Annotated in this window: 52 protein-coding genes and 1 pseudogene (2 of these 53 running past the window's edge); 21 read left to right on the forward strand and 32 right to left on the reverse strand. The window is 64.3% G+C overall.

The window, feature by feature from the left end; genetic code table 11:
- Positions 1 to 505: the 3' end of an NAD(P)/FAD-dependent oxidoreductase gene (locus tag WDX12_RS11095; protein WP_434724895.1), read on the forward strand. It extends 842 nt beyond the left edge of the window; 505 of the gene's 1,347 nt are visible here — the last part of the coding sequence; its start codon lies beyond the left edge, outside the window; its stop codon occupies positions 503 to 505.
- Between the two features lie 451 nt (positions 506 to 956).
- Positions 957 to 1,956, forward strand: a pseudogene (locus tag WDX12_RS11100) (IS110 family transposase).
- Positions 1,957 to 2,311: 355 nt separating this feature from the next.
- Here the strand turns inward: WDX12_RS11100 and WDX12_RS11105 are convergent.
- From WDX12_RS11105 to WDX12_RS11150, 10 genes are all read right to left on the reverse strand, one after another.
- On the reverse strand, positions 2,312 to 3,763 hold the full coding sequence (locus WDX12_RS11105) for a S8 family serine peptidase (protein WP_434724896.1): 1,452 nt from the start codon (positions 3,761 to 3,763) through the stop codon (positions 2,312 to 2,314).
- On the reverse strand, positions 3,753 to 4,421 hold the full coding sequence (locus WDX12_RS11110; protein WP_434724897.1) for an anti-sigma factor: 669 nt from the start codon (positions 4,419 to 4,421) through the stop codon (positions 3,753 to 3,755). The genes WDX12_RS11105 and WDX12_RS11110 overlap by 11 nt, the downstream gene beginning before the upstream one ends.
- Positions 4,418 to 4,984, reverse strand: coding sequence for a sigma-70 family RNA polymerase sigma factor (locus WDX12_RS11115; RefSeq protein WP_434724898.1), 567 nt, complete (start codon positions 4,982 to 4,984; stop codon positions 4,418 to 4,420). The genes WDX12_RS11110 and WDX12_RS11115 overlap by 4 nt, the downstream gene beginning before the upstream one ends.
- Positions 4,985 to 5,264: 280 nt before the next feature.
- Positions 5,265 to 6,104 (reverse strand): alkaline phosphatase family protein, encoded by an 840-nt coding sequence (locus tag WDX12_RS11120; protein WP_434724899.1) that lies wholly within the window; start codon positions 6,102 to 6,104, stop codon positions 5,265 to 5,267.
- Positions 6,105 to 6,186: 82 nt separating this feature from the next.
- Positions 6,187 to 7,776, reverse strand: coding sequence for an ABC transporter substrate-binding protein (locus WDX12_RS11125; protein ID WP_434724900.1), 1,590 nt, complete (start codon positions 7,774 to 7,776; stop codon positions 6,187 to 6,189).
- Between the two features lie 115 nt (positions 7,777 to 7,891).
- Entirely contained in the window at positions 7,892 to 9,568 is a 1,677-nt protein-coding gene (locus tag WDX12_RS11130) for an ABC transporter ATP-binding protein (RefSeq protein ID WP_434724901.1), read from the reverse strand.
- Complete coding sequence (locus tag WDX12_RS11135) at positions 9,568 to 10,389, reverse strand: ABC transporter permease (protein WP_320294167.1); 822 nt, start codon at positions 10,387 to 10,389, stop codon at positions 9,568 to 9,570. The genes WDX12_RS11130 and WDX12_RS11135 overlap by 1 nt, the downstream gene beginning before the upstream one ends.
- A 58-nt stretch (positions 10,390 to 10,447) precedes the next feature.
- A complete protein-coding gene (locus WDX12_RS11140) occupies positions 10,448 to 11,407 on the reverse strand; it encodes an ABC transporter permease (RefSeq protein WP_320294168.1) in 960 nt (319 codons plus the stop codon).
- Between the two features lie 100 nt (positions 11,408 to 11,507).
- Positions 11,508 to 13,097 (reverse strand): ABC transporter substrate-binding protein, encoded by a 1,590-nt coding sequence (locus tag WDX12_RS11145; RefSeq protein ID WP_320294169.1) that lies wholly within the window; start codon positions 13,095 to 13,097, stop codon positions 11,508 to 11,510.
- 148 nt (positions 13,098 to 13,245) lie between these two features.
- Complete coding sequence (locus tag WDX12_RS11150) at positions 13,246 to 15,231, reverse strand: CocE/NonD family hydrolase (RefSeq protein WP_434724902.1); 1,986 nt, start codon at positions 15,229 to 15,231, stop codon at positions 13,246 to 13,248.
- A 185-nt stretch (positions 15,232 to 15,416) separates the two neighbouring features.
- On the opposite strand from WDX12_RS11150, the gene WDX12_RS11155 reads away from it, so the two are divergent.
- Together WDX12_RS11155 and WDX12_RS11160 are read left to right on the forward strand one after the other, a co-directional pair.
- The gene (locus tag WDX12_RS11155) at positions 15,417 to 15,671 is read left to right on the forward strand and encodes a BrnT family toxin (RefSeq protein ID WP_320294461.1); all 255 of its coding nucleotides are present in this window, start codon (positions 15,417 to 15,419) and stop codon (positions 15,669 to 15,671) included.
- Positions 15,658 to 15,969 carry a BrnA antitoxin family protein gene (locus tag WDX12_RS11160; RefSeq protein ID WP_434724903.1) on the forward strand — a complete coding sequence of 104 codons (312 nt, stop codon included), beginning with the start codon at positions 15,658 to 15,660 and terminating at the stop codon, positions 15,967 to 15,969. Before WDX12_RS11155 ends, WDX12_RS11160 begins: the two co-directional genes overlap by 14 nt.
- A 10-nt stretch (positions 15,970 to 15,979) precedes the next feature.
- Here WDX12_RS11160 and WDX12_RS11165 read toward each other — a convergent pair whose 3' ends face one another.
- Genes WDX12_RS11165 through puuE form a run of 4 tightly spaced genes read right to left on the reverse strand, consistent with a single transcriptional unit; the run spans position 15,980 to position 19,371 of the window.
- The gene (locus WDX12_RS11165) at positions 15,980 to 16,573 is read right to left on the reverse strand and encodes a nucleoside deaminase (RefSeq protein WP_434724904.1); all 594 of its coding nucleotides are present in this window, start codon (positions 16,571 to 16,573) and stop codon (positions 15,980 to 15,982) included.
- Between the two features lie 10 nt (positions 16,574 to 16,583).
- Positions 16,584 to 17,075, reverse strand: coding sequence for an ureidoglycolate lyase (locus tag WDX12_RS11170; protein ID WP_434724905.1), 492 nt, complete (start codon positions 17,073 to 17,075; stop codon positions 16,584 to 16,586).
- Complete coding sequence (locus tag WDX12_RS11175) at positions 17,072 to 17,932, reverse strand: bifunctional allantoicase/(S)-ureidoglycine aminohydrolase (protein ID WP_434724906.1); 861 nt, start codon at positions 17,930 to 17,932, stop codon at positions 17,072 to 17,074. The genes WDX12_RS11170 and WDX12_RS11175 overlap by 4 nt, the downstream gene beginning before the upstream one ends.
- A 14-nt stretch (positions 17,933 to 17,946) precedes the next feature.
- On the reverse strand, positions 17,947 to 19,371 hold the full coding sequence (puuE, locus tag WDX12_RS11180) for an allantoinase PuuE (protein WP_434724907.1): 1,425 nt from the start codon (positions 19,369 to 19,371) through the stop codon (positions 17,947 to 17,949).
- 186 nt (positions 19,372 to 19,557) lie between these two features.
- Between puuE and uraH the strand changes: the two genes are divergently transcribed.
- From uraH to xdhC, 4 genes are all read left to right on the forward strand, one after another.
- Positions 19,558 to 19,932 (forward strand): hydroxyisourate hydrolase, encoded by a 375-nt coding sequence (gene uraH / locus WDX12_RS11185; RefSeq protein ID WP_320294176.1) that lies wholly within the window; start codon positions 19,558 to 19,560, stop codon positions 19,930 to 19,932.
- Positions 19,933 to 19,935: 3 nt separating this feature from the next.
- Complete coding sequence (gene xdhA / locus WDX12_RS11190; RefSeq protein WP_434724908.1) at positions 19,936 to 21,411, forward strand: xanthine dehydrogenase small subunit; 1,476 nt, start codon at positions 19,936 to 19,938, stop codon at positions 21,409 to 21,411.
- On the forward strand, positions 21,411 to 23,774 hold the full coding sequence (xdhB, locus tag WDX12_RS11195; protein WP_434724909.1) for a xanthine dehydrogenase molybdopterin binding subunit: 2,364 nt from the start codon (positions 21,411 to 21,413) through the stop codon (positions 23,772 to 23,774). The genes xdhA and xdhB overlap by 1 nt, the downstream gene beginning before the upstream one ends.
- Positions 23,775 to 23,888: 114 nt before the next feature.
- On the forward strand, positions 23,889 to 24,791 hold the full coding sequence (gene xdhC / locus WDX12_RS11200; RefSeq protein ID WP_434724910.1) for a xanthine dehydrogenase accessory protein XdhC: 903 nt from the start codon (positions 23,889 to 23,891) through the stop codon (positions 24,789 to 24,791).
- Between the two features lie 28 nt (positions 24,792 to 24,819).
- Here the strand turns inward: xdhC and dps are convergent, their stop codons facing one another.
- The gene (dps, locus tag WDX12_RS11205; protein ID WP_434724911.1) at positions 24,820 to 25,308 is read right to left on the reverse strand and encodes a DNA starvation/stationary phase protection protein Dps; all 489 of its coding nucleotides are present in this window, start codon (positions 25,306 to 25,308) and stop codon (positions 24,820 to 24,822) included.
- A 225-nt stretch (positions 25,309 to 25,533) separates the two neighbouring features.
- Here dps and WDX12_RS11210 point away from each other — a divergent pair, with 225 nt between their 5' ends.
- On the forward strand, positions 25,534 to 26,364 hold the full coding sequence (locus WDX12_RS11210; RefSeq protein WP_434724912.1) for a PhzF family phenazine biosynthesis protein: 831 nt from the start codon (positions 25,534 to 25,536) through the stop codon (positions 26,362 to 26,364).
- Between the two features lie 4 nt (positions 26,365 to 26,368).
- On the opposite strand, the gene WDX12_RS11215 is transcribed toward WDX12_RS11210, so the two are convergent.
- The 3 genes from WDX12_RS11215 to WDX12_RS11225 form a co-directional block, all read right to left on the reverse strand.
- Positions 26,369 to 27,619 carry an LLM class flavin-dependent oxidoreductase gene (locus tag WDX12_RS11215; RefSeq protein WP_434724913.1) on the reverse strand — a complete coding sequence of 417 codons (1,251 nt, stop codon included), beginning with the start codon at positions 27,617 to 27,619 and terminating at the stop codon, positions 26,369 to 26,371.
- Positions 27,616 to 28,581: an LLM class flavin-dependent oxidoreductase gene (locus WDX12_RS11220; RefSeq protein WP_434724914.1), complete on the reverse strand. Its 966-nt coding sequence runs from the start codon at positions 28,579 to 28,581 to the stop codon at positions 27,616 to 27,618. Before WDX12_RS11220 ends, WDX12_RS11215 begins: the two co-directional genes overlap by 4 nt.
- A gap of 437 nt (positions 28,582 to 29,018) precedes the next feature.
- Complete coding sequence (locus WDX12_RS11225) at positions 29,019 to 29,939, reverse strand: LysR family transcriptional regulator (protein WP_434724915.1); 921 nt, start codon at positions 29,937 to 29,939, stop codon at positions 29,019 to 29,021.
- A 132-nt stretch (positions 29,940 to 30,071) separates the two neighbouring features.
- Between WDX12_RS11225 and WDX12_RS11230 the strand changes: the two genes are divergently transcribed.
- The 4 genes from WDX12_RS11230 to WDX12_RS11245 all read left to right on the forward strand — a co-directional run bounded on the left by WDX12_RS11230 (position 30,072) and on the right by WDX12_RS11245 (position 34,449).
- Complete coding sequence (locus WDX12_RS11230) at positions 30,072 to 31,298, forward strand: urate hydroxylase PuuD (RefSeq protein ID WP_434724916.1); 1,227 nt, start codon at positions 30,072 to 30,074, stop codon at positions 31,296 to 31,298.
- Positions 31,299 to 31,300: 2 nt separating this feature from the next.
- A complete protein-coding gene (guaD, locus tag WDX12_RS11235) occupies positions 31,301 to 32,614 on the forward strand; it encodes a guanine deaminase (RefSeq protein WP_434724917.1) in 1,314 nt (437 codons plus the stop codon).
- Between the two features lie 75 nt (positions 32,615 to 32,689).
- Positions 32,690 to 33,193: a heme-degrading domain-containing protein gene (locus WDX12_RS11240; protein WP_434724918.1), complete on the forward strand. Its 504-nt coding sequence runs from the start codon at positions 32,690 to 32,692 to the stop codon at positions 33,191 to 33,193.
- On the forward strand, positions 33,190 to 34,449 hold the full coding sequence (locus tag WDX12_RS11245; RefSeq protein ID WP_434724919.1) for a glycerate kinase type-2 family protein: 1,260 nt from the start codon (positions 33,190 to 33,192) through the stop codon (positions 34,447 to 34,449). Before WDX12_RS11240 ends, WDX12_RS11245 begins: the two co-directional genes overlap by 4 nt.
- Before the next feature lie 275 nt (positions 34,450 to 34,724).
- Here WDX12_RS11245 and WDX12_RS11250 read toward each other — a convergent pair whose 3' ends face one another.
- The 8 genes from WDX12_RS11250 to WDX12_RS11285 form a co-directional block, all read right to left on the reverse strand.
- The gene (locus WDX12_RS11250; protein WP_434724920.1) at positions 34,725 to 35,747 is read right to left on the reverse strand and encodes an IS110 family transposase; all 1,023 of its coding nucleotides are present in this window, start codon (positions 35,745 to 35,747) and stop codon (positions 34,725 to 34,727) included.
- 347 nt (positions 35,748 to 36,094) lie between these two features.
- A complete protein-coding gene (locus tag WDX12_RS11255; protein WP_320294187.1) occupies positions 36,095 to 36,784 on the reverse strand; it encodes a UdgX family uracil-DNA binding protein in 690 nt (229 codons plus the stop codon).
- Between the two features lie 60 nt (positions 36,785 to 36,844).
- Entirely contained in the window at positions 36,845 to 38,251 is a 1,407-nt protein-coding gene (locus tag WDX12_RS11260) for a glutamine synthetase family protein (protein ID WP_434724921.1), read from the reverse strand.
- Positions 38,252 to 38,262: 11 nt separating this feature from the next.
- Complete coding sequence (locus WDX12_RS11265; protein ID WP_434724922.1) at positions 38,263 to 39,639, reverse strand: aspartate aminotransferase family protein; 1,377 nt, start codon at positions 39,637 to 39,639, stop codon at positions 38,263 to 38,265.
- 76 nt (positions 39,640 to 39,715) lie between these two features.
- A complete protein-coding gene (locus tag WDX12_RS11270; RefSeq protein ID WP_434724923.1) occupies positions 39,716 to 40,690 on the reverse strand; it encodes a WD40 repeat domain-containing protein in 975 nt (324 codons plus the stop codon).
- A 110-nt stretch (positions 40,691 to 40,800) separates the two neighbouring features.
- Positions 40,801 to 41,328, reverse strand: a complete 528-nt coding sequence (locus WDX12_RS11275) for a GNAT family N-acetyltransferase (protein WP_434724924.1) — start codon at positions 41,326 to 41,328, stop codon at positions 40,801 to 40,803.
- The gene (locus WDX12_RS11280) at positions 41,325 to 41,603 is read right to left on the reverse strand and encodes a DUF1778 domain-containing protein (RefSeq protein WP_434724925.1); all 279 of its coding nucleotides are present in this window, start codon (positions 41,601 to 41,603) and stop codon (positions 41,325 to 41,327) included. The genes WDX12_RS11275 and WDX12_RS11280 overlap by 4 nt, the downstream gene beginning before the upstream one ends.
- Before the next feature lie 89 nt (positions 41,604 to 41,692).
- Complete coding sequence (locus WDX12_RS11285) at positions 41,693 to 42,748, reverse strand: CobW family GTP-binding protein (protein ID WP_434724926.1); 1,056 nt, start codon at positions 42,746 to 42,748, stop codon at positions 41,693 to 41,695.
- 373 nt (positions 42,749 to 43,121) lie between these two features.
- Here WDX12_RS11285 and WDX12_RS11290 point away from each other — a divergent pair, with 373 nt between their 5' ends.
- A complete protein-coding gene (locus WDX12_RS11290) occupies positions 43,122 to 43,595 on the forward strand; it encodes a MarR family winged helix-turn-helix transcriptional regulator (RefSeq protein ID WP_434725610.1) in 474 nt (157 codons plus the stop codon).
- Positions 43,596 to 43,856: 261 nt separating this feature from the next.
- Here WDX12_RS11290 and WDX12_RS11295 read toward each other — a convergent pair whose 3' ends face one another.
- Positions 43,857 to 44,723: an AraC family transcriptional regulator gene (locus WDX12_RS11295; protein ID WP_434724927.1), complete on the reverse strand. Its 867-nt coding sequence runs from the start codon at positions 44,721 to 44,723 to the stop codon at positions 43,857 to 43,859.
- A 44-nt stretch (positions 44,724 to 44,767) separates the two neighbouring features.
- Between WDX12_RS11295 and WDX12_RS11300 the strand changes: the two genes are divergently transcribed.
- The 6 genes from WDX12_RS11300 to WDX12_RS11325 all read left to right on the forward strand — a co-directional run bounded on the left by WDX12_RS11300 (position 44,768) and on the right by WDX12_RS11325 (position 50,012).
- The gene (locus WDX12_RS11300; protein WP_320294193.1) at positions 44,768 to 45,175 is read left to right on the forward strand and encodes a DUF2000 family protein; all 408 of its coding nucleotides are present in this window, start codon (positions 44,768 to 44,770) and stop codon (positions 45,173 to 45,175) included.
- A gap of 442 nt (positions 45,176 to 45,617) precedes the next feature.
- Positions 45,618 to 46,502 carry a DMT family transporter gene (locus tag WDX12_RS11305; protein ID WP_434725611.1) on the forward strand — a complete coding sequence of 295 codons (885 nt, stop codon included), beginning with the start codon at positions 45,618 to 45,620 and terminating at the stop codon, positions 46,500 to 46,502.
- Positions 46,503 to 46,573: 71 nt separating this feature from the next.
- The gene (locus WDX12_RS11310; RefSeq protein WP_320294465.1) at positions 46,574 to 47,596 is read left to right on the forward strand and encodes a LacI family DNA-binding transcriptional regulator; all 1,023 of its coding nucleotides are present in this window, start codon (positions 46,574 to 46,576) and stop codon (positions 47,594 to 47,596) included.
- Complete coding sequence (locus WDX12_RS11315; protein ID WP_320294194.1) at positions 47,593 to 48,576, forward strand: 2-hydroxyacid dehydrogenase; 984 nt, start codon at positions 47,593 to 47,595, stop codon at positions 48,574 to 48,576. Before WDX12_RS11310 ends, WDX12_RS11315 begins: the two co-directional genes overlap by 4 nt.
- A gap of 260 nt (positions 48,577 to 48,836) precedes the next feature.
- Positions 48,837 to 49,226 (forward strand): hypothetical protein, encoded by a 390-nt coding sequence (locus WDX12_RS11320; RefSeq protein ID WP_434724928.1) that lies wholly within the window; start codon positions 48,837 to 48,839, stop codon positions 49,224 to 49,226.
- A 45-nt stretch (positions 49,227 to 49,271) separates the two neighbouring features.
- Complete coding sequence (locus tag WDX12_RS11325) at positions 49,272 to 50,012, forward strand: outer membrane beta-barrel protein (RefSeq protein ID WP_434724929.1); 741 nt, start codon at positions 49,272 to 49,274, stop codon at positions 50,010 to 50,012.
- 39 nt (positions 50,013 to 50,051) lie between these two features.
- On the opposite strand, the gene WDX12_RS11330 is transcribed toward WDX12_RS11325, so the two are convergent.
- A complete protein-coding gene (locus WDX12_RS11330) occupies positions 50,052 to 50,825 on the reverse strand; it encodes a gamma-glutamyl-gamma-aminobutyrate hydrolase family protein (RefSeq protein WP_434724930.1) in 774 nt (257 codons plus the stop codon).
- A gap of 256 nt (positions 50,826 to 51,081) precedes the next feature.
- On the opposite strand from WDX12_RS11330, the gene WDX12_RS11335 reads away from it, so the two are divergent.
- Positions 51,082 to 52,191: a TRAP transporter substrate-binding protein gene (locus WDX12_RS11335; protein WP_320294198.1), complete on the forward strand. Its 1,110-nt coding sequence runs from the start codon at positions 51,082 to 51,084 to the stop codon at positions 52,189 to 52,191.
- 164 nt (positions 52,192 to 52,355) lie between these two features.
- On the opposite strand, the gene WDX12_RS11340 is transcribed toward WDX12_RS11335, so the two are convergent.
- The 4 genes from WDX12_RS11340 to WDX12_RS11355 form a co-directional block, all read right to left on the reverse strand.
- Positions 52,356 to 53,384, reverse strand: coding sequence for a zinc-dependent alcohol dehydrogenase family protein (locus tag WDX12_RS11340; protein WP_434724931.1), 1,029 nt, complete (start codon positions 53,382 to 53,384; stop codon positions 52,356 to 52,358).
- Positions 53,385 to 53,395: 11 nt separating this feature from the next.
- Positions 53,396 to 55,183 carry a TRAP transporter large permease gene (locus WDX12_RS11345; RefSeq protein ID WP_434724932.1) on the reverse strand — a complete coding sequence of 596 codons (1,788 nt, stop codon included), beginning with the start codon at positions 55,181 to 55,183 and terminating at the stop codon, positions 53,396 to 53,398.
- The gene (locus WDX12_RS11350; protein ID WP_320294201.1) at positions 55,180 to 55,785 is read right to left on the reverse strand and encodes a TRAP transporter small permease subunit; all 606 of its coding nucleotides are present in this window, start codon (positions 55,783 to 55,785) and stop codon (positions 55,180 to 55,182) included. The genes WDX12_RS11345 and WDX12_RS11350 overlap by 4 nt, the downstream gene beginning before the upstream one ends.
- Positions 55,786 to 56,018: 233 nt before the next feature.
- Positions 56,019 to 56,591, reverse strand: partial view of a branched-chain amino acid ABC transporter permease gene (locus WDX12_RS11355; protein ID WP_434724933.1) — the 3' portion only. Its footprint extends 333 nt past the window's final position; 573 of the gene's 906 nt are visible here — the last part of the coding sequence; the start codon falls outside the window, past its right edge; it ends in the stop codon at positions 56,019 to 56,021.

The raw sequence follows: 56,591 nt of genomic DNA on the forward strand, positions 1-56,591 counted from the left end.
TTACCTGGGGCCTGACGCATTCCGGCACGCCACCAAGTATATTCCCGCCCTCAGGAACGATCCGTTCGGAGCGCGCTATTTTCCGTTCGCTCCGTCAGGCTACCCGGATGGCTGGTCGACGCCGCGCGATTGGGCGCCGGATTCGCCAAGCCCTTTCGAGAGAATGCGGGTGCTCAACCCAGCCCCTCAACCGGCCCGGCTTCGTTCGATCGAGCGCAATTTCAAACAGCTTTTTCCGCAGTTCGACAAACTTCGCTTGAAGGTCGGCTGGGGCGGCATGATCGACGCCATGCCCGACGTCGTCCCCGTCGTGGACCGGGTCCAGGCGATCGGCGGTCTTTTCGTCGCGACCGGAATGAGCGGCCACGGCTTCGGCATCGGGCCCGGTATAGGCCGCGTCATCTCCGACATGATCCAGGGAAATGAAACCGGGCACGACCTCAGCCGCTTCCGGCTGCCGCGCTTCTATGATGGAAGCCCTGTCCGGTTAGGGCCGGCGCTTTGAATAGCTGCTCGAAGTGCGTTCTCGATCGTCACGGCAACGGGCCGCTGATTGCTCCCCTCACGGCAATTGGGATGGCCGACTAATTCCCCGACAGGGATTTTGAAAGGTTGCCGTTTGTCTTGACGCAAGATTTTTCACTCAGATCCGTGAAACCAGAGCAAACGCCGGGGATTGGTCGAAAGCCGCCCCAACGTCGTCATTCTATGGCGAAGCAAGGAGCGAAGCGACGCGGCGCAGACCATAGAATCCATGCCGTGACTTGGAAGCGCTGCTACGGTGCAGAATTCTGCTCCGCTGCACGCCTTGGCGAAGGTAACGGCATGGATTCTAGGGTCTTCGCGACGGAGCTCCGCTCCTGCTCCGCCCTAGAATGATGGGTGGACGGCCCCTTGCGGCATCGAATGTGCCAAACTGGGCTGTGATTAACTCCAGCGGAAGGAGACCGTCCGTCATGCAAGCTATCAGATTTGGTATCGATTTGGCCAAGAATGTGTTTCAGGTGCACGGCGTGGATGCGACCGGGCGCGTGGTGGTGCAGCGCCAGCTGCGCCGCGCGCAGGTGGAGAAGTTCTTCGCCGCGCAGCCGCCGGCGCTGATCGGCATGGAGGCCTGCGGCTCGGCTCATCATTGGGCCCGCACGCTCAGCGCGCTCGGCCATGACGTCAAGCTGATGCCGCCGGCCTATGTGAAGCCCTATGTTCCGCGCAACAAGAACGATGCCCGCGACGCGCACGGCTGTTGCGAGGCGGTGAGCCGGCCCGACATGCGCTTCGTGCCGATCAAGACGGTCGAACAGCAATGGGCCAGGGGCCTGCACCGCACGCGCAACCTTCTGGTGCGCCAGCGCACGCAGTTGGCCAACGCCATGCGTGGCCTGCTCTATGAGATGGGCCAGACAAGCGCCCAGGGGGCTGCGGGCCTGGAAGCGCTGCTGCAGCGCATCGAGACCTCGGATGAGGCCATCCCCGCGGCGCTGCTGATCTGCCTGGCGCCGCTGGCCGGACAATGGCGGGCGCTGCAAGCAGATCCTGGCTCAGGTCAGGCAGCAGCAAGCGGCCTTGCGGCTGACGACGATCCCGAGCGTCGGCCCGATCATCGCACATGCAACCATCGCGGCCATTGGCGACGGCCGCCAGTTCGCCTCGGGCAGGGACTTCGCGGCGTGGCTCGGCCTGACCCGCAAGAGTCATGACACCGGCGGCAAGCACAAGTTGACGGGCCATATCAGTCGCGCCGGCGACAGAGACCTGCGAAGGCTGCTCATTCTCGGCGCCAGTTCCTGGCTGCGCCAGGTCAGGGCCAAGCCCGACAGAGGCTCGCCCTGGATACGCGGCCTGCTGGCCAGGCGCCCGGTCAAGGTCGCGGTCGTGGCGCAGGCAGCCAAGACCGCGCGCATCATCTGGGCAATGCTGAGCTCGGGACAACAATACAGGGCGCCGGCTGCGGCATAACCCGCAAAGCGAGGCCCTTAACAGCGTAAGGAGCAAATAGCAGCACGGCAAAATGGTCAGGACCTGGGTCGAGACACTCCGCCTTCGTCATCGCGATTAAAAAGCGCGCTAGAATGATTGGAACTCGATCCGCGTAACCCCTGAGGGCCAGCGGTCATCAAATCGACCGCATCAAAGGCCGAATACATGACCGCTCCAGACTTAAGCCGTCGCCGCTATTTTGCCTCTTGCCCAAGAGGGGCCGTCCATACATGACGATCGCAACGGGCGTTTCGGCCAATCTCCAAGGCATGCCACCTTCCAACGCAAACAGAGCCGACCGGTCAAAATCTCCGTGCAGTGTCACTAGTTGGACTTACTCCTCCGCCGCTTCCGCCGCCTTCAGGTCGATCAGCCCATAGCCGAAATCATTGTCCCGCCCTTTCGGCCCAAGATCCTTGGCGGTTGCCGCCAGCGCCTTCTCGATCTCGTCGGCCGAACGGTCGGGCGCGGCATGGATCAGGTTGGCGATGGCACCGGACACGATCGCGGCGGCGAAGGAGGTGCCTGTCACGACGTCGGAGCCGGCGCCGCTCGGCGCCACCATCTCGACGCCCGGCGCCGAGATGAACACATAGGCGCCGCGATTGGCCTGCGGCATCAGCCCGTCCTTGGCGTCGGTGGCGGTGACGGCGATCACGCCGTCGAAGGCAGCCGGATAGCCATAGGGCGCCTTCGGCCCGTTGTTGCCGGCGGCGGCGACCAGCACGATGCCGAGCGCCCGCGCATTGCGGCACGCGGTGCCGAGCAGGTCGTTCTTCGGCCCGACGAAGCTCATGTTGATGATGCGCACGTCCTGTTCCGCCGCCCAGTCGAGCGCCGACAGGATCACATCCATGGTCGACTTGCCGCCTTCGAAGGCGCGCGCGTGATAGATCCTGGCGCCGGGCGCCATGCCTTCCAGCGGGCCGACGCCGGCGATCAGCCCGTCGACCGAGGTGCCGTGGTCGCGCTTCTCGATCGGCACGTTCGGCATCGCGTCATATTGCTGGGCGATAACGCCGGCAAGCGCCGGGTTGGTGTCGTCGATGCCGGTGTCGATGACGGCGACACGCACATTCTCGCCGCTCGCCTGTTTCGAATCGAGCGCGATGCGGTCGAAGGCATAGTTCACGATGCCCGCCGCCTGCTGCAGCGTATAGATGTGGTTGGGCTCGCGCCGCTGCGTACGCCCGTCGGCGGCAAGCTGCGCCAGCACCACGCCGACCGGGCGCCCGTCGGTGATGCCGAAGCGCACCAGCGTGGTGCCGAGCAGCCGCGACTGGCGCTGCGAGCGCACCTGCAGGCCGAAGGAATTGGCGATCTGCTGCACCACGCCGGCATCGCCATCGACCGTCACCAGCACCTCGTCGGGCACGAATTCGCCGGCAATCGCGCGCGGCGGCTCGGCAAGGTTGAGGCCCTGCGGCACCGTGACGGGTCCGCTCGGCGTCGGGGCCGGCGTGTTGCTGGAACCGTTCGACGATGATGTTCCACTGGACGGTGCGGGCGTTTGTGGGGTCGCGCCGGCGGGCGTGTTCGGGAACAGGTCGACGATCAGCGCCGGCAGGAACACCGCGCCGCCCGTGGCCGTGCCGTTGCCCGGCGCGCCACCATTGCCCTTGGCGCCGCCGTCCTTGTCGCAGCCCGTGCCTGCGGCTGTCGTGCGGTCGAGGCAGTCGACCTGCTTTTGCGTCAGGTTGGGATCGTTGGTCTGCGCAAACGCAGGCGCGGCGACAAGTGCCGCCGCGAGGATTGCCGCGTGAAGAATGACCGCCTTAGCCGCCATCGGCCGGTTTCCTTCCCTGCATCACAGCATCCGCGAAAGGCTGGGCGGCAATAAGGCCGACAATCCGGTCGTAGTCGGCCGCCTTGTCGGCCGGGATCGTCAGGTGAAAGACGCCATCAGCGGTCGGGCCGCTGGCGATCTTCAACCCGTTCTGGCCGAGGAAGGCGGTGATGTCGGCCATTCTGGCATCCGGCTTGAACTTCACCAGGGCGAAAGGCAGCTTCGCCAGATCGTCCTGCGCGCCGGCCACCTCGAAGTCGTTGCCCTTGCCGTCCGGCTGTTCGAAGGACTGCACCAGGACAAGCGCAAGCAACGCCGCGGCCGCCGCCCAGGCGACGCCCGCCGGCATGGCCGTGACCCGACCGAAGACTTTCGCCAGCCATGACTGGCCGGCCGGAGCGCGCGCTGGGCCGGCCTCCGCGTCCAGCGCCTTGGCGAAGCGGGAGAGCGCGTCGGCCGGCGGGCGGATCGCTTCGTTGGCGGCGGCGGTGCCGGAAAACTCGGCCTCGGCTTCGCCAAGCGCGGCAAGCGCCGCCGGATCGTTAGCCAGCCATTCCTCGACGGCCTCCAGTTCGGCGCCTTCCAGTGAGCCGTTCAGGTAGAACGGCAGCAGCGTTTCCATCTCGTCGCGGCGCGACATCTTTTCAGCGGCGCTCATGGCCACCCCCTGTCGTAACCGGCGGCCTTGAGGGCTTCGCCGAGTTTCTTGCGGGCGTAGAACATCCTCGTCTTGACGGTCGCGACCGGAATGTCGAGCACCTCGCCGATCTCGGTCACCGACTGTCCTTGGTAATAGGCAAGGTCGATCACCGTGCGGTGCTCTTCCGGCAGGGCGTCGATCATGCGGCGCAAGGCGGCGGCCTTGTCCTCCTTCATGGTCACGACCTCAGGCGTGTCGGCGCTGTCGGGAACTTGCGCCGCATCGTCGTCGTCGATCCAGTCTTCCTTCTTCTTGCGCAGCATGGACAGCGCCTTGAAGCGGGCGATGCCGAGCAGCCACGTGGAAACTTCAGAGCGCCCCTCGAAGCCGGGCGCCTGTTTCCACAGCTCCAGAAAGACCTCGTTCGCGATATCGTCGGCCATCATTTCCGATCCCGTCTGGCGCACCACGAAGCGGTAGACCCGCGCGTGGTGACGCATGAACAGGAGCCGGACGGCGGCCCGGTCGCCCTTCGCGACCCGGTCCACAAGTGCGCGATCGGTTTCCGTCGCCGCGTTCATGGCCGGTCGAGCCGCCTGGCTCCTCGTGGCTCTGTCGCTGATCGGTCCAAAAAGGTTCATCCTCCGCCAAGGAATTTTCGGAGGCTAACCGAAGAAAGGGGAGGTTGCCAGTAGGGGCGCTTTTCCTTCTCCCCTTGTGGGAGAAGGTGGCCGCGAAGCGGCCGGTTGAGGGGTGCTCCAGGGAATGCCAGCGTCTCGCTTCGCTGGAGCACCCCTCAACCGTCTCGGCGCTGCGCGCCGATCCACCTTCTCCCACAAGGGGAGAAGGGGAAGATGGCGCTTACCTCAAAAATACCTTCGCCTTCATCGTCTCGGGTATTTCCACGCCGAGCCGGCTCAACACCGTCGGCGCGAGCTGCAACTGGTCGAGCAGCGTGTCGGCCTCAGGCCCCTTGGCCGGGCCGAAATAATAGAGCGCGAAATCCTGCATCTCGTCGTCGTGGCCGCCATGGTGGCCACGGTCGGTCTGGCCATGGTCGGCCGTCACCATCACTTCATAGCCGGCTGCGCGCCATTGCGGCAGGAAGCCTGCCAGCATCGCGTCCATCGCATAGCAGGCATGGTCCATCTCGTGGCAGTCATGGCCGAAGCGATGGCCCATCGAATCCAGCGTGCAGGTGTGCAGGATGCCGTAGTCGATGCCGTGGCGCTTCGCCAGCATGGTCAGCGTCGCGAACAGGTCGACGTCGCTCGGCGTCATCTGGTTCTTGAGATTGTAGCCGGTCATGGTGTGGAAGCGGCCATGCGTGATCGGCCCGGCGGGCTCGTCGAACTCCATGTCCTCGACAAGGTCGAACGGATACGAGCGGAAGAATTCCGACCAGTAGGAATGAGTCACGGCGCCCGTCTTGCCGCCGGCCTTGCTGACTTCCGAGAAGATGTCCGGCTGTGTGAGGCGAAAGCGGTTCTCGTTGGAAAGGATGCCGTGCACCTGCGGCGTGACCCCGGTGTGGATCGAGGCATAGCAGCAGGCCGAGGTCGACGGCAGCACCGAGCGCATCTTCCAGACCTGCGCCTCGCCGGACTGCGCCCAGCCCTCGAGGTTACCCATCAGCCGGCGCCAGTTCCGGTAGGGCACGCCGTCGAGGATGATGAGCAAAAGCTTGGATTTGAGCGCCACGGAAGGTTCCTGTGATTGGTCTTCGAAAACAAAAGCGCCGCGTGTCGCGCGGACACGCGGCGCTGCTTTGGATAGCTCGATATCAGGCGCTCAGCCAGCACTCGTTGAGCGCATAGCCGTCCATCATCTCGCCGTTCGGGTTCTTCACCCAGCCGCCGAGCTTCTTGGTGTTGGCGGCATCGACGAACTGGTTGAAGAACGGCACGATCAGGCCGCCTTCGTCGCGCATCAGCATCGCCATATCGCGATAGATCGCCTTGCGCTTGGGCTGGTCCAGCTCGGCGCGGGCCGTGTAAAGCATCTTGTCGAATTCGGGCCGCTTGAAGCGCGTGTCGTTCCAGTCGGCGGTCGACAGATAGCCGGTGGAATACATCTGGCCCTGCGTCGGCCGGCCGCCCCAGTAGGAGAGCGAGAAGGGCTGCTTGTTCCACACTTCCGACCAGTAGCCGTCGCCCGGCTCGCGCTTGATTTCGATCTTGATACCGGCCTTGGCGCAGCTCTGCTGGTAGAGCTGCGCGGCGTCGACCGCGCCGGGGAAGGCGACGTCCGACGTGCGCAGCAGGATCGAGCCGCTATGGCCCGACTTCTTGTAGGCGGCGGCCGCCTTTTCCGGATCGAACTTGCGCTGCTCGATATCGGAGGAAAACAGCGGGTAGGCTTCGTTGATCGGAAAGTCGTTGCCGACCGAGCCATAGCCGCGCAGGATCTTGTCCAGCATCTCCTGGCGGTCCATCGCCAGCTTCAACGCCATCCTGAGGTCGTTGTTGTCGAAGGGCGCGGTGTCGCAGAACATGTTGAACGGGTAGTAGCCGCGCCCGGCGACGTTCTCGATGCTGACACCCGGCATGCGCTTCACCAGGTCGACCACCTTCGGCTCGACACGGTTGATCAAGTGCACCTGGCCGCCCTGCAGCGCTGCTAGGCGGGCCGTCGCATCGTTGATGACGACGATCTCGATCTGGTCGGCATGGCCGGCCTTGTCGCCACGCCAGTAATTGGCAAAGCGCTCGCCGCCATGCTTCACGCCGGGCTGGTTGACGCTAACCTTGTACGGACCGGCGCTGATGCCGGCATTCGGGTTGTCCTTGCCGCCATTCGGCTGGATGACGAGATGGTAGTCGGCCATCAGATAGGGGAAGTCGGCATCGGCGTCGCCCAGCGTGACCACCACTTCCTTGCCGTCGGCCTTGATGGTCTTGATGTTCTTCAAAATGCCGAGCGCGCCGGATTTCGACTTCTCGTCGGCATGACGCTCGAGCGTCGCGACAACGTCTTCCGCCTTCACCGTCTTGCCGTTGTGGAACTCGATGCCGTCGCGGATCTTCATCGTCCAGGTCTTGGCGTCGGCCGACGCGCCGATCTCCTCGGCGATCAGGTTCTCGACACTGCCGTCGGGCGTCAGCCGCACGAGGAATTCGCCCCATTGCTTGCAGAAGCTGTAGGTCACCTGGCTGAGGTTAAGCGCCGGATCGAGGCTGTTGGTCGATTCACCGCCCTGCAGGCCGGCCTTGATGATGCCGCCTTTCACCGGCGTCGCGGCAAAAGCCTTGCCGGCCAGTGTCGTCGCCAGCGCCGCCGAGGCGCCGAGCGCCACCGCGCGGCCGAGGAAATCGCGCCGCGAGATCCTGCCCTTGCCGGCGAGTGCGGCGAGATGGTCGAGTTCCGTCTGCATGTGCTGCCCCCATTTGAGATTGATTTGGTGCGGGCTCTACCTGCCCGCAGCCGATCTTTCCCGTTCCCCATTGCAGCCGCATGACAGCGTCTGGCTCGGGTTGGGCTTTCGCAGGTTAATTTCCGGCGCTCGCCATGCGCCGTCCCGCGATCGCCTTCTCCAGCCAGCCGATCTCCATTTCGGGCACGGAGGAGAGCAGCAGGTCGGTGTAGGCGTCGAAAGGTGGCGTCAGCACCTTGCTCTTGGAGCCGTAGCGCACCACCTCGCCGCGATACATCACCGCGATCGAATCGGCGATCGACTTCACCGTTGCCAGGTCATGCGTGATGAACAGATAGGCGACCTTCTCCACCTGCTGCAGATTGAGCAAGAGCTTCAGGATGCCGTTGGCGACCAGCGGGTCGAGCGCCGAGGTCACCTCGTCGCAGATGATCAGCTTCGGCTTGGCGGCGAGCGAGCGGGCAATGCAGACGCGCTGCTTCTGGCCGCCGGACAGCTCGGCTGGGTAGCGGTCGACAAAACCCTTGCCCATCTCGATCTCGTCGAGCAGCTCGGCGACGCGCTTGTCGCGCTCGCGCCCCTTCATGCCGAAATAGAACTCCAGCGGCCTGCCGATGATGGTGCCCACCGTCTGGCGCGGGTTCATCGCCACGTCGGCCATCTGGTAGATCATCTGCAGCTGGCGCAAATCCTCCTTCGGCCGGTCGGCCAGCCTGTTTGCGAGCGGCCTGCCGTCAAAGGTGACGGTGCCTTGCTCAGGCGGCAACAGGCCGGTGATGGCGCGCGCCAGCGTCGACTTGCCGGAACCGCTCTCGCCGACGACGGCAAGAGTCTGGCCGGGATAGATGTCGACCGAGACGTTCTTCAGCACCTTCACATGCCCGCCGCCATAGGCGGCCGTCACATTCTTCACCGACAGGAACGGCGTTGTGCCGGGTTGCTGTTCCTGGTGCTCGATCTCATGCACCGAAACCAGCGCGTTGGTGTATTCTTGGCGCGGTTCCTTGATGATCTGCCGCGTGCCGCCCCACTCCACCAGCCGGCCATGGCGAAGCACCATGATTTCGTCCGACACCTGGGCGACGACGGCAAGGTCGTGGGTGATGTAGAGGGCCGCGACATGGGTGTCGCGGATAGCGTCCTTGATCGCCGCCAGAACGTCGATCTGCGTCGTCACGTCAAGCGCCGTGGTCGGCTCGTCGAAGACGATGAGGTCGGGCTCCGAGCAGAGCGCCATCGCCGTCATCACGCGCTGCAGCTGGCCGCCGGAGACCTGGTGCGGATAGCGCTCGCCGATCGTTTCGGGATTGGGCAGGCTGAGCTTCTTGAACAGCGCAATAGCCCGCTTCTCGGCCTCGGCGCGCGTCGCGGTACCGTGCAGGAGCGTCGCCTCGACCACCTGGTCGATCAGCTTGTGCGCCGGATTGAAGGCGGCTGCCGCCGACTGCGCGACATAGCACACCTCGCGTCCGCGCAGCGCCCGCACGCCTTTTGGTCCGACCTTCATGATGTCACGGCCGTTGAGGATTACCTCGCCGCCGGTGATGCGCACGCCGCCGCGGCCATAGGCCATGGACGACAGGCCAATGGTCGACTTGCCGGCGCCGGATTCGCCGATCAGGCCGAGAACCTTGCCTTTCTCGAGCGTCAGCGAGACCTCGTGGACAAGTGTGATGGTCTTCGGCGCCTCGCCCGGCGGATAGACGGTCGCCTCGATGCGCAGGTTGCGGATGTCGAGGAGCTTGCCTGAGCTTGCCTGCCCGGACTTTGCCTTTGCCTGGTTCTCAGCCATCAGCCGCGTCCTCCCTTCAGGCTCGTCGTGCGGTTGAGCACCCAGTCGGCGACGAGGTTGACCGAGATCGCCAGCACCGCGATCGCGGCCGCCGGGATCAGCGCCGCCGGAATGCCGAACACGATGCCGTCCTTGTTCTCCTTCACCATGCCGCCCCAGTCCGAATCCGGCGGTTGCACGCCAAGGCCGAGGAAGGACAGCGCCGACAGGAAGAGCACGGCGAAGATGAAGCGCACGCCAAGCTCCGCCACCAGCGGCGACAAAGCATTGGGCAGGATCTCGCGGAAGATGATCCATGCCTTGCCTTCGCCGCGCAGCTTCGCCGCCTCGACGAAGTCCATGACGTTGATGTCGACGGCAACGGCGCGCGACAGGCGATAGACGCGGGTTGAGTCCAGAATGCCCATGACCAGGATCAGCGTCAGCGTGGTCGTCGGCAGCACCGACAATACGACGAGGCCGAAGATCAGCGTCGGGATCGACATCAAAAGGTCGACGAAGCGCGACAGCAGCGTGTCGAACCAGCCGCCGAACACAGCCGCCGTGAAGCCGAGGATCGAGCCCAGCGAGAAGGACAGCGCCGTCGCCGCCACCGCGATCTCCATGGTGATGCGCGCGCCATAGATCATGCGCGAGATAAGATCGCGGCCGAGATTGTCGGTGCCCAGCCAGTGGGCGGCCGACATCGGCTCCCAGACGTCGCCGACGATCTCGCCATTGCCATGCGGCGCGACCCAGGGCGCGAAGATGGCGCAGAACGCAAGGAAGCCGGTCAGGATCAGCCCGACCCAGGCGGTGAACGGGATTTGTCGTAGCGCCATTCGCCTCAATTCCCCCTTTGGTCGTTTAGCATCCGGCCCATCACTTTCGATGCCCCCATCATTTCGGATGTCTCAACCGCGGATTGGCCACGATGGCGGCGATGTCGGCAACGATGTTGAGCGTGATGTAGACCGCGGCGAAGATCAGGCCGACCGCCTGCACCACCGGCACGTCGCGCTTGGCGACATGATCGACCAGATACTGTCCCATGCCCGGATAGACGAAGATCACTTCGACCACGACGACGCCGACAATGAGATAGGCGAGATTGAGCATGACGACGTTGACGACCGGCGCGATCGCATTGGGAAAGGCATGCTTGCGGATGATGTCGAAGGCCTTCAGCCCCTTGAGCTCGGCCGTCTCGATATAGGCCGACTGCATGACATTGAGGATCGCAGCGCGCGTCATTCGCATCATATGGGCGAGCACCACCAGGGTCAGCGCCGTAGCCGGCAGCACCACGGCCTGCAGCCTTTCCAGGAAGGGCGTGGAGTCGTCTACCGTCGAGATGCTGGGGAAGATCTGCCATTTCACGGCGAAGAAATAGATCAGCACATAGCCGATGAAGAACTCCGGGAACGATGTCGAGGCCAGCGCCAGGCCGGAGATCAGCTTGTCGACGAAGCCGTTGCGATAGCGCACCGCAATGAGGCCGAGGATGATCGCCAGCGGCACCGCGACGATTGCCGCGCAGGCCGCAAGGAACAGCGTGTTCTTCAGCCGGGTGCTGATGGAGGTCGCAATGTCCAGTCCGCTCGACTGCGCCGTGCCGAAGTCGCCATGCAGGATGCCCCAGAGCCAGTGCACGTAGCGCAGCCACGCCGGGTCGTTGAGCCCGAGCTGCTCGCGCAGGTTCGCCAGCGCCTCCGGCGTGGCCGACTGGCCGAGGATCGCCTGGGCGACGTCGCCCGGCAGGATCTGCGTGCCGGCGAAGATAAGCACCGAAACGGCCAAAAGAAGAACCAGGCCCAGCAAGACGCGCTGAGCGACCAATCTCAGGATCGGAGACGACATCGGCTACCTGCAACGGTGAAGAAGGGACGACGCCCGCCTTTCGGGCGGGTCATGAAAACGGGGAAGGGCCGGCTTGCGCCAGCCCTTCCCTTATCCTTCATCAGGCCTGCAGCCAGCACTCGATCAGGGCATGGCCGTTGCTGAGTTCCTGCGCCGGGTTGTCGACCCAGCCTTCGACGCCCTTGCCGGTTGCGTCGACGAACTGGTTGAAGAACGGCACGATCAGGCCGCCTTCGTCGCGCATGATCTCGCCCATGTCGCGATAGATCTTCTTGCGCTTGGCTTCGTCGAGCTCGCCGCGCGCCGCAAGCACCATCTTGTCGAAGTCCGGGCGCTTGAAGCGTGTGTCGTTCCAGTCCGCGGTCGAGAGGTAAGCGGTCGAATACATCTGGTCCTGGGTCGGACGGCCGCCCCAGTAGGAGAGCGAGAAGGGCTGCTTGTTCCAGACTTCTGTCCAGTAGCCGTCGCCGGGCTCGCGCTTGATCTCGATCTTGATGCCGGCCTTGGCGCAGCTCTGCTGGTAGAGCTGGGCGGCGTCGACCGCGCCCGGGAAGGCGACGTCGGAAGTGCGCAGCAGGATCGAGCCGCTATGGCCTGACTTCTTGTAAGCCGCGGCTGCCTTTTCCGGATCGAACTTGCGCTGCTCGAAATCGCCGGCGAACAGCGGGTAGGCCTTGTTGACCGGCATGTCGTTGCCAACCTCGCCGTAGCCGCGCAGGATTTTGGTCAGCATCTCCTCGCGGTCCATGGCAAGCTTCAACGCCATCCTGAGATCGTTGTTGTCGAAGGGCGCGGTGTCGCAGAACATGTTGAAGGGGTAGAAGCCGCGGCCCGAGGCGGCGCGGATCGTGACGCCGGGCAGCCGCTTGACCAGGTCGACGATCTTCGGCTCGACACGATTGATCATGTTGACCTGGCCGCCCTGCAGCGCTGCCATGCGCGCCGTCGGGTCGTTGACGACGACGATCTCGACCTGGTCGGCATGGCCGTATTTGTCGGCCTGCCAGTAGTTGGCGAAGCGTTCGCCGCCATGCTTCACGCCGGGCTGGTTCGTGGTGACTTTGTACGGGCCGGTGCCGATGCCGGCGTCCGGCTTGTCCATGCCGCCATTCGGCTGGATGATCAGGTGATAATCCGCCATCAGATAGGGCATGTCGGCATTCGGGTCTTTCAGCGTGACCACGACATTGCCGCCGTCGGTCTTGATGGTGTCGATGCTCTTCAAGACGCCGAGCGCGCCCGACTTGGACTTCTCGTCGCTGTGGCGCTTCAGCGTCGCCACCACGTCGTCCGGCGTCACTTCCTTGCCGTTGTGGAACTGGACGCCCTTGCGGATCTTCATCGTCCAGGTCTTGGCGTCGTCCGAAGAGCCGATTTCTTCGGCAATGCGGTATTCGACGCCGCCGCCCGGCGCGAGCTCGACCAGCGTCTCGCCCCAGCATTTGCCGAAGGCGAACGGAACCTGGCTAAGGAAGGTCGCCGGATCTAGGCTGTTGGTGGATTCGCCGCCCTGCAGGCCGGCCTTCAACGTGCCGCCCTTGACCGGACCGGCCGCACGCACGGCCTTGGAGAGCAGCGAGTTGGCAACGGTGGCGGCGACGCCGAGCGCCGCGGCGCGGCCGAGAAAATCGCGACGGCTAAGTTTTCCGGCCGCGACTCGCCGGCTGAGATAGTCGAGTTCGTTGGACATTATGGTTCCTCACTCTGGATATCCGACCTTAGGGTCGTTTCTTGCTATTGGAGGAGATAATGACCGTAAGGGAAAGCGACAGGCAAGACCGAATGCGACATACCGTGGCGTAAATCGCACGTCGCATTTGGACCAATCTTGTCTCGGCTCAAACCATGGAGCGTGGGATCGCCTGCTCGAAGTCGCGTTCGAAGACCAGCTTTTCGCCCTCATAGGCCTCGATTCTGGCGCTGACGATGAAGTTGCCGGCGTCCGATCGCATCTGGGCAAAAGTTTCGGTCCGCACCGACCATTCATTGCGCGACAATGTCTGCGTCCAATGCGTGGCTCCGGTGGCCGACAACGGGTCGTCGGGATGGATCGTCCATGTCTCGCGCGCGATGCTGCCATTGACCAGCCCATGGTCGAGGTCGCGCAGCTCGCCGAAGTCGTCGGTTATGGAGAGCGTGACAAGGCCGGTCTTCTCGTCGCGGTCGACATGGCGTTCGGACTTTGCCGGCCGGATCGTCTCGGTCGCCCAGGGTTTCGCGCCTTCCGGCTCAGCAAACGAAACCTCATCCTGCTTTGCCAGCGGGCGCAGCGGCAGCTTCAGCGTCGCCTTCGCGAGATCGAGCCGCACCGGCTCCGGCGAGGGCCAGATCATTGGCCAGTAGGCGGTCGAAACGGCGACGCGCAATTTGTGGCCGGCCGGCACCCGGTAAGCGCATTGGTCGAGCACGACGCGTGCCGACACCGTCTCGCCGGGAATCAGCGCATGCGGGAATTCATGCGAGCTGCGGTGCGTGAGATTGAGAACGCCATAGGAAATCAATTCCGAGGCGCCGTCGGGATGCACGTCGCAGAGGCGCACCGCGATGTTGGCCTGGGGCCGATCGGAGGCAATTCGGACCTGGAGCTCGGGCGCCCCGACGATGTCGATCGCCTTGCCGAGCTCGGGTTGGTCGAAGCAAACCGACAGCGCGTCGTCGGGACGCTGGTCGCCCGGCAGTTCCGGCCCGAAGGTGAAGGGAAAATACTCACCGCCGGCAAGCCCGCAGGTCTGCGGCGAAGCGACGATCGAAGGTCTTGCACCTGCCGAAACGAGCTCGATTGCCTCGACCTTGACGTTCGAGGACGGCCATTCCTGTTCCGCCACCCAGCGGCCCGGCCGCTCGGGATGCCAGCGCGCCGGCCGCACGCTGTCCATGACATAGGCACGATAGTCCGGATCGGCTTCGACGCCGGTTTCAGCACCCTTCAGCCAGCGGTCCCACCAGCGCAGCGCTTCCTGCAGGAAGCCGATCGCCGGATTGGGTCCGGCATAATGAGGGTACTTGTGGATCCAGGGGCCGACGATGCCCTTGACCGGCGACTGGATGCCGGTGACGAGATTGGAGATGGTGTTGCGGTAGCCGTCATGCCAGCCGCCGATCGACAGCACGGCCGCCTTCACGGCGGAAAAATCCTCGCAGATCGAGCCGCGCTTCCAATAGGCGTCGCGATGCTGGTGGCTGAGCCAGAGTGGGAGGAGAAAAGACTGGTTCTCCAGCCGGCTGAGCCACAGGTCGCGCCAGCGATTGCTGCCGGCGATCGCCGGATCCGGGGGCCGCGACGAATAGGACAGCATCGTCGAGGCCCAGCCGAAATTTTCCAGGAGCAGGCAGCCGCCCTTGTAGTGGATGTCGTCGGCATAGCGGTCGACGGTCGAGCACAGGCTGATCACCGCCTTCAGCGCCGGCGGCTGCTTCGCCGCGACCTGCAGGCAGTTGAAGCCGCCCCAGGAAATGCCCATCATGCCGACATTGCCGTTGCACCAGGGCTGCGCCGCGGCCCAGGCGATGACGTCGCAGGCATCCTGCAATTCCTGCTCGGAATATTCGTCGTCCATCAGCCCTTCGGAATCGCCATTGCCGCGCATGTCGACTCGGATCGAGGCGTAGCCATGCCCGGCGAAATAGGGATGCGTCAGCTGATCGCGAAAAATGGTGCCGTCGCGCTTGCGGTAGGGCAGGTGCTCCAGGATTGCCGGAACTGGATCGTCAGCCGCATCCTCCGGCATCCAGATGCGCGCCGACAGCCGGCAACCATCCGGCATGACGATGCCCATATCGGGAAATTCGACGACCTTGCGGGGGAATTCGGTGACGGTTCTCATGGGGCGCATAACGCTCCGCGGCGTGACGACTTTCAATCGCCATTCGCGACTGGAGCATCAAAAAATGCGACCTGGGTCGTTAGCGAACGCACCCTCCGATGATCTGGCTTCTCCTTGCATTCTCCAGTAATTTATGTATTACGTTTATTTACGTGGCCCGACGCAGATACGGTGGATGATCTCGCCTGAAAATCGTTTGGGATGAGCCAAAACGGGTGACGAACCTCGCAAACCGAGGTCTCGATTTCGCTGATCTCGATATCGAGTTTTTTGCCACGTCAATCGTCCTCCCGGCCAAGACTGGCCGGTTGAAGGCGATTGGAGAATTTGGAGAGATCATTCTCGCCGTGATCTTCAAGCCGCTTGGTTCCGAAGCGATCTCGGTGATCTCGATGCGTCATGCCAGCCGAAAGGAAAGGTCCGTGTATGAGCAACACTAAGTCACGCGTTCGGCGGCTTACCGACGCCGAGGAAGCCGAAATTCAAAGACAGATTGCTGCCGATCCCGAGGACGGGGAGGCGACAGACGAACAGCTGGCACAAGCCAAGCCTTTCGCGGAAGCGCTCCCGGAGCTCTTCGAGAGTATAAGGCGCTCACGTGGCCGGCCAGCCCTGGAGAAACCGAAGCAAGTCGTCTCCATCCGCCTGGACCAGGATGTCGTCAGAAAATTCAAGGCGACCGGCAAAGGCTGGCAGGCAAGGATAAATAAAGTGCTGAAAAACGCGAAGGTGAGGTAGGCAATCCGCGTCAGTTCAGCGGAATGTCGTTATCGGCCTTGCTTGCCTGATAGGCGCCTGACAGCTCGTCATAGCGCGCCGCGATCCTGCCGATCCGCGCGTCCAGACGCTGGCGCTCGGCCTCGGGCAGCTCCCGCACCAGCCGGCGGATGGAAAAGCTCTTCCAATATGCGTTCTCGGCGTTGTAGCCGCCGGGATCGAGGGTGAAGACCTCCTTCAGGATCTTGAGGTCGTGTGGGATAGCAAAACTGTCGCGCGAATCCTCGTGGCTGAACAGGTAGTAGAAATTGTCGAAGCCGGTCCAGGTGATCGCCGACAGGCAGAGCGAGCAGGGCTCGTGCGTGGCCACGAACAGCGCATCCTTGGTATCGACGCGCTCGGCCTTCGGCATCTCGTAGAAACGCTTCAGGCAGTGCACCTCGCCATGCCAGAGCGGGTTTTCGATTTCGTTGTTGGTTTCGGCCAGCACCAGCGACCGGTCGTCCTTCCGCAGGATCGCGGCGCCGAACAGCTTGTTGCCATGGGCGACGCCTTCAGCGGTCTTCGGCACGATGTCGTGCTCAATGACGTCGAGCAGGCGGTCGATCAGCGAAACGTCGGTCATGGGTAAGCTTTCAGGGGAGGTGGATCTCGTATGGATGCGAGAAATGGAACTCTTCGAGATTGGAGCCCTCACCGCCGCGGTCGACGATGACAAAATCCTGTTCCTCGCCGATCGGCGTTAGCACGCCGTGCCAAAGGTTGCGGCGGTAGTTGATGCCCTGTCCGGGGCCGGCGAGAAAGGCATGCGGCTCACCCGGCCCATCCTTGGTGTCGTGGCAGACGACGACCAGGAACGGTCGCGGCGACAGCGGGATGAAAGCCTGGCTGCCGAGCGGATGGCGCTCGACCATGGTGAGCTTCAGCGGCATCTCATAGGGCGTGCCGCGCACCATCGAGATCAGCACGCGCGCATTCGGGCCGGCGGCTTCCGCCGTGGCCAGGTCGTGATAGCGCATCGCCCGGCCGCCATTGATCGGGTAGCGGTTGTCGCCGCCCATGTCGATGACGTCGCCGAAGGGCGCGAAGGTCTCGCGGGTCAACGGTCGGGCGACGATGCGGGTCACCGCGCGTTGCCCCCAAGGTAGCCGCCAAGCCTGGCGTGCCGGTTGACGTCCTTGTAGAGCAGATAGCGGAAATTGCCGGGGCCGCCGGCATAGCAGGCTTGCGGGCAGAAGGCGCGCAGCCACATGAAATCGCCGGCCTCGACCTCGACCCAATCCTGGTTGAGCCGGTAGACGGCCTTGCCTTCCAGCACATAGAGCCCGTGCTCCATGACATGGGTTTCGGCGAAGGGGATGACCGCGCCCGGCTTCAGCGTCACGATTGTGACATGCATGTCGTGGCGCATGTCGGCCGGGTCGACGAAGCGGGTCGTTGCCCAGCGCCCTTCCGTACCCGGCATCGGGCTCGGCGCCACGTCCTGATCGCTCGAGAAGAAGGCCTCCGGCACGTCGAGGCCGTCGACGGCCTCGTAGGCCTTGCGGATCCAGTGGAAGCGGGCAGCTTCGCCGCTCTCGTTGCGCACCGTCCAGCCGCTGGCCGGTGGCAGGAAGGCGAAGCCGCCGGGGGCAAGCACATGTTTCTTGCCGGCAAGCGATACGGTGATCTCGCCCCCGACGACGAACAGCACGCCCTCGGCGCCCGCATCGAGTTCCGGCCGGTCGCTGCCGCCGCCTGGTAGAACCTCGACGATGTATTGCGAGAACGTCTCGGCGAAGCCCGACAGCGGCCTTGCGATGATCCACGCACGCGTCTCGTCCCAGAACGGCAGCGGGCTGGTGACGATGTCCTGCATCACGCCTTTGGGGATGACCGCATAGGCCTCGGTGAAAACGGCCCTGCCGGTCAAAAGCTCGTTCTGGCCGGGATGGCCGCCATGCGGCGCATAATAGGTTCGCTCGGCAGTCTTGATCATATCCATGGGGATCCCTGGCGTTATTGCGGGAGCATGTCTCTCAGCCGAAGCAGCGCGATGCGTTCGACCTGTTTGCAGGCGGTTTCCAGCTCGGTGCCGCGGCTGTTGCCGATCCGCGCCTCGAACTCCGCCAGGATTTCGTCCTTGGTCTTGCCCTTGACCGCGATGATGAAGGGGAAGCCGAAGGTCGTGACATAGGCGGCGTTGAGTTTCGAGAACAGCTCGCGCTCCTTGTCGGTCAGCGCGTCGAGCCCGGCGGAGGCTTGTTCCTTGGCCGATTCCGGCGTCAGGCGCTTGGCCTTGGCCAGCTTGCCGGCGAGGTCCGGGTGGGCGTTGAGCACCGAAAGCCGCTCGGCTTCGCTCGCCGCGCGGAAGACGCGGCAGAGCGCATTATGCAGGCCGCCGGCGCTGTCATGCGCAGGCCCGAGTTCGAGCTCATAGGCGCGCTCGGCGATCCACGGCGAATGCTCGAAGACACCGCCAAAGGCATGCACGAACTCTTCGAACTCCATCCGCGACGGGCGCAGCGCCGGCGCCTCGTAAGGGTGCGTTTCGCGCCAGTGCCTGGCGATGTCGATGCGCCGCGTCAGCCAAACCTTGTCATGCGACTTCACATAGTCGACGAAGCGCTTCAGCGCCGCCACGCGGCCCGGGCGGCCGACCAGCCGGCAGTGCAGGCCGATATTCATCATGCGCGGCCTGCCCGCTTTGCCCTCGGCATAGAGCGTGTCGAAGCTGTCCTTCAGATAGGCGAAGAACTGGTCGCCCGAATTGAATCCCTGCGGCGTCGCAAAGCGCATGTCGTTGGCGTCGAGCGTGTAGGGGATGACGAGCTGCGGCGTCTCCAGCCCGTCGCGGTCGAACCAGTAGGGCAGTTCGTCGTCATAGGTGTCGGAGACGTAGTCGAAGCCGCCTTCCTCGGCGACGAGGCGAACGGTGTTGACCGAGGTGCGCCCGGTGTACCAGCCGGTCGGCCGCGCGCCGGTCACTTCGTAATGCAGCCGGATGGCCTCATCGAGGTCGCGCCGCTCGTCCTCGGCCGCATGGTCGCGATAGTCGATCCATTTCAGCCCGTGCGAGGCGATTTCCCAGCCGGCCTCCTGCATCGCCGTGACCTGGTCGGGCGAGCGCGCCAGCGCCGTGGCGACGCCGTAGCAGGTCACCGGCACTTGCGCGTCGGTGAACAGCCGGTGGAGCCGCCAGAAGCCGGCCCGCGCGCCATATTCATAGATCGATTCCATGTTCCAGTGGCGTTGGCCGACCCAGGGCGCCGCCCCGACGATCTCCGAAAGGAAGGCTTCCGAAGCCTTGTCGCCATGCAGCACGCAGTTCTCGCCGCCTTCTTCATAGTTGACGACGAACTGCACCGCGATATGCGCGCCGCCGGGCCATTTCGGATCCGGCGGATTGGCCCCGTAACCGCGCATGTCCCTATCGTAACGCATTGCCACTCCTGCCCGATGGTTGAGATGAAGATATCGAAAGGAGTGCGCATGCATTCCCCCGAAAATTTTTGAAAGTGCTTTTTGCCGCGCTCCGCTCGACCGGGGCTTATGCATAGCCTTTAATGGGCGCACAATTGACCTGAAACTGTACCGGCCAATCGGTCGTGCTGGAAATGGGAGGCGCCAGTGGCAGAAACGTCGAAAGCCGATGGCGGGCGCCTGACGACCCATGTGCTCGACACCGCGACTGGACGGCCGGCAAAGGGCCTGTCGATCGGGCTTTTCCGCATCGAAGGCCAGAGCCGCACGCATCTCAAGACCGTGGCCACCAATGACGATGGCCGTTGCGACGCGCCGCTGCTCGCCGGTGCCGATTTCCGCACCGGCGAATATGAGCTGGTCTTCGCCGCCGGCGACTATCTGCGTGGCCAGGGTGTCGACCTGCCGCAACCGGCCTTCCTCGACATCGTGCCGATCCGCTTCGGCATGGCGGAGGCGCGGCATTACCACGTGCCGCTCTTGATTTCGCCCTATGGCTACTCGACCTATCGGGGGAGCTGAGACATGGCCGGGACCCGCAACGAGATACGCTTCATCCTGAACGGCGCCGACGTGGCGCTGAAGGACGTCGCGCCCGATGCGACTTTGCTCGACTGGCTGCGGCTCAACCGCTCGCTGCGCGGCACCAAGGAAGGTTGCGCCGAAGGCGACTGCGGCGCCTGCACGGTGCTGGTCGGCAAGCTCGCTGCCGAAGGTCTCGTCTACGAAAGCGTCAACGCCTGCATTCGCTTCATGGGCTCGCTCGACGGCACCCATGTCGTGACGGTGGAACATCTGCGCGGCGATGGCGAAAAACTGCATCCGGTGCAGCAGGCGATGGTCGATTTCCATGGATCGCAATGCGGCTTCTGCACGCCGGGCTTCATCATGTCGCTCTACGGGCTCTGGATGAAGTCTCCCGATCCGTCCGACGCGGCGATCGAGAAGGCGCTGCAGGGCAATCTCTGCCGCTGCACCGGCTACGAGGCGATCATGCGCGCCGCGCACGCCATTTCGAGCTACGGCAAGGCGGCCAAGGATCCGCTGGCGCTGGAGCGCAAGGACATCACCGCGCGGCTGAAGGCGCTACGCGATGGCGCCAGGGTCGAAATCGGCTCCGGCAAGGCGCGGCTGATCGTGCCGGCCAATGCCGACGATTTCGCCGCCATCTTCGAAAACGAGCCGAAAGCGACCGTCGTTGCCGGTTCGACCGACGTGGGCCTGTGGGTCACCAAGCACATGCGCGACATCTCGCCGGCAATCTTCATCGGCGGTCTCGATGGCCTTGGCGCGATGTCTGAGAAGGATGGCGTGATCACCATCGGCGCCGGCGTCACTTACACCGAAGCCTTCGAAACGCTGTCGAAGCATATCCCGGCCTTGGGACCGCTGGTCGACCGCATCGGCGGCGAGCAGGTGCGCAATATGGGCACCATCGGCGGCAACGTCGCCAATGGCTCGCCGATCGGCGACACGCCGCCGCCGCTGATTGCGCTCGGCGCTGAGCTCACCCTGCGCAAGGGTAACGCCCGCCGCACGATCCCGCTCGAAACCTTCTTCATCGCCTATGGCAAGCAGGACCGTCAGCCCGGCGAGTTCGTCGAGGCCGTCCATGTGCCGGTGCCGGCAAAAGGAACGAAGTTTGCCGTTTACAAGGTCACCAAGCGCCGGGACGAGGACATCACCGCGACGCTCGGGGCTTTCTACCTGACCTTGGCCAAGGATGGCACGGTGACCGATATCCGCATCGCCTATGGCGGCATGGCGGCGACGCCGAAGCGCGCCACGGCGGTCGAGAAGGCGCTGACCGGCAAGGCCTGGAACGAGGCGACGGTGGAGGCCGCAATGGCCGAATATGCCAAGGATTTCACGCCGCTGACCGACATGCGGGCGACCGCCGAATACCGGGCGCTGGCGGCAAGGAATCTGCTGCTGCGCTTCTATATCGAGACGACCGGAACGAAGGCGCCGTTCCAGGTATCACGTGAGGAGGCGGCCTGATGAACAAGCACGCCACTCCCAACCTCAAGGCGGAAAAAATCACCGGCGGCGTCGCCACCGACCAGCGGCACGATTCCGCGCACAAGCATGTCAGCGGCACCGCCGTTTATATCGACGACATGCCGGAGCCGGCCGGCACGCTGCATGTCGGCCTCGGCCTGTCGAAGGTCGCGCATGGCGCCCTGAAGAGCGTCGACCTGTCGGCGGTGCGCTCGGCTCCCGGCGTTGTCGATGTGCTGACCCATGCCGACGTTCCCGGCGAGAACGATGTTTCGCCAAGCAACATGCATGACGATCCGGTGCTCGCCGAAGGCAAGGTGCAGTTTTACGGCCAACCGATCTTCGCCGTGGTCGCCGAGACGCGCGAGGAAGCGCGCCGCGCGGCGCGCCTGGCCAGGATCGAGTATGACGAGCTTCCGGCCGTCATCGACATCTGGGATCTCGACCCGGTCAAGGACAAGCAGGTCACCACGCCGCTGATCCTGAAGCGCGGCGATGCCGCCGCGGCGATCGCGGCCGCTCCCCGCCGTATCAAGAACCGCATGTGGCTCGGCGGCCAGGACCATTTCTACCTCGAAGGCCAGGTCTCGCTGGCCATCCCCGGCGAGGATGACGAGGTCATCGTCTATTGCTCGACGCAAGGGCCGAGCGAGACGCAGCATCTGGTCGCCCATGCGCTCGGCGTGCCCAGTCATGCGGTGACCGTGGAAGTGCGCCGCATGGGCGGCGGCTTCGGGGGCAAGGAAACGCAGGCCAACCAGTGCGCCGCGATCGCCGCGATCGCCGCCAAGAAGCTCAAGCGTGCGGTGAAAATCCGGCTCGACCGCGACGAGGATATGACCGCCACCGGCAAGCGGCATGATTTCGCCATCGACTACGAGGTCGGTTTCGACGATGAGGGCAACATCCTCGGCGTCGACTTCACCTATGCCTTGCGTTGCGGCTTTTCCGCCGACCTGTCCGGCCCGGTCGGCGACCGGGCGCTGTTCCACTGCGATAACGCCTATTTCTATCCGGCGGTGCATGCGAAGTCGGCGCCGCTCTACACAAACACCGTCTCCAACACCGCCTTCCGCGGCTTCGGCGGCCCGCAAGGCATGGTCGGCGCCGAGCGCGTTATCGACGAGGTGGCTTTCGCCGTCGGCAAGGACTCGCTCGAGATCCGCAAGCTCAACTTCTACGACCCGATGGAGGCCATCGGCGAGCGCAGCGTCACGCCCTACCACCAGAAGGTCGAGGATTGCATCATCCAGCGCATCGTGGCGGAGCTGGAGGAAAGCTCCAATTACGCGCGCCGCCGCCGCGAGATCAGCGCCTTCAATGCCAACAGCCGCTTCCTCAAGCGCGGCCTCGCGATGACGCCGGTCAAGTTCGGCATCTCCTTCACCAAGACCGAGGCCAACCAGGCCGGCGCGCTGGTGCATGTCTATGCCGACGGTTCGGTGCATATGAACCATGGCGGCACCGAGATGGGCCAGGGCCTGCATCTCAAGGTGGCGCAGGTCGTGGCGGAAGAGTTCCAGATCGACCTCGACCGGGTCAAGATCACCGCCACCACCACCGCCAAGGTGCCGAACACCTCGCCGACGGCGGCTTCCTCGGGTGCCGACCTCAACGGCATGGCGGCGCAGGATGCCGCGCGCCAGATCCGCAAGCGGTTGACCGATTTCGCCGCCGACAAATATCAGGTCCCGCACGACCAGGTCGTGTTCCTGCCCAACCGGGTGCGCGTCGGCAACCAGGAGGTGGCCTTCAACGACCTGGTCAAGCAGGCCTACATCAACCGCGTCCAGCTCTCGGCGGCCGGCTTCTACAAGACGCCGAAGATCCATTGGGACCGGAGCAAGGGCCGTGGCCACGCCTTCTACTATTACGCCTATGGCGCGGCCTGCTCGGAGGTTTCGGTCGACGCGCTCACCGGAGAGTATGTCGTCGAGCGCACCGATATCCTGCACGACGCCGGCCGCTCGCTGAACCGGGCGATCGACCTCGGCCAGATCGAGGGCGGCTTCATTCAGGGCATGGGCTGGCTGACGACGGAGGAATTGTGGTGGGATAACAGCGGCCGGCTGCGCACGCATGCGCCGTCGACCTACAAGATCCCGCTCGCCTCCGACCGTCCAAAGATCTTCAACGTCAAGCTGACCGACTGGTCGTCGGCCTATGAACCGACCATCCATCGCTCCAAGGCGGTCGGCGAGCCGCCGCTGCCGCACGGCATGTCGGTGCTGCATGCGCTGTCGGACGCGGTCGCGAGTGTCGCTGACCACAAGATCTGCCCGCGCCTCGACGCGCCGGCGACGCCGGAACGGGTGCTGATGGCGATCGAGCGGTTGAAGCGGGAAGCTGCGAAGCCGGCCTGAATGGGCCGAAACGTGCAAATCGAGGCGCAAAACGCTATATTTCCCAGCGCACGACCCCGAAATCGGCGTCGATTTCGGAAAGGATCATGCGCCAAACAGACGAAAATGCAGACGATGAACTCGAAAGTGCAAGAGCTGAAGGAATTCCTCGGCCGCGTCGGCCGGACTGCATTGGTTGAAGTGGCGGCGACGAAGGGCTCGACGCCGCGCGAGGCCGGTGCCTTCATGCTTGTCTCGATATCGTCGATTTTCGGCACGATCGGCGGCGGCCAACTCGAATATATGGCGATCGACAAGGCCCGGCAGATGCTGCGACCCTTATCTCCCCGCACGGGGGCGGATAGCGAAGCCCGGATTGAGGTCGATGAGGTCTGCGCCACGCTGGATGTCCCGCTCGGGCCGGAAATCGGCCAGTGCTGCGGTGGCCGCGTCGAGGTGTCCATCCGCTTGGTCGATGCTTCGCTTGAACGCGAGCTGATCGCCAAGGCCGAAGCCGAGGAAGCGCGTCTCCCGCATGTCTATCTCTTCGGCGGTGGCCATGTTGGCCAGGCGCTGGCTGAGTCGCTGGCGCTGCTGCCGACCCATGTCGTCGTCGTCGAGACACGGGCAGATGCACTGGAAGGCATGCCCGAAACGGTGGAAACACGCCTGACGCCGATGCCCGAGGCCGTGGTGCGCGAGGCGCCGGCTGGGTCGGCCTTCGCTATCCTGACCCACGACCATGCGCTGGATTTCCTGATCGTCGCCGAGGCGCTGAAGCGCGACGACACTGCCTATGTCGGCATGATCGGTTCCAAGACCAAAAAGGCCACCTTCAAGAACTGGTTCCTGAAGTCGGCCGAAGGCAGCGATGCCCAGTTCGGCCGGCTCGTCTCGCCGATCGGCGGCAATGCGGTGAAGGACAAGCGCCCGCCGGTGATCGCAGCACTCGCCGCCGCCGAGATCATGACGTCGCTGGTGTCGCACGCCGTCGAGGCGCCAAGGTCCGCCGGTGCTGAAAAGGCGATGGCCGGCTGATCAGCCGGCCATGTGAGCGGCCGTCTGGCTATTCCTTCTCCTGCGTGTGCGCCTCCAGGAACCACAACAATTTGTCCAGTGAGCGCGAATAGGCGGTGAAGATGTCCGCCGTATCGCGATCGCCGGCGTCGTCCGCCTCGTCGATCGCCTCGCGCGTCAGCTTGGCGGCCGCGGCATAGCGGTCGATCAACGCCGCCAGGTGATCCTTGGTCTTGTGGATGTCGGTCGGATAGGGTTTCAGCCGGGTTGCCTTTGACACTTCTTGCGGAGTGCCATGCGCGGTGCCGCCGAGCTGGACGGCGCGCTCGGCGATGATGTCGACATGGCCGTCGATCTCCTCGCGGAATTCATCGAGCATCTCGTGGATGGCGATGAATTGCGGGCCCTTCACGTTCCAATGCGCCTGCTTGGTGATCAGCGCCAGGTCGATGGCGTCGGCAAGCCTGGCGTTGAGCAGATCGATCGATTCCTTCTTGGCATCGGATTTGAGGTCGTTCTTGGTGACGATGGCGTCCATGGTCGGCTCCTGTCGCGCTGCGTCGGTGATGAAAGCTGAAGGCGGCCCGAGCGACCGCCAGTCGTCAGAACGGCGACGACCCGAATTTCGTTCCGCATTGGAATAAGGAGCCTGATTGCAGCTGTGACTGAAGCTCACGGCTGCTCGTCGCTTTCTTCGTTTCCCAAACGCGGTCGAACCGTGTTTTCTGCGCGCCTGACCAGCGGTGAACACGGGACGAGCGACATGGACGTATTGCGCATAGCGGCATTTTCGGATGGGAACACCGGCGGCAATCCCGCTGGCGTGGTGATCGGCGAGGCCTTGCCGGGCGCGGCCGACATGCAGCGTGTCGCGGCCGAAGTCGGCTTTTCGGAAACCGCCTTCGCTGCGCCCGAAGGCGACGGCTGGCGCGTCCGCTACTTCTCGCCGGAATCGGAAGTGCCCTTCTGCGGCCACGCCACGATAGCGCTCGGTGCGGCGCTGGTTAGAAAATTCGGCGACGGCATCTTCAAGCTTACCCTCAACCAGGCCGACATAACCGTCGAAGGGTTTCGCGACGGTGCCAACTTTGCCGCCGCCTTGCAGTCGCCACCGACGCGAAGCAAGGCTGCTTCGTCGGAACTGGCCGGGGAGGCTCTCGCCTTGTTCGGCTATCAGCCGGGCGATCTCGACCCCGCCATTCCGCCGGCGCTGATCCATGGTGGCGCCGATCACCTCGTCCTGGCGCTGAAGTCTCGCGAGGCGCTGGCCGCCATGGCCTATGATCTGAGAAAGGGCCAGTCCTTCATGCGGCGCGAAGGCCTGGTCACGATCCTGCTCGCCTATGCCGAGACGCCGCGCCTGTTCCATACGCGCAATCCATTCGCTTCCGGCGGTGTCTACGAAGATCCGGCGACGGGCGCCGCGACCGCTGCCTTTGCCGGCTATCTGCGTGATCTCGGCTGGCCGCATGGCGGCGCGATCGACATCGTTCAAGGCGAGGATATGGGCATGCGCTCACGCCTTCATGCCGATATCCCGCCGACACCGGGCAGCTCGATCAGAGTGTCGGGAACGGCACGGCTGATGGACTGAACTCTTAAACCGGCCGCTTGAGGCCGAGATGCTCGCGCAGCGTGCGGCCTTCGTAGTCCTTGCGGAAGAGGCCGCGCCGCTGCAGCTCCGGCACGACCAGCGTCGCGAAGACGTCGAGCTCGCCCGGGAACCAGGACGGCTTCACGTTGAAGCCGTCGGCGGCGCCGCCTTCGAAGCGGGCCTGCAATTCGTCGGCGATCTCTCCGGCCGTGCCGACAATGCGCCAATGGCCGCGTGCGCCGGCAAAGTAACGCGCGAGCTCGCGGATCGAGAGCCCGTCGCGGCGCGCCTGCTCGATGACCAGCGCCGGCCGGCTCTTCATGCCTTCGCTCTCCGGCAGTTCGGGCAGCGGCCCGTCGATCGGGTAGCGGCCGAGATCGGAGATGCTGAGATAGCTGGAGAGCAGCGCCACGCCGACATCGTCGGGGATCAATTCCTGCAGCGCGTCATATTTCGCCTGCGCCTCGGCTTTCGTGGCGGCGACGATCGGCGCCACGCCGGGCATGATCTTGACGTCGTCCGGCTGTCGCCCATAGGCGGCGAGCCGGCCCTTGAGGTCATCATAGAAGGCCTTGGCTTCCTCAAATGTCTGCGCCGCCGAGAACACGACGTCGGCGGTGCGCGCGGCAAGATCCTTGCCGTCATCGGAGGCGCCGGCCTGCACCATCACCGGCGCGCCTTGCGGCGAGGGCGGAATGTCGAGCGGATCGCGTACCGAAAAGCTTTCGCCGTCATGGCCGGCAGCGCGCCGGTTCCACAGGCCGGTGATGACGGTCGCGAATTCCCGCGCCCGCGCATAGCGGTCGGCATGCGGCCGCAAGCCCGTCGCGCCGAAATTCGCCGCTTCGATTGGGCTCGCCGAAGTGACGAGGTTCCAGCCGGCGCGGCCGCCGCTCAGATTGTCGAGCGAGGCGAACATGCGCGCCAGCCCGTAGGGCTCATTGTAGCTGGTCGATGCCGTCGACACGAGGCCGATGCGCTCGGTCTGCGCGGCCAGCGCCGACAGCAGGCTGATCGGCTCGAAGCCGATGGAACGCGAAGTCTGGCTGGCGATGTTGACATCGGCCTCGCGCAGGCCGGCGGCGTCCTCGCAGAACACCATGTCGAACTTGGCGGCCTCGGCAGTGCGGACAAGCTGTACGTAGTGGTCGATGTCGATGCCGGCCTTCACATGCGCATCCGGATGGCGCCATGCGGCGATGTGATGGCCGGTCGCCCACAAGAACAGGCCTAGCTTCATCTGGCGCGCGCTCATTTTGCGCCTCCCGCTCCAAGCGCGAGACGGGAGCGCAGCGTCGCCCCATGAGCAGGGCGGGCGCGGTCTCGACGGCGCAATTCCGGTAGGATGCGATCGGTAAAACCGTCGATCGCGGAACGGTCAGCCGGCAAAGCGAAGATCAGGCCGTCACTGCTTTCCGCGCCCAACCACACCTCCAGCCTTGCGGCGGTGAGATCGGGGGCGAAAACCGTCGTCAGCACTTTTAGCGCGTCAAGCGTGCGTCCGGCGGCCAGCGCCCGTTTCTTGAGATCGTCGCAGGTCGCTCTAGCGCCTTCCGGCGGGGGTTCCTCAATCGCTATGACATCGGCGACGCTGGCGGCGAAATCGAGGTCGGTCCTGGCGAGGCCGGACATGGCCAGCAGCGGCGTGTCCTGCGGCGAGCGGGCGATGTTCAGCGGTCCGCGCACCGAGAAGAACTCGCCCTTATGATCGAGGAAGTGCATCTTGCGGGGATCGTGGAACCGGCCGCCCGCCTGGTCGAACAGCAACGCGTCCGCGTCCCAGCCTCCCCACAGCCCTTGCACGATGCCGATGAATTCTTCGGCGCGTCGCCGGAAATCATTGTTCGGAATGCCTGCCGGTCGGCTGAAATTGGCCGCCTCGAGCGGGTTCTGCCGCAGCGTCGCGTTCCAGCCGACGCGGCCATGGCTGATGATGTCGAGCGATGCAAAACGTCGCGCCAGGTTGTACGGCTGGTGCGCGAGCGTCGAGGCGCTGGCGACGAGGCCAATATTCTCCGTCACAGTCGCCAGCGCGGCGATGAGGGTGGTCGCTTCGAACGGGCTGGTCGACGGCTCGCCGCTTGGCCACGAGTCGGAAATGATGACCATGTCGACACCGGCCGCTTCGATCTTTCGTACGAATCCGGCGATCTCCGCGAATGTCAGCCCGGTCTGCCCTGTGGCGACGGCGATGTTGAGGGAAACGGCGAGATGCATTGGGTAGCCTATTCGGCTGCGGGCGACCTCGCGCAACCATCCGGTTACCAACCTAGGCTGGCTTTCGCGTAAGGCAACCGGCCCGGATGGGCCACCAGGCTGCCACTTGCCGGCCAGCTACTGTCTAGCGGCAAGGTCGAAGTCCTGGCCACCCGATATTGCGTGGCGGGTCGGATACCTCGGTGGTTAGCCGCGGCGCCCATCCCGTCGTCATTCTATGGCGGAGCAAGGAGCGAAGCGACGCGGCGCAGACCATAGAATCCATTCCGTGACTTCAAAACGTTGCGACGATGCAGAATTCTGCTCCGCAGCACCCTACGATCAAAGTCACGGAATGGATCCTCGGGTCTGCGCTCCGCTTCGCGTCGCTCCACCCGTGGATGACGACGTCACGCAGGCTTCGGCCAATCGCGACGCGACGCAGCGCTAGCGGCCCATCACTTCCCGGCCAAGATATCCTTGATAAGCCGCTGGCAGCGCTCGGCCATGAAGTCGAGCAGCAGCCGCACTTTCGGGTCCTGCAGCTTCTTGTGCGGGTAGACGGCGGCGAATTGCACCGGTGTCGGTGGTGTCTTGGCCAGGATCACCTTCAGCCTCTGGTCGCGGATGAACGGCTCGACCTCGAAACGCGGCTTGTTGATGATGCCGCGCCCGGACAAGGCCCAGCCGGTCAGAACGTCGCCGTCGTCGGTGTCGTAGGGACCGTGCACCTCGAACTTCTGCGGGCCGCCCGGCGTCTGCAGCGTCCAGACATATTCGCGCGCGCCGGCATAGCGCAGCATCAGGCAATCGTGCTTCTTGCCGATCAGTTCCTGCGCCTCGGCCGGTTCGCCGCGCGCTTCCAGATATTTCGGCGCCGCCACCAGCACGCGCTCGCATTCCATGATGCCGCGCATCCTGAGGCTCGAATCCTCGATGATGCCGAGCCGGAAGGCGACGTCGATGCCTTCCTTCATGATGTCGACATTGTGGTCGGAGAGCCTTAGCCGCACCTCGATATCGGGGTACTTGTCGTGGAAGTCCGGAATGCCCGAGGCGATCAGCCGCCGGCCGAGGCCGAGCGGCGCCGTGACCCTGATGGTACCGCGCGGCTGGCCGGAAAGTGCCGCGACCGCTGCTTCCGCCTCGGTGATCGCGTCCAGCACCTGCTTGGCGCCGGTGTAGAACACCGTGCCGTGCTCGGTCGGCATCAACTGGCGGGTCGTGCGGTTGAAGAGCCTGACGCCCAGGTGCTTCTCCAACTCCTTGATGCGGTTGGAAGCCACCGCCGGCGAAATGCGCATGTCGCGCCCCGCTGCCGACAGATTGCCGAGCTCGACGACGCGGACGAAGACGGCGATGTTGTCGAGATAGGCCATGCGTGGCTCTCATGCGGCTGCGTAGGGCAAGCCTAGTATTTTTTATTTTTTTTTGAAAGTCATCGCGCACCTCGCCTCTTTTCGTTTGCGCGCCAGACCGTAAAGTCGCTCCCATCGGCAGGGACGAGTGCAATGACGGATTTCGCGATTTTCTGGGACTGGCTGAGTTTTGCGGTCCGCTGGCTGCATGTCATCACTGGCATCGCCTGGATCGGCTCGTCGTTTTATTTCGTCGCCCTCGACCTTGGGCTGCGCCAGCGTCCAGGCCTGCCCGCCGGCGCCTTCGGCGAGGAATGGCAGGTGCATGGCGGCGGCTTCTATCACATCCAGAAATATCTGGTGGCGCCGGCCGAGATGCCGGAGCACCTCACCTGGTTCAAATGGGAATCCTACGCCACCTGGCTGTCGGGCTTCGCCATGCTCTGCGTGGTCTATTACGCCGGCGCCGATCTCTTCCTGATCGACCCCAACGTGCTCAACATCTCGGCGCCGGTCGGCATCCTTCTGTCGCTGGCGACAATCGGCGTCGGTTGGATCGTCTACGATCTGCTCTGCCGTTCGCCGCTCGGCAAAAGCGACACCGGGCTGATGCTGGTGCTCTACTGTGTGCTGGTCTTCATCGCCTGGGGGCTGACGCATCTCTTCACAGGCCGCGCCGCCTTCCTGCATCTCGGCGCCATCACCGCCACGATCATGTCGGCCAACGTCTTCATGGTCATCATCCCCAACCAGAAGATCGTCGTCGCCGACCTGATCGCCGGCCGCAAACCGGACCCGAAATACGGCAAGATCGCCAAGCAGCGCTCGCTGCACAACAACTACCTGACCTTGCCGGTCCTGTTCCTGATGCTGTCGAACCACTACCCGCTGGCCTTCGGCACTCAGTTCAACTGGGTCATCGCCTCGCTGGTCTTCATCATCGGCGTGCTGATCCGGCACTATTTCAACACGGTGCATGCCAGGAAGGGCAATCCGACCTGGACCTGGCTGGGCGCGGCGGTGCTGTTCATGATCATCATCTGGCTGTCGACCGTGCCGAAGGTGCTGACCGGCGAGCCGAAGACCTCAGCGGCCTCCGCCGCCGCGCAGGTCTACATCGCCTCGGCTCACTTCCCGGCCGTGCGCGACACCGTGCTCGGCCGCTGCTCCATGTGCCATACGGAAGAGCCGGTCTATGAAGGTATCTATCATGCGCCGAAGGGCGTGCTGCTCGATACCGACGAGCGCATCGCCGAACATGCGCGCGAGATATATATCCAGGCCGGCCGGGCGCATGCCATGCCGCCCGCCAACGTCAGCCACATAACAGACCAGGAACGGGCCCTTCTGGTCGCCTGGTTCGAGGGCGCCGGAAAATAAGCATGACAATGAAATTATTGCGTGGCCGCACGCTGTCTTTCCTGCGCTGGCCCGAAGCGACAGACGACCATTCCGCCTGGCGTTACGAGGAGGATGGCGGTCTGCTGATCGAAAACGGCAGGATCGTCGCCGCCGGCTCCTACGCGGAGGTCCTGAAGAAGGCGGGCGCCGGTGTCGAGACGATCGACCATCGCCCGCATCTGATCCTGCCTGGTTTCCTCGACGCGCATGTGCATGTGCCGCAGATGCAGATCATCGCCTCCTATGGCGCGGAGCTGCTCGACTGGCTCAACAAATACACCTTCCCGGAAGAGTCGAAGTTCCAGAACGCGCAGCACGGCCGCCGCATCGCGCGGCTGTTCCTCGATGAGATGCTGCGCCACGGCACGACGACCGTCGCTGCCTATTGCTCGGTGCACAAATCGTCGGCCGAAGCCTTCTTTGCCGAATCGCATGAGCGCAACATGCTCAACATCGCCGGCAAAGTGATGATGGACCGCAACGCGCCGGACGCCGTGCTCGACACGCCGCAAACCGGCTATGACGACAGCAAGGCGCTGATCGCCGAATGGCACGGCAAGGGCCGCCAGCTCTATGCCATCACGCCGCGCTTCGCCATCACCTCCTCGCCCGAGCAGATGGAGATGGCGGGTGCGCTCTGCCGCGAACATCCGGACCTCCACATGCAGACGCATTTGTCGGAGAACCACGCCGAGATCGCCTTCACCCAGGAACTCTATCCCTGGTCGCGCGACTACACCGACGTTTATGAACATTACGGCCTGCTCGGCAAAAAGAGCCTGTTCGGCCACTGCATTCATTTGTCGGAACGCGAGGCGGATGCGCTGTCGCGGTCGGGCTCGGTGGCGGTGTTCTGCCCGACCTCAAATCTCTTCCTCGGCTCCGGCCTGTTCGACTACCAGCGTTATCGCCGGCGCGAAGCACCGCTCAGGATCGCGGCCGCCACGGATGTCGGCGGCGGCACGAACTATTCGATGCTGCGCACCATGGACGAGGGCTACAAGGTGATCGCGCTGAACGGCGAGAAGCTCAATCCGTTCCAGTCCTTCTGGCAGCTGACGCGCGGCAATGCCGAGGCACTGTCGGTGGCCGACAAGGTCGGCACGCTGGATGAAGGCACCGACGCCGATATCGTCGTGCTCGACGCCCGTTCGACGCCGGGAATGCGGCTTAGGATGGAGACGGTGGAAACGCTGGCCGAGGAGCTCTTCCTGCTGCAGACGCTGGGCGACGACCGTGCCGTGCGCGAGGTCTATGTGGCGGGGCGGCCGGCGAAGAGCGCGATTGTCGCATAGATTAAACGTGCTCTTCGCTTGACCCCGCGTCAGCCATCGGCCAAAGCGTGCGTCGACATTTGACAGGGGAACGCCATGGCCACCGCCGACGACATCGCTCTGATCAAGAAACAGGAAGCCACGCTGGTCTTCCCGGCTTTCGACGAGGCTGTGGCCTTCAAGATCGGTTCCGCCATCCGGGACCGGGCGCTGAAGGAAAACCTGCCTGTCATCGTCGACATCAGGACCTTCGACCGGCCGCTCTTCTACGCCGCGATGCCCGGTTCCAACGCCTCCAATCCCGACTGGGCGCGGCGCAAGATCAATGTCGTGAAACGCTATCTGAGAAGCACCTATCGCCTCGTGCTCGAGCAGCAGCGCCCGGACCGCACCTTCAAAATCGGTGAGGGCCTCGACATTGCCGACTATGTGCTTGCCGGCGGCGGCTTCCCGGTCACCGTCAAGGGCGCCGGCGTCATCGGCGTGATCGCCGTCTCGGGCCTGCCGGAGCGCGAGGATCATGGCGTCGTCGTCGAAGCGCTTTGTGCCCATCTTGGCATCGATGCGAGCGGGCTGGCGCTGCCGCCGGAAGAAAAATGACCGACCCGAAAAGCTTCCTCACCTCGATCTTCAACGCCGCCGTCGCCGCCGCCGACCCGGAAAAGACGATCCGCAACCATTTGCCGGCAAAGCCGAAGGGCCGCACCATCGTCATCGGCGCCGGCAAGGGTTCGGCGCAGATGGCGGCCGCCTTCGAGAAGGTCTGGGACGGTCCGATCGACGGCCTTGTCGTTACCCGCTACGGCTATGGCGCCAGATGCGAGCGCATCGAGATCATCGAGGCGGCGCACCCGGTGCCTGACGCCGCCGGTCTCGAGGCGTCGCGCCGGCTGCTGGAGAAGGTGCGCGGCCTGACCGCCGACGATCTGGTGGTGGCGCTGATCTCCGGCGGCGGCTCGGCCTTGCTGCCGTCGCCCGCTCCCGGATTGACGCTTGCCGACGAGATCGCCGTCAACGAGGCGCTGCTTGCCTCCGGCGCGCCGATCGCGGCGATGAACACCATCCGCAAGCATCTCTCGACCATCAAGGGCGGACGCCTGGCCGCTGCCGCCCATCCGGCCAGGGTGGTGTCGCTGGTCGTCTCCGATATCCCCGGCGACAATCCGGCGCTCGTTGCCTCAGGCCCGACCATTCCCGACACCGGCAGCCGCGAGGATGCGCTGGCTTCGATCGCCGCCTATGGCATGAAGCTGCCGGCCTCGGTCATGGCGCATATCAATTCGCCGGCCGCCGACGCGCCGCGTCCCGACGATCCGCGCTTTGCCGGCAATGAGGTGCACCTGACCGCCTCGGCCGGCGTGTCGCTGGAAGCCGCCGCCGCCGAGGCCAAGCGGCAAGGCATCGAGGCCGTCATCCTGTCGGATGCGATCGAGGGCGAGGCCCGCGAGGTCGGCGGCGTCCACGCCGCGATCGCGCGCGAAGTGGCCACCCGCAATCGCCCCTTCGCCAAGCCCGTGCTGATCCTCTCCGGCGGCGAGACCACCGTGACGCTGCGCGCAAAGGGCAAGGGCGGCCGCAACTCGGAATTCCTGCTCGCCTTCGCGATCGGCATCGATGGTGTGAACGGCATTCACGCCCTGGCCGCCGACACGGACGGCATCGACGGCTCGGAAAACAACGCCGGCGCCTTCGCCGACGGCGCGACTGTGGCGCGCATGCGTGCGGCAGGGGTCGACGCCAAGGCCATGCTTGCCGGCAACAATGCCTGGACGGCCTTCAAGGCGGTTGGTGATTTGTTTGTCCCGGGGCCGACTGGAACAAACGTGAATGATTTGAGGGCGATTTTGGTTAGGTAGCTCGGATCCCCACAAAATCGTCATGTATGGACGGCCCCTCTTGGGCAAGAGGCAAAATAGCGGCGACGGCTTAAGTCTGGAGCGGTCATGTATTCGGCCTTTGATGCGGTCGATTTGATGACCGCTGGCCCTCAGGGGTTACGCGGATCGAGTTCCAATCATTCTAGCGCGCTTTTTAATCGCGATGACGAAGGCGGAGTGTCTCGACCCAGGTCCTGACCATTTTGCCGTGCTGCTATTTGCTCCTTACGCTGTTAAGGGCCTCGCTTTGCGGGTTATGCCGCAGCCGGCGCCCTGTATTGTTGTCCCGAGCTCAGCATTGCCCAGATGATGCGCGCGGTCTTGGCTGCCTGCGCCACGACCGCGACCTTGACCGGGCGCCTGGCCAGCAGGCCGCGTATCCAGGGCGAGCCTCTGTCGGGCTTGGCCCTGACCTGGCGCAGCCAGGAACTGGCGCCGAGAATGAGCAGCCTTCGCAGGTCTCTGTCGCCGGCGCGACTGATATGGCCCGTCAGCTTGTGCTTGCCGCCGGTGTCATGACTCTTGCGGGTCAGGCCGAGCCACGCCGCGAAGTCCCTGCCCGAGGCGAACTGGCGGCCGTCGCCAATGGCCGCGATGGTTGCATGTGCGATGATCGGGCCGACGCTCGGGATCGTCGTCAGCCGCAAGGCCGCTTGCTGCTGCCTGACCTGAGCCAGGATCTGCTTGTCCAGCTTGCCGATCTCGCCATCCAGCGCCCGCCATTGTCCGGCCAGCGGCGCCAGGCAGATCAGCAGCGCCGCGGGGATGGCCTCATCCGAGGTCTCGATGCGCTGCAGCAGCGCTTCCAGGCCCGCAGCCCCCTGGGCGCTTGTCTGGCCCATCTCATAGAGCAGGCCACGCATGGCGTTGGCCAACTGCGTGCGCTGCCGCACCAGAAGGTCACGCGTGCGGTGCAGCGCTCTGGCCCATTGCTGTTCGACCGTCTTGATCGGCACGAAGCGCATGTCGGGCCGGCTCACCGCCTCGCAACAGCCGTGCGCGTCGCGCACATCGTTCTTGTTGCGCGGGACATAGGGCTTCACATAGGCCGGCGGCATCAGCTTGACCTCATGGCCAAGCGCTTGCAGCGTGCGGGCCCAATGATGGGCCGAGCCGCAGGCCTCCATGCCGATCAGCGCCGGCGGCTGTGTGGCGAAGAACTTCTCTACCTGCGCGCGGCGCAGCTGGCGCTGCACCACCACGCGCCCGGTCGCATCCACGCCGTGCACCTGAAACACATTCTTGGCCAAATCGATACCAAATCTGATAGCTTGCATGACGGACGGTCTCCTTCCGCTGGAGTTAATCACAGCCCAGTTTGGCACATTCGATGCCGCAAGGGGCCGTCCACCCATCATTCTAGGGCGAAGCAAGGAGCGAAGCGACGAGCGCAGACCCTAGAATCCATTCCGTGACCTCAGCCGAGGAGTGCAGTGGAGCAGAACTCTGCACCGTTGCAACACGTCGAAGTCACGGCATGGATCCTCGGGTCTGCGCGCGTCGCTTCGCTCCTTGCTCCGCCCGTGGATGACGACCTGATGGGCGTTTCGGCTAATCTCCAAGGCCGCGAGACCTCCATACAAGAGGGTCCGTTAAACCCTTCCTTGGGCGCGCAGAACAACGGTCACGAGACCATCAACTCCCTCACCTTCCGCATATCCTGCAAAAACCGCTCGCGTTCGGCCTCCTTGTCCTCCGGCTCGCGGATGCGCAGGATGAAGGAGGGGTGGATGGTCAGGAACACGCGCAATCCGTCCTCGCGCTCGACCACATCGCCGCGCATCTTGGTGATCGGCACGGCCTTGCCGAGCAGCGACTGCGCCGCCGTCGCGCCGAGCGCCACTACGAGGTTCGGTTTGATCAGGTCGAGCTCCTTGCCCAGCCACCAGCGGCAGGCCTGGATTTCGCCAGCATTGGGTTTCGAGTGGATGCGTCGCTTGCCGCGTGGCTCGAATTTGAAATGTTTCACCGCATTGGTCACATAGACCTTGCGGCGGTCGATCGCGGCATCGTCGAGGATGCTGTCGAACACCTTGCCCGCCGGCCCGACGAATGGCTTGCCGGCCAGATCCTCCTGGTCGCCGGGCTGTTCGCCGACGAAGATCACGTCGGCATTTTCCGGACCCTCGCCGAATACGGTTTGCGTCGCATCGCGCCAGAGCGGGCAGCGGCGGCAGCCCATTGCAGCCTCACGCGCCTCTTCGATCGAGGTGGCGTCATCCCCGGCGGTCAGCTCTGATTCCGGCGCAGGGATGCGCCTGGCTGGGCGCCCCGCTTCACGCTGCAAGGCCGTTGTTGACGGTGTTGTTGCCATCGTTCTGTCTCGCCCGCTTTCGAATTTGAAATGGGCGAGACCGACGATGGTTCCCGATCCTCACACCTCGTGCAGGTAGAGATGATAATCCAGCTCGCTGACGGTGCGCGCGACGCGCAGATATTCCGCCTGCTTGATCGCCACGAAGGTTCGGTGCAGGTCGGGGCCGAGCGCCGATTTCAGGAAGTCGGAGCCCCTGGCGGCCTCGATCGCGGCGCGCCAGTCGGCCGGCATGGTCGACTTCTCCGGTGCCTGCTCGTAGCCGTTGCCGGTCGTTTCGGGACCGGGATCCAGGGCCTCGTCGAGCCCCTTGACGATGCCGGCCAGCACCGTCGCGGCGATCAGGTACGGATTGGCGTCGACGCCCGACGGCCGGTGCTCGATGCGGCGGTTCTTGGCGTCGCCCGCCGGCACGCGCAACGCCACCGAGCGGTTGTTGACGCCCCAGCTCGCCGCCACCGGCGCATAGGATTGCGAGACGAAACGCCGCCAGGAATTGGCGTGCGGCGCAAACACAAGCATCGATTCCGCCATGGTGTGGATGAGGCCGCCGAGCGCGTTGAGCAGCTTTGGCGACCACTTTTCGCCGGCAGCCTCGGTGAACACGTTGCGGCCGGCATCGTCCTGCAGCGAGACGTGGAAATGCATGCCGGAGCCGGCATAGGCCTCGATGGGCTTGGCCATGAAGCAGGCGGTGACGCCATGCCGGCGCGCCTGCGCCCTGACCAGACGCTTCAGCATGACGAGGTCGTCGGCCGCCCGCATCACGTCCTTGCGGTAGTTCAGCGTCAGCTCGTACTGGCCGGGCGCGTATTCGGAAATGACGGTTTCGGCCGGTATGCCTTGCGCCTTGGCCGCCGCGTAGATGTCGGAAAACAGCGGCTCCATGCCGTGCAGATGGTCGACCGAATAGACCTCGGTCTTGGCCGAGCGGCGGCCGTCGAGCACCGCGCGGGCAGGCTGCACCTTGCCATCGGCGTCGCGTTCGTTCGACAGCAGGAAGAACTCGAGCTCGAAAGCGCCAGCCGGATGCAGGCCGCGTGCCGTCAGCAGTTCCACCTGCCGTGCCAGCACCAGCCGCGGGTCGGACGTCATCGGCTCGCCGTCGAGGTGGTGCATCGACATCAGCACCTGGCCGCGCGGCGGATTGGTGCCGAAGAGCGGCACCAGCGTGCCCGGGATCGGCCAAGCGCGCAGGTCGCCGTCACCGGTGTCCCACACCAGCCCGGTTTCGTGCACGTCCTCGCCGGTGATGTCGAGGCCGAGGATCGAGATGGGCAGATGCCGGCCGTTCTCGAAAATACCCATCAGCTCGTGCCGGCGCACGATCTTGCCGCGGCCGATGCCGTTGGCATCGGTGAGCACGATGTCGAACGCCTCGATCTCGGGATGCGCGTCGAGAAAGGCCTTCGCCTCGGCGGGCGTCGAGCCGGAAGGGGACGTGGTTACGGCGTGCGGATTGTCCATCGCCGCTTTTCTCACGCCGTAAGCCTGGCCGCAACCGCGGCGAAGGCGGCGATCAGCCGGCTCACTTGCGCTGACGTCGTTGCCGGCGAGATCAGCATCATGTTGTGGAACGGCGCGATCAGCACGCCGCGATTGACCAGCGCCACATGGATGGCGGCTTCCAGCTCGGGCGCGTGCGCCTTTTCCGCCTCGCCGCCGTTCCCGAGCGGCCCGGGCGCGCAGATGAACTCGACGCGGGCGCCGACCCGCGCGACATGCCAGGGCAGCTTTTTTCGCGCGATGACGGCGGAGAGCCCCGCATCGAGCCGGCGCGCCAGCCGGTCCATATGGGCATAGGCCTCCTCGGTCATCACCTCTTCCAGTGTGGCGCGCATCGCCGCGAATTGCAGCGGATTGGCCGACAGCGTCGTGCCCATGCCGGAATAGCCGGGCTCCTTGGTCCTGTTGTAGGCGCCGTAGCGGGTGGCGATTTCCTCCCTCATCCCCCAGATGCTCGCCGGCACACCGCCGGCCACCGGCTTGCCGAGCACGAACAGGTCCGGCTCCAGGCCGTGCTTGCGCGTATAGCCGCCGGGGCCGGTAGAGATCGTGTGCGTCTCGTCGATCAGCAGCAGCGTGCCCGCAGCACGGGTCAGGCGCCGCAGCGCGTCGTGGAAGCCCGTTTCCGGCAACACCATGCAGGAATTGGTCAGCACCGGCTCGGTGATGACGCAGGCGACGTCGCGGTCAGCGAGCGCTGCTTCCAAAGCGGGGATATCGTTGAATTCGATGATCTTGGTCGCTCGCGTCAGGTCGCGGAATTCGCCGGCCAATCCAGGCCTGTTCACCGGCTTGCCGTCGATCAGCCGCACCATCGTCTCGTCGACCGAGCCGTGATAGCAGCCGTTGAAGACCAGGATCTTCTCGCGCCCTGTCACCGCGCGGGCAACCCGCAGCGCGAAGCGGTTGGCGTCGGTGGCCGTGGTTGCGATCTGCCAGTAGGGCAGGCCGAAGCGTTGCTGCAGGAGCGTGCCGATCGCCAGCGCGTCCTCGCTGGGCAGCATATAGGTCAGCCCCCGGGCGGACTGCCGGCGGATGGCGCGGGCAACCGCCGGCGGCGAATGGCCGAGCATCGAACCGGTGTCGCCGAGGCAGAAATCGTCGAGCCTGTTCCCGTCGATATCGGTGATGGTGGCTCCTTTGGCGCCGTCGACCAGCATCGGGAACGGCGTCGGCCAGTCCGTCATCCAGTGCATCGGCACGCCGCCAAGGAAACCGGCAATGCCGTTGCCCAATTTCGCCTCGGATTTCGGCCGCGCCTTGCGGAACGCGGCCGCTTCCGTTTCGCGCAGTTCGGCGATGCGGGCAATGTCGATGCCGCCGATGGAAATCCGGTCCATTGAATGCATGAGCCCCCCTTCAGGCAGCAGGCAGTAGGCAGTAGGTGCCGTCGTCCCTTAAGCCCTACTGCCTTTTCCCTACTGCCTATGCCGTGATATCGATCACGCCGCAATCGCCCGCGGCGCTGCCGAACACGATGCGGCGCTCTTCCGTGTCCCACATCATGGCGGTGATGGCGCCTTTGCCGGGGCGGCGCAGCAGCACTTCCTTGGCGTCGGCGAAGCGCGCCGCGATCACCATGCCGTCCTCATAGCCGATGGCCACCACGTCCTGGCTCGGATGGCAGGCGACGCAAGTCACCATCGTGTTGCCGCGCGTGCCGAGCTCCAGCGGCGCCTTGCCCATCGGCCCGTCTTTGGCTTGAAACGGCCACACGATCGCTGCCGGCGCGCCGGAGCTTGCCAGCCATTTGCCCTTCACACTCCACGACAGGCTCTTCACCTTGCCAGGATAGCCGCTCATGCGCATGTGCTTGCCGTCGGCGAGCTTCCAGCCATGCAGCGCGTTCTCCTGCATGGTGGTGACCAGAAAGGCGCCGTCTGGCGAAAAGGTGATGCCAGTATGCGCGCCCGCCCATTCGAGCTCGACAGGCTTGCCTTCGGCTGCCGGGAAATGCAGCGTCGCGCCATTGTAGCGGGCGACGCCGAAACGCATGCCCTTGGGCGAGAAGGCCAATCCCTCGACCGAGCGCGGGTGGCTAAATTCCTTGATCTTGCCGTCGGCGAAACGCACGAAGGCGGTCTTGCCGGAGGCATAGGCGATCGCGCCTTGCGGTCCGGCGGCGACGCTGGTGATCCATTTTTTGCCGGCGCTCGCCAGTTCCGCCACGTCGCCGCCGGCTTTGATGGCAAGCACCTTGCCGTCCTCGCCGCCGGTGATCAGCCGGTCGTTGGCCACATCATGAAATGCGGCGAGCAGGCCGTCATTGGCCTGCACCGTCTTCTGCCCGTTGTCCAACCGGTGGATCGCGCCATCGGCCAAAGCGAAATGCGGCACGTCGTTGAGGAAGACGGCCGCGACGCAATGGCCTTCGAGATCAAGCGGGGCGACTGTGGGCATGGCTTCCTGCGTGAGCGAGATTTGGATTTATCTGGCGGCTTACTCGACGTTTCCCGCATCGGCAACCATAGGGATCGGCAGCGGCCCCTCAAAGACAGGGTGGGAAGGCGTCAAAGCAGCCCCTTCGCCCGCAACTCCGTGGCAAAGGTCGCAAGCGGCATCACCAGTGTCAGAGGTTGGCTTTGAAGAGGCTCGGCACCGTAGCTGGTGTACCATGCTGCGGCCCGCTCACTCTTGGCATCAATGATGAGCAGGACGCCGCCGCCTTCGCCAGCGAGGCGCAAGCAGCGGAGCGCGGCGGCGGCAAGCAGCTGACCGCCCAGCCCTTGCCCTGCGACGCGGCGATCAGTCGCGAGACGGGCAAGCTTGAAACCGGAAACTTCGTGCCGAGCCAAGCCTCTCGTCATGGCCGTAGGCACGGTTTCATGAGCGACTGCAGACGGCGCGATTGTATAAAAGCCGAGTATCCGCTCGGTACTCGCGTCCTCGATAGCACAGAAGGTCTTGGCGGCATTTTGTTCGTGGCTTTGTCGCGCGAACCGACGCAAAAAATCATTCATCTGTGCGTCGCCGCAGTCGAACGAGGCCCGATCGTGCTGTTTCGCAATCGGCTGCTCGTGCCAGGACGGAAGTGTCACAGTGTTTCCGGCAGGGCCGCGATCGCCGCCCGTAGTTTTGCGTTGGGTTTCGGCGGATTCTCCAGCAGGTCGAGTATACGTGTGAAATTACGATCGGATACTTTTGTGACCTCGGCGGCTTCGATCACAGCCTGCGCCTCGGGAACGACCTTGTTGAGGATGAAGTCGGCAACGTCCTGATGCGAGAGTGCTGCGGCACGCGCAATCATCGCCTTCTGCGCGGGCGCAAGGCGAATTTGATAGCGCTCAGTCTTCTGGTCGGAGGGCCGCGACATAGGATGTCTCCTCAGTTTCATGTACACATGATATGTGTACATGAAACCACAATCAATCCTTTAATCCTATGGGATCGACAATTCGACGCTTAGGCTGCCTGGCAGGCTTCAAAACTCTTCCTGAGCCGATCGGCGTCGAGGTCGCGGCCGATGAAGACCAGCCGGCTTTCGTGTTTTTCGCCGTCCTTCCAGGCGCGCTGGTGGTCGCCCTCGAGGATCATGTGCACGCCCTGCAGAACGTAGCGGTCCTCGTCGCCCTTCAGCGCTATGATGCCCTTCAGCCGCAGGATGTTCGGCCCCTCCATCTGGGTCACTTTCTCAATCCAGGGGAAGAACTTCTTCGGATCCATCTCGCCGCCGCGCAGCGACACCGACTTCACCGTCACATCATGGATGTCGGAAGCATGGTGGTGATGGTGATGATCGTGCCCGTCATGATCGTGATGATGGTGGTCGTGGTCATGATCGTGGTGGTCGTGATCGTGGTCATCCGCGTCGAGGAAGTGCGGATCGTTCTCCAGCGCGCGCGACAGGTCGAAGGCGCCGCGGTCGAGCACTTCGCTAAGCGCCACGCCGGAGCGCTGCGTGCGATGGATCCTGGCCGCCGGGTTGATGGCACGGACCGTCGCCTCGACCTTTTCGAGCTCTTCCGCGCTGACGAGGTCGGTCTTGTTCAGCACCACCACGTCGGCGAAGGCGATCTGGTCCTCGGCCTCCTTGGAATCCTTCAAGCGCAGCGGCAGGTGCTTGGCGTCGACCAACGCCACCACCGCGTCGAGCTTGGTCTTGGTGCGCACGTCGTCGTCCATGAAGAAGGTCTGCGCCACCGGCACCGGATCGGCGAGACCGGTGGTCTCGACGACGATGGCATCGAAGCGGCCGGGCCGTTTCATCAGGCCTTCGACGACACGGATCAGGTCGCCGCGCACCGTGCAGCACACGCAGCCATTGTTCATCTCGTAGATTTCCTCGTCGGATTCGACGATCAGGTCGTTGTCGATGCCGATCTCGCCGAACTCGTTGACGATGACGGCGTAGCGCTTGCCGTGGTTCTCCGACAGGATGCGGTTGAGCAGCGTCGTCTTGCCCGCGCCGAGATAGCCGGTGAGAACGGTTACGGGGATTTGCGTCTGTGCATCGCTCATGGCTTGCCTCGAAAATCTTGGATTTGTCGGCCTCATATAGGATGGGTGCCGCGCTTTTGCACGCGCCAAACCAATAGGCCAGGCGGCCGCTTCAGCCGGCATGGCGCCGAGGACCGATCGGCGGCGGCCGAGGCAGCCCGTACGGGCGAGCCGCGTGGACTCCCAATGGCCCTTGCCGGCTTCCGCTGTGAATCTCGCCGGCGCAAAAGTCGTTTGTCATCTAACTGAAATAAACATCTGGCATCACCTGCGCGGGCACCGCAATGCTTGCCGGCAAAGCGTTCTGCAAGCCGGACTCTTTAAATCGTCATTTGCCAGCCGTCGGACAGCCTCTATGCTCGCCCGCGCCGGTTCGGCCGAAGAGGGAACGACCATGGCCAAGGCGGACAAGACAGCGACGATGAGCCGGCTGCATTCGGCGGCAAGGCTGGCGCGCACCGCGCTCGCCGCGCGGCTTCTGGCCCACGGCTTCTATGCCGGCCAGGACCAGATCATGCTGGCGCTCGACCGCGAGGACGGCCAGACCCCCGGCAACCTCGCCGGCCGGCTCGGCGTGCGCCCGCCGACCATCACCAAGACCATCAACCGGCTGCAGGCGCAGGGTTTCCTCGAAAAGCGCGCCTCGTCGGCCGATGCCCGCCAGGCCCACATCTTCCTCACCGAGTCCGGCCGCGAAACCATCCGCGCTATCGAGAAGTCGGTCAAGAAGACCGAGAAGCAGGCGCTGAAGGGCCTCGACAAGAAAGACCAGAAGGCGCTGTTCAAGCTGCTCGCCCGCATCGAGGCGAACCTGTCGAACGAAGACCTGGTCCTGATGGACGACGACGCGGAGCTGGATGAGGCGTGACGCGCAGCGTCATCGCTCAACCGCGAGACGTTCCCACTAACGAGCGACGCGTAAGCGTCGTCTCGAGCACATAGCGCGATGCGCAGCATCGTCGCTTCACGCACCCACATCGACATTGTTCCGAAAGCGCGATGCGCAGCATCGTCGCTCCACGCACCACCCAAGCATCGACGGCTCAGCGGAAGGGCGACGACGCTGCGCGTCGCGCCTGAGCGCTATCATCAGGCGTCACGCGGTTAGCGACGATGCTGCGCATCGCGCCTACGCGTCGCGCCTGCGCACCAGCGCTGCCCAGCGCCCCGGGGTCAATCCGAACGCCTTCTTGAAATGCCGGTTGAAATGGCTCTGGTCGCTGAAACCGGCGGCCGCGGCGATCTCCGCCAGCGACTCGCCTTCGGCAATCATGCGTCGCGCCCTTTGCAGTCTCCGCATCAACAGGAAGCGATGCGGGCTGGTCGAATAGGTGGCGCGAAAATGGCGCGACAGCGCATAACGGTCGATGCCGGTGACGGCTTCCAGCTCATCGGAGCGCACCGCCCGTTCGGCATTCTCCTCGAGATAGTCGCGGGCAAGCGCCGCCGCGCGCCATGCCGTCTTGCCCGTCGACTTTGCCGGCTGTCCGGCGTGGCGGTTCAACTGCTGCGCCAGCTGCGCAACGAAATCCGCCACGAACAGGTCGCCGAGCTCCTCGTCCAGCGGCGCCAGCGCCGACAACAGCGTGTCGCGCAAGCCAGGATCGTCGACCACGGCGTCGCGGACGAAGGGCAGCGGATCGCCATCCAGGCAGTCGAGCAGCAGGGACGGCTCCAGATAAAGGATCCGGTAGCGCAGGCCGTCTTCCGTGCCGGCGCCGCCATCGTGCAGTTCGTCCGGGTGCAGCACGATCGCCTGCCCCGGCAGGCTGTGCCGCAGCGCGCCGCGATAATGGAAGCGCTGCACGCCGTCCAACGTCACGCCGATGGCATAGGTGTCGTGCCGGTGCAGCTCGAAGGCGTTGCCGTGGAAGCGCGCTTCGATGCGTTCGAGGCCCAGGCCGCCCGGCGCCGAAACGATGCGGTCGCCGTGGGCCATATCCGCGCACGAACGTTCAAGACCTTCCTTGGCTTCTGCGCCTAGAGCCTGCGCCATCGCATTCCCCGCCCGTCATGGGCCGTCCCGGAGTCTCAATCTTGGTGTTCGATACGAAAATTGCAATTGTTCTGAGTGAAGATCTGCCGGTGTGGCAGAAGCTCAACGTCACCGCGTTCCTGACCAGCGGCATCGTTGCGCAATTCCCCGAGATCATCGGCGAGCCCTATCGCGACCGTGCCGGCAACCTCTACAACCCGATGTCGATCCAGCCGGTCATCGTCCTGTCGGCCGATGCGGCGACGCTGGGCTCGATCCATCGCCGGTCATTGGAGCGGGGCGTCGCGACATCCGCCTATATCGAGGAGATGTTTTCGACCGGCCACGACGTCGCCAACCGCGCCGTCTTCGCCGAATTCGCCCCGGACGACGCCAAGATCGTCGGGATCGCCTTGCGCGGCGACAAAAAGCTCGTCGACAAGATCACCAAGGGCGCTCGCATGCATGCCTGAAATTGGCATGCTCCTTCGCCCGAAAGGCTATTCCGAACGTTTGGGGTTAGCCGCGGCCATCCAGTTCGTCATCCACGGGCGGAGCGGGAGCGAAGCGGACGCGTAGACTCTAGGATCCATTCCGTGACCTTGGCTAAGGAATGCAACGGAGCAGAATTCTGCACCGTGGCAACGCCTCGACGTCACGGAATGGATTCTAGAGTCTGCGCGCGTCGCTTCGCTCCTTGCTTCGCCCTAGAATGACGACCGCGACGAACGATCAGGCAAATCGCCTAGTAAGGCGCGCTAAGCCTGTCCGGCGCGCTTGTTGGGCCAGTCGCTTTTGGCTTGCCGGCGAGCGGCGATTGCCGCAGAAGGGTGAGGTCTATCTTCCTTCGGCCCGATTTTGACCATTCCCAAAAACAACGACGACAGCGCAACGCCGCCCGCGGCGATGCTTCTGATGCTTTGCGTCTATGTCTGCTTCACCTTCCTCGACACCTCCAGCAAATTTCTGGTGCTGGCCGGCGTCTCGGCGCTGATTGTCGCCTGGACCCGCTTCACCGTGCATGTGCTGCTGGTCGGCCTCTTCCTGCGCGGCTGGCGCGAGCCGGCGCGTTTTCGCGCCAACAACCTGCCGGCGCATATTTTGCGCGGCTGCATGCTTTTCGGCTCGACCATGTTCAACATCCTGGCGCTGAAGACGCTGCAGCTGGCCGAGACCACGTCGATCTATTTCTTCGGCCCGATGGTCATCACCGCGCTTGCCGGCCCGCTGCTCGGCGAATGGGCGGGCTGGCGGCGCTGGCTGGCGATCCTCACCGGCTTTGTCGGTGTTCTGATCATCACCCGGCCCGGCGTGGGCGTGTTCGGCATCGGCCATCTCTTCGCGCTGTGCTCGATGCTGTCGAACAGTTTCTACGTCATCATGACGCGCCGCATGTCGGCGACGGAAACGTCGGAAAGCCTGATCCTGTTCTCGGCGCTGGCGCCGTCGGTGCTGCTTGCGCCGATGCTTGCCTTCGCGCCTGCGCTGCCCCATGGCGGCCTTCAATGGTTCATCGTCCTGATGCTGGGCGTGTTTGGCGCCGGCGGCCACTATCTGCTGGTCCGCGCCTATCGTCTGGCCACCACGACGCAGCTCGCGCCCTATCCCTATTCGCAGATGGTGTGGATGATCATTTCCGGCTGGCTGATCTTCCACCAGTTCCCCGATCGCTGGACGCTGCTCGGCGCCGCCATCATCGTTGCCAGCGGCCTCTACATCATCCACCGCGAGCACCGGCTTCGCGTCCGCAACTCCGCCTCGCTCGACACCGAGGCGGAGGCACTGGCGAAAAAACTTTGATTTGCTCCGAATCCGGTGGCATAAGGCCGTTTTAAAAAATTTAAAGACCTGACCCTGGGGAGCGAAGGGCACTGGCACAGAAGATCAAGCTTTCGACGATCGCGGATGCGCTAGGCGTCTCCACGGCAACCGTGTCGCTGGCGCTGCGCGACAGCCCGCTGGTCGCCGGCACGACGCGCGAGCGTATCAAGGAACACGCCCGCGCCATCGGCTATATTTATAACCGCCGCGCCGCCTCCTTGCGCACCTCGCGCTCCGGCATCGTCGGCGTCGTCGTGCACGACATCATGAACCCGTTCTTCGCCGAGATACTGCGCTCGATCGAAAGCGAGCTCGACCGCAGTCGCCAGACCTTCATCCTGTCGAACCATTACGACCAGCTCGAAAAGCAGCGCACCTTCATCGACACGCTGCTGCAGCTCGGCGCCGACGGCGTCATCATGTCGCCGGCCATCGGCACGCCGGCCGAGGACATCATCATGGCCGAGGAAAACGGCCTGCCGGCGGTGCTGATCGCGCGCACCGTCGCCGGCGCCGATGTACCGGTGTTCCGTGGCGACGATGCCTATGGCACCGCGCTCGCCACCAATCATCTGATCTCGCTGGGGCACAAGCGCATCGCCATGGTCGGCGGCACCGACCAGACCTCGACCGGCCGCGACCGCTACCAGGGCTATCTCAACGCGATGGAGGCCGCCGGCCTGGAAGTGAAGCCGTCCTGGCGCATTTCCGGCCCGCGCACCAAGCAGGCGGGATTCGAGGCCGCGGGGCAGTTTCTGGCGCTGAAGGACAGGCCCACCGCTGCCTGCTGCTGGAATGACCTTGTCGCGATCGGGCTGATGAACGGCATCGCGCGCGCCGGCCTCGTGCCGGGCGTCGACATCTCCGTGACCGGCTATGACGATCTCGAGGAGGCGGCAATCGCGACACCGGCCCTGACCACGGTCTGGAACGGTCAGCGCGAGGTCGGCCGCCGCGCTGCGAGCGCCTTGCTCGACAAACTGAACGGGCAGGCGGTGCGGCCCTCGCAGGAGCTGATCAAGCCGGAACTGCATGTGCGGCAGTCCACCGGCAAGCCGGTGGAGCGTGCATGACCAGGGCCGAAGCAAGATTGCCGGTCGCCATCCTGGTGCCGGGCGATTTCAACGACCATGCCGTCGGCCGCGTCGACAAGGCGTTCAAGCTTGTGCGGATCGAACGCGCCGACCCCGGGCTGGTGACGGACGAGATGCGCGCCGCGGTGCGTGGCATCGCCTCCTATGCAGGCATCAACGCGGCGATGATCGATGCGCTGCCCAATCTCGAGATTATCGCCAGCTTCGGCGTCGGCTATGATTCGGTCGACGCCAATCACGCGGCGAGGCGCGGCGTCATGGTCACCAACACGCCCGACGTCCTGACCGAGGAGGTTGCCGACACCGCCATCGGCCTGTTGATCAACACCGTGCGCGAACTCTACGCCGCCGAGAAATGGCTGCGCGACGGCGACTGGGTGGAGAACGGCAATTATCGCCTGAGCCGGCTTACCTTGCGCGGCCGCAGCGTCGGCATTTTCGGCATGGGACGCATCGGCCGTGCCGTCGCCCGGCGCCTTGAGGCCTTCGGCCTGCCGATCGCTTACCACAACCGCCGCAAGGTCGAAGGCCTGTCCTACGAATACCATGCCACGCTGAAAGGCCTCGCCGAAGCCGTCGACACGCTGATCTGCATCGCCCCGGGCGGCGCCGCCACGGAGAAGGCAATCAATGCCGGGATCCTGTCGGCGCTGGGGTCGAACGGCGTCTTCGTCAACATCGGCCGCGGCTCGACGGTGGATGAGGCAGCCCTTGCCGCCGCCCTCGAGAGCGGCACCATCGCGGCCGCCGGGCTCGACGTCTTTGCCGACGAACCGAACGTGCCGCAGGCCCTGCTCGACGCTCCCAACACCTCGCTTCTGCCGCATGTCGGCTCGGCGTCGGAGCACACGCGCCGCGCCATGGCCGATCTATGCGTCGACAATCTCGTCGCCTGGTTTGCCGAGCGTCGGCCGCTGACGCCCGTGCCGGAGACGATCAACGTCAAGGCGCGCGGCTAAAGCATGTCTCCCGAAAGTGGGCCCGGTTTCGGGACAAAGACATGCTTGAAATCAAAACTTAAAGCAGGTCGCGTGATCCTTTTCACGCGACCTGCTTTAGGGCAATTCCGGGGAAGGTGTGGGAACGGTTTTCCGTCCATGGAACGTTGAACCGTTCCATGGCGCTTTCGCCACATTTGTTAATGCTTTCGCGGTCCCATTAACTCCCGCTTAACGCTTTGAAATCATTTTCCATATTTGATTGAGTGTGGAGAAGTGGTGTGAAGCTGGTTGCCGGGTTGGTTGTGTCGGCGGCGTTGTTCGGAGGCGCGCATGTCCTGTACGGCGGCGAGGGCCGGAGCACGGCTGTCGAGACCGCTTCATCGAGCGCCTATCGATTGACGGCCAATGGCGACGAAGCCGCCTGCGCCGTGCAGCGGGGAGCTCCGGTCTCGGACGGACTATCGTTGCTCTCCGTCGCGCCGAACTGCCGCAAGCTGATGCCCGGCATCGAGCGCGTCAAATTCTGGCGCGAGCAGGCGGACGGCTCGGTCGCGTTCAGCGAGAACGGCGTCGATCCGATCGTCACTTTCGGCGTTGCCGATGGCGACGGCTACGAATCCTACGCACCGGCCGCGCCGCTGCTGGCGCTGAACAACGACAGCCAGTGACCCCGAGCGTGGTCTTTTTGCAACTTCGGCTAGGAAAATATCCCGATGCCGGTGCCTGTCTTGGCATTGCACCCAAAGCCAAATAAATTGGCGCAGCTTTGGGGTGCTCAAATGAAGTCTTTTCTACTCGCTTCGACCATTCTCGCCTTGTTCCCGGCCAGCGCGTTCGCTGCGGACGCGCTTTCGCCTGCTGCTCCCGCAACTTATGAGTGGAGTGGCTTCTATGCCGGTGTCCAGCTCGGCTATGGCTGGGGAAAGGTCGACAGTCACGATTCTCAGATAGTCACTGGCTTTTCCGACTGGGCCGACTCTTGGAACAGCGACGGCGTGCTAGGCGGCATTCATATCGGCTACAACCAGGCTTACGATCAGTTCGTTCTTGGCGCCGAAGCCGACATCGAAGCCTCGGGAATGAGAGGTTCGGTGGATTCGGAGTTTGCCGGCAACATCAAGACCAAGATCGATGTGCAAGGCTCGCTGCGGGCGCGCCTTGGCTATGCGATGGGGCCAGCTCTGCTTTATGCGACAGGCGGTTTGGCGGTTGCCCATTTCGATACCGACTACAATGAGGGCGGAACGAGCGACAGCTCTTCGCATACGAAAGCCGGCTGGACATTGGGTGCAGGTGTCGAATATGCATTCGCACCGAATTGGACGACGCGCGTCGAATATCGCTACAGCGATTTCGGCAAATTCACCGACAATCCGGCGACCGATGGCGGCTTCCTGTATCCGACGCATGTGACCACAAACGCCGTGCGGGTCGGCTTCAGCTACAAGTTCTGACCTGATTGGCGAAAGGCGGCGCTTGAAGCGCCGCCATTTCTATTCCGCCGCCGCGCGTGCGCCGGCCTTTGCCGCCGCATGCAGGCGTACGGCATCGCCGAAAGCCTTGAAGATCTTGGCGGAATTGCTGTCCGACTTCACCCAGTATTCGGGGTGCCATTGCACGCCGACAGCGAAGGCGTGGGCGTCCTTGACCGAAACCGCTTCGACCGTGCCGTCGGAGGCCAAAGCTTCGACCTGCAGTTTCGAGCCGAGCCGATCGATACCCTGCCGGTGCAGCGAGTTGACCTTGATGTCGCCGGCGCCGAACACGCCTGCAAGGCAACTGCCCGGTTTGATCGAGATCGTCTGATGGATGGCGAAGCGCTCGTCCTGATTGTCGCTCACCGGCGCGCGATGGTCGAGCGAGCCCTCGCGCTCCTGGATTTCGGTGCCCAGCGTGCCGCCGAGCGCCACGTTCAGTTCCTGGATGCCGCGGCAGATGGCCAAAAGCGGCACGCCGCGCTCGAGCGCCTTGCGGATCAGCGGCAGCGTCGTGGCATCGCGCGCCGGATCGTAAGGACCGTTGGCCTCGCTCGGGTCGCCGTCGTAAAGCGACGGATGGACGTTGGATTTCGAACCCGTCAGCATGACGCCGTCGACCGAGGACAGCAATTCGTCGAAGTCGAGCCGACCGCCGAAGGACGGCACCAGGAGCGGGAACACGCCGGCGCCCGTGATCGCGGCTTCCAGATATTGCTGGGGCGCTGCATGCCAGGTGTAGTTGTCGAACTGGCGGACGTCGGTCGAGACTGCGACGAGCGGTTGCTGCATTTTGGGTTTGGTTTCCATCAGGCCAAGGAACTGTTCTGCCTACAAAATAAGCGATCCGTCGCGGCTTTTCCATGGCAAGTTTGGCCGCCTCGCATGGACCAGCGAAAGGAATGTTAGACTATAGTTGCGGAATGGCGGCAACCTCGGCCCGCGGCGCTGGACTCGACTTCTTGCCTGTGTATGGTTCTCCCCCAACCGATCCGGGCACTGAGGATGTCCCGACATCGGTCAGCTGATCCGCAAGGGAGGAAACTGCATGGATCGTCGTTCATTCATCCGCAAGGCCGGCGCGTCCGGCGTGGGCGCCGCGGCAGCGGCCGCGGCACTCGCCACGCCGGCCATTGCGCAGTCCAACCCGAAAGTGACGTGGCGGCTTGCGTCGTCCTTCCCGAAGTCGCTCGACACGATCTATGGCGGCGCCGAAGTCTTCTCCAAGATGCTGTCCGAGGCGACCGACGGCAATTTCCAGATCCAGGTCTTCGCTTCGGGCGAGTTGGTGCCAGGCCTGCAGGCGGCCGACGCCGCCGCTGCCGGCACCGTGGAGGCCGCGCATACGGTCGCCTACTATTACTGGGGCAAGGATCCCACCTGGGCGCTGGGCGCCGCCGTGCCCTTCTCGCTCAACGCGCGCGGCATGAACGCCTGGCACTATCATGGCGGCGGCATCGACCTCTTCAACGAATTCCTCGGAGCGCAAGGGTTGTTCGGCCTGCCGGGCGGCAACACCGGCGTTCAGATGGGCGGCTGGTTCCGTAAGGAGATCAACAGCCTCGCCGATCTGAAAGGCCTCAAGATGCGCATCGGCGGGTTCGCCGGCAAGGTCATCGAAAGGCTCGGCGTGGTGCCGCAGCAGATCGCCGGCGGCGATATCTACCCGGCGCTGGAAAAGGGCACCATCGACGCCGCCGAATGGGTCGGCCCCTATGACGACGAGAAGCTCGGCTTCTACAAGGTCGCGCCTTACTATTACTATCCCGGCTGGTGGGAAGGCGGCCCGACCGTCCACCTGCTGTTCAACAAGGCAAAATACGAAGAACTTTCGCCGGCCTACAAATCCCTGGTGCGCACCGCGGCGCAGGCTGCGGACGCCAACATGCTGCAGAAATACGACTATGTGAATCCGCCGGCGGTGCGTCGGCTGGTGGCCGGCGGCGCCAAGCTGAGACCCTTCAGCCAGGAGATCATGGCGGCCTGCTTCGACAAGGCCAACGAGGTCTATGACGAGATGGAATCCAACAACGCGCCGTTCAAGAAGATCTGGGAATCGATCAAGGCCTTCCGCAAGGAGCACTATCTCTGGGCCCAGGTCGCCGAATACAATTACGATACCTTCATGATGGTGCAGCAGCGCAACGGCAAGCTGTAAGCCGGGCCTTGCCTTCTCCCCTTGTGGGAGAAGGCGGATCGGCGCGCAGCGCCGAGACGGATGAGGGGTGTTGGACGGATCACCGTCCTTGCCAAGCTGGAGCACCCCTCATCCGTCGCCTTCGGCGACACCTTCTCCCACAAGGGGAGAAGGGAAAACCGCGCTTAGCCTCGGCCCGGCACAACCAGCACCTTGACCTCGCCCGGCGCCGGCGGGTTGGCGATCACGCCCGGGGCTTCCTCCAGGCTGACCTGCTTCGAAATCAGCTTGTCGATCTCGATGGCGCCTGAAGCGATCAACTGAGCCGCCCTTCCATGCGTGAACGGATTGAGGAAGGAACCGAGCACCTTCAGTTCGCGAAACAAAAGATCGAACGGCTCGATTTCCACCTTCATGCCTTGCGGCATCACGCCGACGATGACGACCGTGCCGCCGGCCCTTGCCATCCGCATCGACTGCTCGACCGTGTCGCGCACGCCGGCGCATTCCAGCACCACGTCGGCACCGCCGGGAGCCAGCCCGTTCGCTCCGGCGACGGCCGCGATCGGGTCGCCGGCGCTCGGGTCGATCGTCGCGGTGGCGCCGAGCTCCTCGGCAAGCGCGCGGCGCGAGGCCTGCCGGGTCGACAGGATGATGGTCGCGGCGCCCGCGAGCTTTGCCAGTTGCACGACGAGCAGGCCGATGACGCCGCCGCCAAGCACTACCACCGACGCCCCTGGCCGGATCGCGGCAAGGTCGACGCCGTGCAGGCAGCAGGCGAGCGGCTCGCAGAAGGCGCCGTGCGTCGGCTTGAGGCCAGCGGGCAGCCGGAAGGCCTGCCTTTGCGGCATCAGCACATAGTCGGCAAAGCCGCCGTCGCGGTGGATGCCGATGGCCCTGAGGTTGCTGCACAGATTGACGCGGCCGGCATGGCAGTGGGCGCAGCGCCCGCAGGCGATGTTGGGATCGCCGGTCACCCGGTCGCCGACGGCAATGCCCGACACCGCCGCGCCGACGGCTTCGACGATGCCGCAGAATTCATGGCCGAGCGTCACCGGCGGCGTGCAGGGAAACTCGCCATGGAAGAGGTGCCGGTCGGTGCCGCAGACGCCGCAGGCCTCGATCTTCACCAGAACGTCCTCGGGTCCGGGACCGGGCTTGGGAACCTCGCGCAACCCGATATTGCCCACCGCTTCCAGTCGCACCGCTCTCATGGCTGTTCACCTCAGTTGAATTTGGGCGGCTGCGAGAGGTCCGGCGCCGGCGCGGGTTTGGCCGGCGCGTCACCGAAGCTCGGCGGCTGCGACAGGTCGGGCGTGCCGGGTGCTGCCGGGGCGCCGCCATTGGCCGGAGCCGCGCCCTTGTCCGCCGGCGGCGTGCCGAGCGGCGACAGCGAAGGCATGTCCGGCAGTTTGATGTCGATCGTGCTGGGTTCGACCGCAGCACCTTTGTAGCGCATCACCATTTGCGGGAAGGCGATGGTGAGCCCGATCATGATCACCTGGATCAGGACGAACGGCACTGCGCCCCAATAGATCTGCCCGGTGGTGACCGGCGCAACCTGCTTGCCGGTTAACCGGTCCAGATAAGGCACGCGGGCCGCGACCGAACGCAGGTAGAACAGCGCGAAGCCGAAGGGCGGATGCATGAAGCTCGTCTGCATGTTGACGCCGAGCAGCACGCCGAACCAGATCAGGTCGATGCCGAGCTTGTCCGCGGCGGGCGCCAGCAGCGGCACGATGATGAAGGCGAGCTCGAAGAAATCGAGGAAGAAGGCAAGCACGAAGACCAGGATGTTGACGCCGATCAGGAAGCCGGTCTCTCCGCCCGGCAGCGAGGTCAACAGATGCTCGACCCAGATGTGACCGTTGACGCCGTAGAAGGTGAGCGAAAAGACGCGTGCGCCGATCAGGATGAACAGCACGAAGGCGGAAAGCCGGGTCGTCGAGGCCAGCGCTTGCTTGATGACGTCGAGCGAGAGCCTGCCCTTGGCCGCTGCCATGATCAAGGCTCCGACTGAGCCCATGGCGCCGCCCTCGGTCGGCGTGGCGATGCCGAGGAAGATGGTGCCGAGCACCAGGAAGATCAGCGCCAGCGGCGGGATCAGCACAATGATCACCTGCTGTGCCAGCTTCGACATCATGTGGATGTGGAGGCGCTGGTCGAGGATCGCCACGATGTAGATGACGATCACGCCAATGGCGGCGCCGAGAATATCGGCATTGTCGCCATGCGCCGGCGCGAGATAGCGATAGGCCGCATAGGAAATCGCGACTGCGACCAGCAGCGCCACGATCAGCGAGATCACGCCGTGGCCGAGCGTACGTGCTTCGAGCGGCAGCGCCGGCATCGCGTTCGGCCGGACGATCGACATGATCAGGATGTAGAGCATGTAGATGCCGGTCAGAACGAGGCCGGGGATCAAGGCACCGGCATACATGTCGCCGACCGAGCGACCAAGCTGGTCGGCAAGCACGATCAGCACAAGCGAGGGCGGGATGATCTGGGCGAGCGTGCCGGAGGCGGCGATGACGCCTGACGCCAGCCGCCGGTCATAGCCGTAGCGCAGCATGATCGGCAGCGAGATCAGCCCCATGGCGATGACGGAAGCCGCCACCACGCCGGTCGTTGCGGCAAGCAGCGCGCCGACGAAGATCACCGCATAGGCGAGCCCGCCGCGGATCGGCCCGAACAGCTGGCCGATCGTGTCGAGCAGGTCCTCGGCCATGCCGGAGCGTTCGAGCACGATGCCCATGAAGGTGAAGAAGGGTATCGCCAAGAGCGTGTCGTTGGACATCACCCTGGTGCCGTAGAAATTGTCCGGCAGCGCGTGCAGCAGCGGCCAGGCAAGGTTGATCGACCCGCCTGAATAGGGCGAGACCAGCACGCCGATGAAGAAGAACAGCAGGCCGTTGGCGGCGAGCGAGAAGGCGACGGGGTAGCCGATCAGCAGGAAGATGATCAGCGAGGCGAACATGATCGGCGCCATGTTCTGCGCGATGAACTCGATCATGGGCGGGCCTCGCCCGCGATCGCCTTGGCTTCCTCGGCCAGCGCCTCCGCCTCGAGCTTGGCCTGGTCATGCGCCGAAACGAAGGGATTGGGGTCGTCCATGTCGCCGCGCATGATGGCGATCTTCTTGATGATCTCGGAAACCCCTTGCAGCGCCAGCAGGAAGAAACCGACGAGCAGGATGGCCTTCGCCGGCCACACGATGAGCCCGCCGGCATTGGTCGACATCTCGCCGCTGTGGATGGACAGCGACACATAAGGCACGAAATAGATCACCATCAGCACCACGAAGGGCATCAGGAAGAACAGGTGGCCAAGCAGGTCGATCCAGTGCTGCACGCGGCGTGACCACATGCCGTAGACAATGTCGATGCGGATATGGTCGTTCTGCTTCAGCGTGTAGGCGGCGGCCAGCATGAAGGCGGCGCCGAACAGGTACCACTGCAGCTCGAGCCACGCGTTGGAGGAGATGTCGAACACCTTGCGGATGACGGCGTTGCCGGCGCTCACCAGGATCGCGAGCAGGATCAGCCAGGAGACCCAGCGGCCGATGAACTCGTTGATGCGGTCGATCGTCCTGGATAGAGCGAGCAGCCCTGCCATGCATATCCTCCCTGATACCGACAGCGCGCCCGATTCCCCCTCCGGTGTCGCGCCGCTTGGCCCAACGGTATGCAGTGCGTGGTCCGGTTGGTCAACATGACAAAGTCGCGGCAAACGGATCGGCACGCCGGACAGCGGCGGAATACCGCCACGTGACGATACGTCATGCAACGAAAGTCTTGGGCAACGAAAGGCTTGGGCAAGGAAAGTCTGGGGCGACGAAACTGGGTGGTTCAGGCGATCTTGGTCTGGTCGCGCCCGGCGCCGATCAGCACCAGCATGGCGACGAGGAAGAGATAGATCCAGGCGTCGCGCCATTCGAGCGGGAAATAGCCGGCCCAGAGCGATTCCGCCATGCCGAAGGCCGCGGCGCCAAGCGCCGCCTTGAGCGGCGACAGATAGCCGCCGACCGCCGTCACGAACAGGATCTTGAGGCCGTAGATCAGCCCGGTGCCGAAGGAGACATTGCCGTAATAGAGACCGGCAAGCACGCCGGCCAAGGCGGCGCAGAAGCCGCCGAACAGCACGGCGCGGCGGAACACGGCGCGCACATCGACACCGCACATCGCCGCCGCTTTCGGATCGTCGGATACGGCGCGCCATGAACGGCCAAAGCTGGAGTGGGAAAACAGCCAGGCCGCCAGCGCCACCAATGCTACGACACCTGCGCAGTCGAGCAACTGGATGACGGTGAGCGTGACCTTGAAGCCGTCGCCTTGGGCGAAAATGACGGGGGTGGCGAGCATCGGCGGCAGCCACAGGTCATGCGTGTCGGCGGCGATGCGGCTCCCCTCCGACAGGAAGAT

Source organism: Mesorhizobium sp. RIZ17 (genome assembly GCF_051127865.1).
Lineage (GTDB): Bacteria > Pseudomonadota > Alphaproteobacteria > Rhizobiales > Rhizobiaceae > Mesorhizobium > Mesorhizobium humile.

Coding starts and splice junctions, on each gene's coding strand:
- WDX12_RS11105 (WP_434724896.1), bottom strand. CDS start 3,763: ATGGCGGCTAAGGCGGTCATTCTTCACGCGGCAATCCTCGCGGCGGCA.
- WDX12_RS11110 (WP_434724897.1), bottom strand. CDS start 4,421: ATGAGCGCCGCTGAAAAGATGTCGCGCCGCGACGAGATGGAAACGCTG.
- WDX12_RS11115 (WP_434724898.1), bottom strand. CDS start 4,984: ATGAACGCGGCGACGGAAACCGATCGCGCACTTGTGGACCGGGTCGCG.
- WDX12_RS11125 (WP_434724900.1), bottom strand. CDS start 7,776: ATGCAGACGGAACTCGACCATCTCGCCGCACTCGCCGGCAAGGGCAGG.
- WDX12_RS11130 (WP_434724901.1), bottom strand. CDS start 9,568: ATGGCTGAGAACCAGGCAAAGGCAAAGTCCGGGCAGGCAAGCTCAGGC.
- WDX12_RS11135 (WP_320294167.1), bottom strand. CDS start 10,389: ATGGCGCTACGACAAATCCCGTTCACCGCCTGGGTCGGGCTGATCCTG.
- WDX12_RS11140 (WP_320294168.1), bottom strand. CDS start 11,407: ATGTCGTCTCCGATCCTGAGATTGGTCGCTCAGCGCGTCTTGCTGGGC.
- WDX12_RS11145 (WP_320294169.1), bottom strand. CDS start 13,097: ATGTCCAACGAACTCGACTATCTCAGCCGGCGAGTCGCGGCCGGAAAA.
- WDX12_RS11150 (WP_434724902.1), bottom strand. CDS start 15,231: ATGAGAACCGTCACCGAATTCCCCCGCAAGGTCGTCGAATTTCCCGAT.
- WDX12_RS11160 (WP_434724903.1), top strand. CDS start 15,658: ATGAGCAACACTAAGTCACGCGTTCGGCGGCTTACCGACGCCGAGGAA.
- WDX12_RS11165 (WP_434724904.1), bottom strand. CDS start 16,573: ATGACCGACGTTTCGCTGATCGACCGCCTGCTCGACGTCATTGAGCAC.
- WDX12_RS11175 (WP_434724906.1), bottom strand. CDS start 17,932: ATGGATATGATCAAGACTGCCGAGCGAACCTATTATGCGCCGCATGGC.
- puuE (WP_434724907.1), bottom strand. CDS start 19,371: ATGCGTTACGATAGGGACATGCGCGGTTACGGGGCCAATCCGCCGGAT.
- xdhA (WP_434724908.1), top strand. CDS start 19,936: ATGGCCGGGACCCGCAACGAGATACGCTTCATCCTGAACGGCGCCGAC.
- xdhB (WP_434724909.1), top strand. CDS start 21,411: ATGAACAAGCACGCCACTCCCAACCTCAAGGCGGAAAAAATCACCGGC.
- xdhC (WP_434724910.1), top strand. CDS start 23,889: ATGAACTCGAAAGTGCAAGAGCTGAAGGAATTCCTCGGCCGCGTCGGC.
- dps (WP_434724911.1), bottom strand. CDS start 25,308: ATGGACGCCATCGTCACCAAGAACGACCTCAAATCCGATGCCAAGAAG.
- WDX12_RS11210 (WP_434724912.1), top strand. CDS start 25,534: ATGGACGTATTGCGCATAGCGGCATTTTCGGATGGGAACACCGGCGGC.
- WDX12_RS11215 (WP_434724913.1), bottom strand. CDS start 27,619: ATGAGCGCGCGCCAGATGAAGCTAGGCCTGTTCTTGTGGGCGACCGGC.
- WDX12_RS11220 (WP_434724914.1), bottom strand. CDS start 28,581: ATGCATCTCGCCGTTTCCCTCAACATCGCCGTCGCCACAGGGCAGACC.
- WDX12_RS11225 (WP_434724915.1), bottom strand. CDS start 29,939: ATGGCCTATCTCGACAACATCGCCGTCTTCGTCCGCGTCGTCGAGCTC.
- WDX12_RS11230 (WP_434724916.1), top strand. CDS start 30,072: ATGACGGATTTCGCGATTTTCTGGGACTGGCTGAGTTTTGCGGTCCGC.
- guaD (WP_434724917.1), top strand. CDS start 31,301: ATGACAATGAAATTATTGCGTGGCCGCACGCTGTCTTTCCTGCGCTGG.
- WDX12_RS11240 (WP_434724918.1), top strand. CDS start 32,690: ATGGCCACCGCCGACGACATCGCTCTGATCAAGAAACAGGAAGCCACG.
- WDX12_RS11245 (WP_434724919.1), top strand. CDS start 33,190: ATGACCGACCCGAAAAGCTTCCTCACCTCGATCTTCAACGCCGCCGTC.
- WDX12_RS11250 (WP_434724920.1), bottom strand. CDS start 35,747: ATGCAAGCTATCAGATTTGGTATCGATTTGGCCAAGAATGTGTTTCAG.
- WDX12_RS11255 (WP_320294187.1), bottom strand. CDS start 36,784: ATGGCAACAACACCGTCAACAACGGCCTTGCAGCGTGAAGCGGGGCGC.
- WDX12_RS11260 (WP_434724921.1), bottom strand. CDS start 38,251: ATGGACAATCCGCACGCCGTAACCACGTCCCCTTCCGGCTCGACGCCC.
- WDX12_RS11265 (WP_434724922.1), bottom strand. CDS start 39,639: ATGCATTCAATGGACCGGATTTCCATCGGCGGCATCGACATTGCCCGC.
- WDX12_RS11270 (WP_434724923.1), bottom strand. CDS start 40,690: ATGCCCACAGTCGCCCCGCTTGATCTCGAAGGCCATTGCGTCGCGGCC.
- WDX12_RS11280 (WP_434724925.1), bottom strand. CDS start 41,603: ATGTCGCGGCCCTCCGACCAGAAGACTGAGCGCTATCAAATTCGCCTT.
- WDX12_RS11285 (WP_434724926.1), bottom strand. CDS start 42,748: ATGAGCGATGCACAGACGCAAATCCCCGTAACCGTTCTCACCGGCTAT.
- WDX12_RS11290 (WP_434725610.1), top strand. CDS start 43,122: ATGGCCAAGGCGGACAAGACAGCGACGATGAGCCGGCTGCATTCGGCG.
- WDX12_RS11295 (WP_434724927.1), bottom strand. CDS start 44,723: ATGGCGCAGGCTCTAGGCGCAGAAGCCAAGGAAGGTCTTGAACGTTCG.
- WDX12_RS11305 (WP_434725611.1), top strand. CDS start 45,618: ATGCTTTGCGTCTATGTCTGCTTCACCTTCCTCGACACCTCCAGCAAA.
- WDX12_RS11315 (WP_320294194.1), top strand. CDS start 47,593: ATGACCAGGGCCGAAGCAAGATTGCCGGTCGCCATCCTGGTGCCGGGC.
- WDX12_RS11325 (WP_434724929.1), top strand. CDS start 49,272: ATGCCGGTGCCTGTCTTGGCATTGCACCCAAAGCCAAATAAATTGGCG.
- WDX12_RS11330 (WP_434724930.1), bottom strand. CDS start 50,825: ATGCAGCAACCGCTCGTCGCAGTCTCGACCGACGTCCGCCAGTTCGAC.
- WDX12_RS11335 (WP_320294198.1), top strand. CDS start 51,082: ATGGATCGTCGTTCATTCATCCGCAAGGCCGGCGCGTCCGGCGTGGGC.
- WDX12_RS11340 (WP_434724931.1), bottom strand. CDS start 53,384: ATGAGAGCGGTGCGACTGGAAGCGGTGGGCAATATCGGGTTGCGCGAG.
- WDX12_RS11345 (WP_434724932.1), bottom strand. CDS start 55,183: ATGATCGAGTTCATCGCGCAGAACATGGCGCCGATCATGTTCGCCTCG.
- WDX12_RS11350 (WP_320294201.1), bottom strand. CDS start 55,785: ATGGCAGGGCTGCTCGCTCTATCCAGGACGATCGACCGCATCAACGAG.